This window comes from Selenomonas sp., from assembly GCF_057272215.1.
Window position 1 is genome coordinate 1 of record NZ_DBHIUY010000004.1, and the last position, 57671, is coordinate 57671.

The 57671-nt window shown below is 57.2% G+C and carries 46 protein-coding genes and 1 riboswitch (1 of these 47 running past the window's edge); of the genes, 40 read left to right on the plus strand and 6 right to left on the minus strand.

What is annotated here, in order from left to right; all coding sequences use genetic code 11:
• The first annotated feature begins 354 nt into the window (after positions 1-354).
• Both ACO5Z0_RS04275 and ACO5Z0_RS04280 read left to right on the plus strand, forming a co-directional pair.
• Positions 355-1713: a flagellin N-terminal helical domain-containing protein gene (locus ACO5Z0_RS04275; RefSeq protein WP_485649342.1), complete on the plus strand. Its 1359-nt coding sequence runs from the start codon at positions 355-357 to the stop codon at positions 1711-1713.
• Positions 1714-1830: 117 nt separating this feature from the next.
• Complete coding sequence (locus ACO5Z0_RS04280; RefSeq protein WP_485649343.1) at positions 1831-13215, plus strand: YDG domain-containing protein; 11385 nt, start codon at positions 1831-1833, stop codon at positions 13213-13215.
• A gap of 199 nt (positions 13216-13414) precedes the next feature.
• Here ACO5Z0_RS04280 and ACO5Z0_RS04285 read toward each other — a convergent pair whose 3' ends face one another.
• The gene (locus ACO5Z0_RS04285; protein WP_485649344.1) at positions 13415-14239 is read right to left on the minus strand and encodes a flagellin; all 825 of its coding nucleotides are present in this window, start codon (positions 14237-14239) and stop codon (positions 13415-13417) included.
• Between the two features lie 171 nt (positions 14240-14410).
• Here ACO5Z0_RS04285 and ACO5Z0_RS04290 point away from each other — a divergent pair, with 171 nt between their 5' ends.
• The 32 genes from ACO5Z0_RS04290 to ACO5Z0_RS04445 all read left to right on the plus strand — a co-directional run bounded on the left by ACO5Z0_RS04290 (position 14411) and on the right by ACO5Z0_RS04445 (position 48812).
• Positions 14411-15466, plus strand: a complete 1056-nt coding sequence (locus ACO5Z0_RS04290; protein WP_485649345.1) for a zinc-binding dehydrogenase — start codon at positions 14411-14413, stop codon at positions 15464-15466.
• Entirely contained in the window at positions 15450-17282 is a 1833-nt protein-coding gene (locus tag ACO5Z0_RS04295) for an O-linked N-acetylglucosamine transferase, SPINDLY family protein (protein ID WP_485649346.1), read from the plus strand. Before ACO5Z0_RS04290 ends, ACO5Z0_RS04295 begins: the two co-directional genes overlap by 17 nt.
• A gap of 264 nt (positions 17283-17546) precedes the next feature.
• The gene (metA, locus tag ACO5Z0_RS04300; RefSeq protein ID WP_485649347.1) at positions 17547-18482 is read left to right on the plus strand and encodes a homoserine O-acetyltransferase MetA; all 936 of its coding nucleotides are present in this window, start codon (positions 17547-17549) and stop codon (positions 18480-18482) included.
• A gap of 26 nt (positions 18483-18508) precedes the next feature.
• Positions 18509-19141: a hypothetical protein gene (locus ACO5Z0_RS04305; RefSeq protein ID WP_485649348.1), complete on the plus strand. Its 633-nt coding sequence runs from the start codon at positions 18509-18511 to the stop codon at positions 19139-19141.
• Positions 19122-20165: a [FeFe] hydrogenase H-cluster radical SAM maturase HydE gene (gene hydE / locus ACO5Z0_RS04310; protein WP_485649349.1), complete on the plus strand. Its 1044-nt coding sequence runs from the start codon at positions 19122-19124 to the stop codon at positions 20163-20165. The genes ACO5Z0_RS04305 and hydE overlap by 20 nt, the downstream gene beginning before the upstream one ends.
• Before the next feature lie 10 nt (positions 20166-20175).
• Positions 20176-21867: a biosynthetic-type acetolactate synthase large subunit gene (ilvB, locus tag ACO5Z0_RS04315; RefSeq protein WP_485649350.1), complete on the plus strand. Its 1692-nt coding sequence runs from the start codon at positions 20176-20178 to the stop codon at positions 21865-21867.
• A 16-nt stretch (positions 21868-21883) separates the two neighbouring features.
• Positions 21884-24358: a sulfatase-like hydrolase/transferase gene (locus ACO5Z0_RS04320; protein WP_485649351.1), complete on the plus strand. Its 2475-nt coding sequence runs from the start codon at positions 21884-21886 to the stop codon at positions 24356-24358.
• Positions 24359-24420: 62 nt separating this feature from the next.
• Positions 24421-24921 carry an acetolactate synthase small subunit gene (gene ilvN, locus ACO5Z0_RS04325; protein ID WP_442673673.1) on the plus strand — a complete coding sequence of 167 codons (501 nt, stop codon included), beginning with the start codon at positions 24421-24423 and terminating at the stop codon, positions 24919-24921.
• Positions 24922-24934: 13 nt separating this feature from the next.
• Positions 24935-26029: a D-alanyl-D-alanine carboxypeptidase family protein gene (locus ACO5Z0_RS04330; protein ID WP_485649352.1), complete on the plus strand. Its 1095-nt coding sequence runs from the start codon at positions 24935-24937 to the stop codon at positions 26027-26029.
• A 22-nt stretch (positions 26030-26051) separates the two neighbouring features.
• Positions 26052-26897 (plus strand): glycosyltransferase family 2 protein, encoded by an 846-nt coding sequence (locus ACO5Z0_RS04335; protein ID WP_485649353.1) that lies wholly within the window; start codon positions 26052-26054, stop codon positions 26895-26897.
• Between the two features lie 105 nt (positions 26898-27002).
• A complete protein-coding gene (hydG, locus tag ACO5Z0_RS04340) occupies positions 27003-28427 on the plus strand; it encodes a [FeFe] hydrogenase H-cluster radical SAM maturase HydG (RefSeq protein WP_485649354.1) in 1425 nt (474 codons plus the stop codon).
• Positions 28428-28509: 82 nt separating this feature from the next.
• Complete coding sequence (locus ACO5Z0_RS04345) at positions 28510-28956, plus strand: universal stress protein (protein WP_485649355.1); 447 nt, start codon at positions 28510-28512, stop codon at positions 28954-28956.
• Positions 28925-30730, plus strand: coding sequence for a methyl-accepting chemotaxis protein (locus ACO5Z0_RS04350; RefSeq protein WP_485649356.1), 1806 nt, complete (start codon positions 28925-28927; stop codon positions 30728-30730). Before ACO5Z0_RS04345 ends, ACO5Z0_RS04350 begins: the two co-directional genes overlap by 32 nt.
• Positions 30727-31218, plus strand: a complete 492-nt coding sequence (locus ACO5Z0_RS04355) for a deoxycytidylate deaminase (RefSeq protein WP_442673666.1) — start codon at positions 30727-30729, stop codon at positions 31216-31218. The genes ACO5Z0_RS04350 and ACO5Z0_RS04355 overlap by 4 nt, the downstream gene beginning before the upstream one ends.
• 171 nt (positions 31219-31389) lie before the next feature.
• Positions 31390-32229, plus strand: a complete 840-nt coding sequence (gene lpxC / locus ACO5Z0_RS04360) for a UDP-3-O-acyl-N-acetylglucosamine deacetylase (RefSeq protein ID WP_485649357.1) — start codon at positions 31390-31392, stop codon at positions 32227-32229.
• A 66-nt stretch (positions 32230-32295) separates the two neighbouring features.
• A complete protein-coding gene (fabZ, locus tag ACO5Z0_RS04365) occupies positions 32296-32739 on the plus strand; it encodes a 3-hydroxyacyl-ACP dehydratase FabZ (RefSeq protein WP_442672694.1) in 444 nt (147 codons plus the stop codon).
• A gap of 252 nt (positions 32740-32991) precedes the next feature.
• Positions 32992-33855, plus strand: a complete 864-nt coding sequence (gene lpxA, locus ACO5Z0_RS04370; protein WP_442672693.1) for an acyl-ACP--UDP-N-acetylglucosamine O-acyltransferase — start codon at positions 32992-32994, stop codon at positions 33853-33855.
• A 29-nt stretch (positions 33856-33884) separates the two neighbouring features.
• Positions 33885-34691 (plus strand): LpxI family protein, encoded by an 807-nt coding sequence (locus ACO5Z0_RS04375; RefSeq protein WP_485649358.1) that lies wholly within the window; start codon positions 33885-33887, stop codon positions 34689-34691.
• An 83-nt stretch (positions 34692-34774) separates the two neighbouring features.
• On the plus strand, positions 34775-35926 hold the full coding sequence (lpxB, locus tag ACO5Z0_RS04380; protein ID WP_485649359.1) for a lipid-A-disaccharide synthase: 1152 nt from the start codon (positions 34775-34777) through the stop codon (positions 35924-35926).
• Positions 35923-37674, plus strand: coding sequence for an ABC transporter ATP-binding protein (locus ACO5Z0_RS04385; protein WP_485649360.1), 1752 nt, complete (start codon positions 35923-35925; stop codon positions 37672-37674). The genes lpxB and ACO5Z0_RS04385 overlap by 4 nt, the downstream gene beginning before the upstream one ends.
• 23 nt (positions 37675-37697) lie before the next feature.
• Positions 37698-40205, plus strand: a complete 2508-nt coding sequence (lpxK, locus tag ACO5Z0_RS04390) for a tetraacyldisaccharide 4'-kinase (protein WP_485649361.1) — start codon at positions 37698-37700, stop codon at positions 40203-40205.
• Positions 40202-40936: a 3-deoxy-manno-octulosonate cytidylyltransferase gene (gene kdsB / locus ACO5Z0_RS04395; RefSeq protein WP_442672688.1), complete on the plus strand. Its 735-nt coding sequence runs from the start codon at positions 40202-40204 to the stop codon at positions 40934-40936. Before lpxK ends, kdsB begins: the two co-directional genes overlap by 4 nt.
• 91 nt (positions 40937-41027) lie before the next feature.
• Positions 41028-41855, plus strand: a complete 828-nt coding sequence (gene kdsA / locus ACO5Z0_RS04400; protein ID WP_485649479.1) for a 3-deoxy-8-phosphooctulonate synthase — start codon at positions 41028-41030, stop codon at positions 41853-41855.
• On the plus strand, positions 41855-42415 hold the full coding sequence (locus ACO5Z0_RS04405; protein WP_485649362.1) for a KdsC family phosphatase: 561 nt from the start codon (positions 41855-41857) through the stop codon (positions 42413-42415). The genes kdsA and ACO5Z0_RS04405 overlap by 1 nt, the downstream gene beginning before the upstream one ends.
• A 27-nt stretch (positions 42416-42442) precedes the next feature.
• Positions 42443-43354 carry a lysophospholipid acyltransferase family protein gene (locus ACO5Z0_RS04410; protein ID WP_485649363.1) on the plus strand — a complete coding sequence of 304 codons (912 nt, stop codon included), beginning with the start codon at positions 42443-42445 and terminating at the stop codon, positions 43352-43354.
• Positions 43351-43911 (plus strand): LPS export ABC transporter periplasmic protein LptC, encoded by a 561-nt coding sequence (lptC, locus tag ACO5Z0_RS04415; RefSeq protein WP_485649364.1) that lies wholly within the window; start codon positions 43351-43353, stop codon positions 43909-43911. The genes ACO5Z0_RS04410 and lptC overlap by 4 nt, the downstream gene beginning before the upstream one ends.
• Positions 43908-44681, plus strand: coding sequence for an LptA/OstA family protein (locus tag ACO5Z0_RS04420; protein WP_442675900.1), 774 nt, complete (start codon positions 43908-43910; stop codon positions 44679-44681). Before lptC ends, ACO5Z0_RS04420 begins: the two co-directional genes overlap by 4 nt.
• Positions 44682-44714: 33 nt before the next feature.
• Positions 44715-45434 (plus strand): LPS export ABC transporter ATP-binding protein, encoded by a 720-nt coding sequence (gene lptB, locus ACO5Z0_RS04425; protein ID WP_442672697.1) that lies wholly within the window; start codon positions 44715-44717, stop codon positions 45432-45434.
• Positions 45435-45444: 10 nt separating this feature from the next.
• Complete coding sequence (locus ACO5Z0_RS04430; RefSeq protein WP_485649365.1) at positions 45445-46536, plus strand: LptF/LptG family permease; 1092 nt, start codon at positions 45445-45447, stop codon at positions 46534-46536.
• A 35-nt stretch (positions 46537-46571) separates the two neighbouring features.
• The gene (locus tag ACO5Z0_RS04435; RefSeq protein WP_485649366.1) at positions 46572-47792 is read left to right on the plus strand and encodes a DUF3084 domain-containing protein; all 1221 of its coding nucleotides are present in this window, start codon (positions 46572-46574) and stop codon (positions 47790-47792) included.
• Positions 47789-48211 carry a RuvC family protein gene (locus tag ACO5Z0_RS04440; RefSeq protein ID WP_485649367.1) on the plus strand — a complete coding sequence of 141 codons (423 nt, stop codon included), beginning with the start codon at positions 47789-47791 and terminating at the stop codon, positions 48209-48211. The genes ACO5Z0_RS04435 and ACO5Z0_RS04440 overlap by 4 nt, the downstream gene beginning before the upstream one ends.
• Before the next feature lie 103 nt (positions 48212-48314).
• On the plus strand, positions 48315-48812 hold the full coding sequence (locus ACO5Z0_RS04445) for a histidine kinase (RefSeq protein ID WP_442672680.1): 498 nt from the start codon (positions 48315-48317) through the stop codon (positions 48810-48812).
• Positions 48813-48946: 134 nt separating this feature from the next.
• On the opposite strand, the gene sppA is transcribed toward ACO5Z0_RS04445, so the two are convergent.
• From sppA to ACO5Z0_RS04465, 4 genes are all read right to left on the minus strand, one after another.
• Positions 48947-49738, minus strand: a complete 792-nt coding sequence (gene sppA, locus ACO5Z0_RS04450) for a signal peptide peptidase SppA (RefSeq protein ID WP_485649368.1) — start codon at positions 49736-49738, stop codon at positions 48947-48949.
• Positions 49739-49929: 191 nt separating this feature from the next.
• On the minus strand, positions 49930-50130 hold the full coding sequence (locus ACO5Z0_RS04455; protein ID WP_442672678.1) for a DUF1858 domain-containing protein: 201 nt from the start codon (positions 50128-50130) through the stop codon (positions 49930-49932).
• A gap of 275 nt (positions 50131-50405) precedes the next feature.
• Complete coding sequence (locus tag ACO5Z0_RS04460) at positions 50406-50681, minus strand: type II toxin-antitoxin system YafQ family toxin (RefSeq protein WP_485649369.1); 276 nt, start codon at positions 50679-50681, stop codon at positions 50406-50408.
• The gene (locus ACO5Z0_RS04465) at positions 50678-51010 is read right to left on the minus strand and encodes a type II toxin-antitoxin system RelB/DinJ family antitoxin (RefSeq protein WP_485649370.1); all 333 of its coding nucleotides are present in this window, start codon (positions 51008-51010) and stop codon (positions 50678-50680) included. Before ACO5Z0_RS04465 ends, ACO5Z0_RS04460 begins: the two co-directional genes overlap by 4 nt.
• A 196-nt stretch (positions 51011-51206) precedes the next feature.
• Positions 51207-51312: riboswitch (TPP riboswitch) on the plus strand.
• A gap of 49 nt (positions 51313-51361) precedes the next feature.
• Here ACO5Z0_RS04465 and thiS point away from each other — a divergent pair.
• From thiS to ACO5Z0_RS04485, 4 genes are all read left to right on the plus strand, one after another.
• The gene (gene thiS / locus ACO5Z0_RS04470; protein WP_485649371.1) at positions 51362-51556 is read left to right on the plus strand and encodes a sulfur carrier protein ThiS; all 195 of its coding nucleotides are present in this window, start codon (positions 51362-51364) and stop codon (positions 51554-51556) included.
• Positions 51557-51646: 90 nt separating this feature from the next.
• Positions 51647-52429: a thiazole synthase gene (locus tag ACO5Z0_RS04475; protein WP_485649480.1), complete on the plus strand. Its 783-nt coding sequence runs from the start codon at positions 51647-51649 to the stop codon at positions 52427-52429.
• 11 nt (positions 52430-52440) lie between these two features.
• Positions 52441-53697, plus strand: a complete 1257-nt coding sequence (thiH, locus tag ACO5Z0_RS04480; protein ID WP_485649372.1) for a 2-iminoacetate synthase ThiH — start codon at positions 52441-52443, stop codon at positions 53695-53697.
• Positions 53690-54292 carry a thiamine phosphate synthase gene (locus ACO5Z0_RS04485; RefSeq protein WP_485649373.1) on the plus strand — a complete coding sequence of 201 codons (603 nt, stop codon included), beginning with the start codon at positions 53690-53692 and terminating at the stop codon, positions 54290-54292. Before thiH ends, ACO5Z0_RS04485 begins: the two co-directional genes overlap by 8 nt.
• A gap of 190 nt (positions 54293-54482) precedes the next feature.
• Here ACO5Z0_RS04485 and ACO5Z0_RS04490 read toward each other — a convergent pair whose 3' ends face one another.
• The gene (locus tag ACO5Z0_RS04490) at positions 54483-55190 is read right to left on the minus strand and encodes a hypothetical protein (RefSeq protein WP_485649374.1); all 708 of its coding nucleotides are present in this window, start codon (positions 55188-55190) and stop codon (positions 54483-54485) included.
• A gap of 256 nt (positions 55191-55446) precedes the next feature.
• On the opposite strand from ACO5Z0_RS04490, the gene ACO5Z0_RS04495 reads away from it, so the two are divergent.
• Both ACO5Z0_RS04495 and ACO5Z0_RS04500 read left to right on the plus strand, forming a co-directional pair.
• Entirely contained in the window at positions 55447-56970 is a 1524-nt protein-coding gene (locus tag ACO5Z0_RS04495) for a flotillin family protein (RefSeq protein ID WP_485649375.1), read from the plus strand.
• 117 nt (positions 56971-57087) lie between these two features.
• Positions 57088-57671, plus strand: the 5' portion of a protein-coding gene (locus ACO5Z0_RS04500) for a polysaccharide deacetylase family protein (RefSeq protein ID WP_485649376.1). Its footprint extends 211 nt past the window's final position; only the first 584 of its 795 coding nucleotides appear in the window; the start codon lies at positions 57088-57090; its stop codon lies off the right edge, out of view.

The window sequence follows — 57671 nt, forward strand, 5'->3', positions numbered from 1 at the left end:
GCTACGTCGAGGATTTGTTGACGACGAGAGGACAGTGCAGATGTGTGAAGATGGGCGGCTGAATTTATCCGTGTTTCCTTAAGGAAACGCTGATACAGGGCTTCTCCTGCCAAGATGGAGGAAACGGCGCTGAGCTGTGCAAAAGACGGGCGGCATTCTGGACACAAAGGGCTATTGTCCTTTGAAAAAAATCATCACGACTCTTAAGGAAAATCGAGGAAGCTACGATATAATTGCTGTAAAGTGAAAAGGAGGCCGGCAGGGTCTCTTGGGCATATCAGGGAGGACGGCTGCGGCGTAGGGAAGCGCATTTCTTTTGGCTGTGGCGTCATGACGATCAGGGAGGTTTTTGCTGTGCCATTGGTAGTAAAGAACAACATGCAGGCAGCGAATACGCTGAACACGCTGAACAAGAACGAGAAAGACCGCGCGAAGAGTTTGAACCAAGTCTCTTCGGGTATGAAGATCAACAGCGCAGGGGACGATCCCTCGGGCATGTCGATCTCCGAGCGTATGCGCGTGCAGATCCGTGCGCTCGATCAGGACAACCAGAACACGCAGAACGGCAACAGCATGATGAAGGTCGCCGAGGGTGCGGTGGCGTCGACCATCGACATCCTGCGCACCCTCAAGGACAAGTGCATCAATGCCGCGAACGACACGAACACCGACGACGACCGTGCGACGATTCAGAAGGAAATGAACGCGATGGTCGATCAGATCAACGACAACGCGAATGCACAGTACAATGGCAAGGTCCTGATGAGCGGTATGTACAACAATCAGGTGGTTAGGGATGGCAATAATCAAGGCACAAAGTCCTCGTGGGCGAATCAGGCATTTAAAGAGGGGCTTGATGCAGGGACTACGAAGCTCACGGATTATAAGGATCGGAATGGCAATAGTCTGGGGATATCGAAGACAGATTACATGACGATTTCCTATATCAAGGATGGGAAGACCTATGCAAAGACTTTCCGTGTCGGTGATCTTACGTTGAGTGACTGCATTCAGAATGATGCAAGCAAGGGTGGACTGTATGTGCCGAATCCCGGTGGGACGGATATGGAAACGTATACGCAGACGGATCTTTCTGAAGTCGGCGTAGATCAATACGGGCATAAAGTTCATACGGCAGACGGAAAGAGCGCTCTCTCCATTCGCGCGAAGAACGGAGGTACGGAGGGGCAGATTGGCGGCGTGACCTTCTGCTTGACGGATTCACAGGGCAATATCAAGAAGTCGCAGAACAATATGTTTGATAAGTTCCAGATGACGGTGCGCGCGCAAGATCCGACGCCGGACAATGCTATGGTCTTTCAGATCGGCACGCGCTCGAACCAAGCCGTCAAGGTCGGCTTTACCGATATGCATGCACAGGCGCTCGGCATGATGGGAGCGGACGCGAAAGCCATCCAGATCACGACGCGCGATCGTGCGAATGCAGCGGTCAATGTCATTGAAAACGCCATCAGCATGTGCCTCGATCAGCAGACCGTGCTCGGCGCGGCGCAGGCACGTCTGCAGTTCACCTCGTCGAATATCGTCACGGCGAGTGAGAACACGCAGAATGCCGAGTCGGTGATCCGCGACGCTGATATGGCGAAAGCGATGACCGACTACACGAAGAGCAACATCCTCACGCAGTCGGCGCAGGCGATGCTCGCACAGGCGAATCAGTCGTCGAGCGGCGTGCTGAGTCTCTTGCAGTAATCCATGAGTGGCTTTTGCCGCCCATGCTCCCCTGCCTGAGGGCAGGAGCCGAGAAGGAAAGAAAAAAGCCACCACATTTTGTGGTGGCTTCTCTTACGATAGAAAGGAAGATTAGAAATGAGAGGAACGAAAAGGAAAGATGCCTTGGCTTGTCAAGTCAGTCTCGGTCTCTTCGCCGGACTTCTCGGCATTGCCTCGACCGCGCACGGTGCGCCTATTCATGATGGCGGTGTGATTGCGGGTGACAGCTATAAGGCGGGGAAGGTAACGCTTGATAATCCGAACGGTGCGACACAGATCACGAGTACGGAACGGAATAATGTCATTGGTTGGAAGGATTTTTCCATTAAGAGCGGCGAAACTGTGACGTTCGATGGGGGGAATAAAACGAACAATTACCTCAATATCGTCACAGGAAAGGTGACATCGCGCATTGACGGCACGATGAAGGGCGGCGACAATGTCTATATTGCCAATACGCATGGTGTTATCTTCGGACAGGGGGCGACCGTTGATGTCGGTAGCCTTTATGCGACGACACGCGATTTGACGGGGGTTGATTATTCGGATTTAGATTCGACATCAACGGAACGCGCGAAGATCGGTGCGGGGACGATTATTGATACATCGACAGGACAGGCGGCTGCCACGGCGAAAGCCGATGTCGTCAGCCTTGTCGATGGAGCGGGATCGGTACAGGCGAGTAAGATCGTCCTTGAAGGCAAGAGCGTCCGCATCTTGAACGATGATAACATCAAGTCGAATGAAGTTTATGCACTGTCAGATACAAGAGCGCTTACGGTAGACTCTAAGGTAGTTCGCCCGTATACGGGATATGTGCATATAGGCTATGAAGCGACGAAGACCAAGCCGACGGCAAGTAAGTATAAGAATCTTAGCGATGAAAATTTCTATAAGCTGGTCAAGACGGCGGATGAGCTGAAAAATATTAAAAATGACCTTACCGGCAACTATATGCTGCATAACGATATTACGCTTTCCGATGATCCCCATACGTCGATTGGTGATAATACGACGCCTTTTACCGGCAGATTTGACGGCATGTTCCATGAGATCAAGGGCTTGAAGCTGAGCGCCGGTGCAACGGATCCATCGGGTGATGAAAAGAAGTATCAATTTTCGGGGCTTTTCGGCAAGACAAAAGGCGCGACCATCATGAATGTCGGCTTGCGGGACGCAGATCTTTCCGCAGTCGAGTATGGCGGCGGTCTTGTTGGACAAGCGACCGAGGGTACGATCATCAGTGCCGTCTATAATGCGGCAGCGAATGGGAAGAAGATCGGCAGCAGTTCTTCCTCTATGGCGGGCGGTATCGTAGGCAGGCTGGACGGATCGTATCTTGATACCGCCTACAATACAATGGATCTCGGCGGTGATAAAAGCGCTGGTTTGGTGGCTAGACCGTATGGTAAAAGCAGAATATATGCCGTCTACAACACAGGTGCGCTTAACGGCGGAAACGCTGTTTTTGGCGATCCGCGCACAGATACGGATATGTTCATCAAAGACGTCTATACGACGCAAGGCTCAAAAGTAGGGAAAAGTGAAGATGGTGCAAATACATCCCGTTCGTATGCGCTCAATGGGACGGATAAAGCGAGCGTAACGCATGGCGCCGGTACGACGGATGGCGATGCCAAGCAAAAAGACACCTACGCCGGCTGGGACATCTCCGACGAGGGCGGCGCGAACAAGACGTGGCGTATCTTCGCGGGACAGTCGAATCCGCTTCTCACCGCCTTTATGCAGGGTACGGTGCAGGCGGAGTATTCGTATGCCGAATTTTCTAAGTCGGATGGCACACATAGCGGCGGTAAGGCAGAGGATTACACGAAGAGGCTGGATTCTTCCACACCGACAGTGAATAACGGCAAAAGTTCAAGCCGCACATACGATGCCTTGGCGCGGCGTGCGGTGAAAAAGTCGGATTCTACACAGGCGGCAGATGACTTGTCTGACTTTGACATCGTCGGCACGCATGATGGCGGCATCAAACTCTCTGATGGGCAAGGCCGCCGCAACGCCGGCACGTCAGCGCTTCTCCACAGCGATCAACATGGCTACGACATCGCGGGCGCGAATATCAAGATCGATCCGCGCCGCGTCAAGGGAAAGTTGGGAACGAATGGCCGACCGATTCAAAAGATATACGACGGTAATAATGATGCAAAGGAAGCGCTGAAACAGGCGTTGTATACGCCGTCGGGCACAACGACTGTGGAAACGGAAGGTCTGATCAAGGGCGACGATGTCACGGTCAATACCGATCACCTTACGGCGACGTTTGACGGGAAAGATGTCGGCTATAATCGTACGTTGACGCTTGGCGGCAGTCTGACCTTTACGGGGGATGATGCCAAAAATTATGAGGATATTAAAGCAAATTCGCTTGATCTTTCAGGTACGCCGCGCAAGGGCAATATCCTGCAAAAAGAAGTCACGGTCGAGCTGACGAAAAAGACAGGCATCGATAAGATCTATGACGGCAAATCCTCGGTCAAGGACGCGTATAAAAAGAGCGCTGGAACAGATCCCACGCTGAAGCTGGATGGTATCATCGCGGCTGATACGGAGAAAGCAAAGCTGAACGGCTACGCGGCGTCGGACACTGAGAACGATAAAATCAAGGTCAACTATAAGAAGGAAAAGAAAGCCAACGCTGACAACGCGAAAAATGCAGGCTCGCACGCCGTTGCCTACGGCGGCATCAAGCTCGAAGGGACAGAAGCGAAAAACTATAAGCTCGTCGAGAAGGGCAATACGAGTAATGTCCTCTATCGTGAAGCTGTCACAGATGTCGATACAGGCACACAAGCGGCAGAGGATAAAGACGCCGTCAAAGCATCGGGTACGCTCTTCGGAGACGGCACGATCAGCCGCCGCAATATCAACAAAGACACCTTCCTCTGGAACGGCGGCGCGGCGACAAAGGAGTATGACGGCAGCACTGAATGGATAAAACCCAACGGTGCGTCGGATGCGAATAAAAAGATTACCGCGAAAAAGGCGGGGGCTACAGGCGTCAATAACGATGAAGGTCTGATCGAAGACGATGTCGATAAGATCGACTTCACACTGGAAAGCGGCAAGGGCGAGTTCCGAAAAGACGACGGTACGACTGCGACCAAGAATGTTTCGGAAGCGAAAAAAGTCGCCTATCAAGTGACGGCTACAAATAATGAAAATGCGAATGGCGAGGACGTCCTGTCCAACTACAAGATCGGCGGCGTCGATGCCGCATCCGGCAGCAAATACGACGTCACGGGCGAGGGCAAGATCACGCCGCGCGTCATTGACGTTGACTTGCTCAAAAAGACGGGCATCGACAAGACGTATGACGGCAAGACCAACGTCGTCGAGGGTGATACAGATGATCGTAAGTATCTGACGATGGGCAAAGGCTGGGTCGGCTATGCATCCGGCTCGAAGACGCTCGTCGGCGATACGGAGAATAAAGGCACAGGCTCGGATGGTGCAACGGTCACGGTCACGGCAGTCTATCGTAAGCAGGGCGAGCCCGCCGCAAGCGCCGCTGATAAAAACGTCGTTCGTGATGCGGCCGACACGAAGAAGGGGCTTGCGAACGGCAAGGATGTCTACTATACGTTTACCCTTGAAGGCGACGGCGGTCATGCGGCGACGAACTACACCTTCAACGCCGGCGGAACGGCGCAGGCGACAAAGGACAATGTCAAAGGCACGGGCACGATTGATCCGAAAGAGCTGAAAGCACAGTTTAACAAGGTGACGCGCAGCTACAACAACACGTCCGACGTGGCGCCTGCCCAGGTGAAGCAGAGCGGCTATACGTTGACGGGCGTTGTCAGCGGCGATGAAAACAAGGTCAGCCTTAATACGGAAGCCACAAGCTCCATCAAGGGAACATACTATAAAGACGGCACGAAAGTCAAAAATCGCGGTACCGACTATACCGTAAAATATGAAGGCATTTCCAAGGCGCTCGTCAAGGGTACAGCCGGCGATGAAAGCGGCAACTATTGGATTGCTGATATGGCAGAGGGATTGGGCGATATCACGAAAGCGAGGCTGACGAAAACTAGCTTCAAGATGCTCCTAAAGGATCGCGTCACAAGGACCTATGATACAACGGTTGACGCTCCTCGTGACGGTTTGAAAGAGGTCACGGTTGACGGCACGCCGCTTCAGGAAGATGTGGGCTTTAAATTCGAAAAAACCGAATCCAGATATTACAATAAGGACGAGAATACCGGCGATTTCCGAGCGCCGAATGCGAATGCGAAGGAAGATGACGCAGCTACTTTGCATAAAGACGCCAAAGCTTACGGCGTCGAGTATACGATTACGCTTCAGGGCGATACGATGCAAAATTATGAGCTTGGCGATTTGAATAACGCTGAGGTCGATGGCGGTAAATACACTGTGGCCGGCAACAAAATCACTTTCAAGAAGGATGGCGTTGGCTATATTCAGTCGCGTCGAGTCTATGTGGGACTTGGCAGCCTGGCGGAAGGAACGCCTACGAAGACTTATGATGGGACGACGAGGTTGATACTGCCGAATGGTTGGCGAGGCAACCAACTCGTCACGATGAGCGGTAAAGCATGGAACGAAGGCATCGCCCAGAGCGGGGGGGGCGATGAGGTGCAAAATAGTTCAACGGGCGCCTATCAGAGCCGAAATGCAGGAAAAGAAGGGGAGGACTATTCTCAGAAAGTCGTCTATACGCCGAGTGTTGAAGGTGTGCAGACGAATTATACATTCTACCATCTGGATGGACGGAAGTGGGATAAGGACACGGCGCCGCTTACAGGAAGCGGCAAGATTGCTCCGAAAACGCACCTTGTCAAGGCGCCGGACGATGTCAAGCGCCAGTATAACGGCGATATTGATGTCAAAGCAGGGCAAGGCAGGCTGACGTTGGATGCGCCGCTCACGCATGAGTCTGCTCCGGGTAAAAATGATGAAAAAACCACCAATGGCGTAATCGATGATGTCCATCTCAATGAGATCGACGAAACGAAAGGCGGCACGGGCGATGCGAGCAAGTATTACCGTTACTACAACGCCGCCGATGCCAATGCGGGAGATTCAGCGGAGGCAAAGAAAAAGCAGAAAACGTATGTGACCTATCGCCGCATCAAGCTCACGGGAGCGGACGCAGGCAACTATCGCCTGGCTTATAAGGATTCGGATGAAAAAATCAAGTTTTTGGATAAGGATACGATTCCTGATAGCAACGGTGAGCTGTCGTACTATACGATGACAGGCTATGGTCTGATCGACAAGCGCAAGGTCACGAGCGATAAGCTCAAGATCGGGCTGAAGACGGCGCATCCTGAAAAGATCTACGACGGCAACGAGTATGTCGTGGGTAAGGCGGCGAAAGAGGATAAGACGCATCAAGCATGGAACGATCTTATCGAACGTATCTACGTCGAGGACGGCACAGAAAAGATCACCGTCGATAAAAAGCATACGTCCGTCACGGACGCAAAGTATCTGGCGGGCGGCGGCAAGCGAGCGAAAGACGCTGCCGACGGCAAAGACGTCGAACTTCAGATGAACTTCGATACAAGCGCGCTGAAGAACTTTGACTTCACCGATTCGAGCATGGCGAACGGCACGTTCACCTATAAGACGACGGGCAACATCAAGAAGAAAAAAGTGACGGCAACTCTCGAGAAGATGACGGATCTCCGCAAGGTCTACGACAAGACGAATGTAGCGGCGAGCGGCAATGTGAAGTACGAGGGTGTCATCGAGGAAGACAAAGATACGGCGAAACTTCATATCAAAAAAGCGCAGTACGAGAAGAAGGCGGGGGATACGGACGCCAAGCATGATGGGAAGAATGCGACGGTCGATCCATTCGCGGCGGCGCAGAACATCTATGATGTGGCGTATGAATTCGAGCTTACGGGCGACGATGCGGGGAACTATGAGCTGAATACGAATAAGCTCATCGGCTCGGGCGACATCGAGCGCCGCATGGCGTTTGCCGATACCGTTCATCCGAATCTCATGAAGTACTACGACGGTACGAAAGATGCGAAGAGCTACAACAAAGATACGAATGCCAACGAGGATATCGAGGATAAGGATCTGTCGAACTCCAATGCCGCGAAGTCGATCAAGCTCCTCGATGCTGCGGGCGCGGAGTTCTCCGACGACAGGCTCAAGAACCGCGCGACGGGACTTCTTGACGGCGATACTTGGTCTGCGAAGGGGGAATTTGACGATAAGAATGCCGGCGAAAACAAGAAGGTGACGTATAAGATCACGCTTTCCGATGGTGCGAATGACAACTATCGCATCTATAAAAAGAGCGATCTCGACGCCAACCGCGCAAGTGGATCGACGCTGAACAATGTCGTCGGTACGACGATTCGCACGGATGCAGGCAAGGCGGAGCTTACCGATGTAGGAACCGTCAAGAAAGCAAACCTTCTCGTCAAGGCAGATGAAGCGCAGAAAGTCTACGATGGCAATAAGAACACCGATACCGTTGAAGGCAACATCCTCTCGAAGCTCAAACTTGGCGGCGTATACTACGATACGACGAAGGCTGCGGTCAAAGCCGACGGTGCCTATGAAGGTACAGCAACGCTCAATAATACGCCTACGCCAGACAAGAAAGAGTATCGGGCAGAGTACCGCGATCCCAATGTGAAGCCGAAAGATGGCAAGCCGAACTCCGTCAACTACAGTCATATCCAGCTCGTCGATCAGGCGAACAACTATAACCTTGTCTATCAGACGACGGAGGGCATCAAGAATCTTGAAGCCGATACGACAGCGGGTTACTACAAGCTGACGGGCGCAGGCAAGATCACGCCGCTTGAGATCAGCGATATGGATCTCAATCCCGACTTCAAGCCTGACGCTATCAAAAAGACGTACGATGGGACGAAAGACATCACGAACGCCAAGCAGCGGCTGAGGGACTCCAAGGCTAGGGTCTGGGTCACGAACAAAAGCACCGGGAAAAAGTGGGACATCACGGATATCGACGGCGCTTATTCGGCGACGGGTGAGTACAAGGATACCGAGATTGGCGGCAAGACGCTGAAGGCAAAAGACGCCGGAGAGAAGAAGGACGTCACGTTTACCTTCACGATGGATGAGAACAACTTCCTCTACAATGGAGCCGGCGGCGAGAAGCTCAAAACGATCAAGAAGGATTTTGCCGGCATCGGTACGATTACGCGACGCCATGTGAAGCTCAATGTGCAGGATGTGCAGAAGATCTACGACGGTACGACGGACGTCAAGCATGGCTATTATGAAGGCGTCGGCAGCGATCTCAAGGAGCACGAAAATGAGCATGTCGATCCCTCGACGCTGATCAAAGCGGAGAGACCGCGCACCTATACGGCGGAAGACGAAGCGGCGAATAAGGATCACAAGGAAGGCACGCTGAACGACCGCGGTCTGCTCGACGGCGTTACGATCGACGCCGGAAGTCTTGCGCCGAAGTATCGCGATAAGAAGGCAAACCGCTCGCCCGACGCGACGCCCGAGAAGAAGGACGTATTCTACAAGCTGCGTCTGAACGGCGACAGCAATGAGAACTATACGTTCGAAGTTTACGACGGCAGCGATCGGCTCATTACGCAGAAAGATGCGCCGGCGGAGTATCAAGGGTATAATCTCGTCGGTCGCGGCGATATCTGGTATCGGAAGGTCGAGTTCAATCGCAAAGGACTCGATAAAGAGTACGACGGAAACGCTGCGTTGCAGTCGCTTTCCAACGATGCGAAGGAACAGGAAAAGCGGCGGAAGGCGCTCAAGGAGAAGCTCTATCTCCAAGGAAACGACGGCTCGCGTCTCTCCTTGGATGATGAAGCTGTCGGAAAGATTCGCGGCACTTACGGTGATGGAGATAAGAGCGGCTTCACTCCAAATTCGCATGTCAAGCGCAAAGACGGCAGCGAAGGTACAGTCTTAGATCGCGATGTGCAGCTCGAAGGGCTTTACGAAGCGTTCAAGAGTCTGCGCGACCGCGATACCGAAGGGGAGGGCGCTCGAAACTACTTCTATAACGGCTACGGCGAAGGGAGCAAAGAATCCTATGTCGCGCCGAACGATGTCGCCTATGGCACGGGCAAGATCACGCCGAAGACGGTCAAGCTGAAAAAGACTTGGATCGGCGGCTTTGAAAAGCCCTATGACGGTACGAGCCTTGCCAAGATCAAGGGGGCGGACGGTCACTATTACAGCTTTGGCGAAGCCAGTTCGATCGGAGAGAACGATACCGAAGAGACCAAGAAAATCAAGCAGGATGTCAAGCAGCAGTTCTACAACAAGCTGCATCTTTCCGTCGATCTCGGTACAGGAGAAGGCGCGATCACGCTTGGCTATGAGCTTGATGGCGGCGCCGGCGATGATCCGGCGAACATGCCGTATTATGAAAATCCGACGAGAACAACGGACAAGCGTGATGCCAATGTGTATAACGACAGTAAGCTGACGGATAACAAGAAGGACATCGTCTATCGCTTAAAGACGCTCAAGTCAGAGAAAAAGTATAAGGACTGGGAAGTGGATAAGGGCGATATGACGGCGCGTCTGCTTGACGGCGGGAGCGGCTACACGGCTCAGATCACGCCGCGCACCATTGAGGTGGATGCGAAGAATACCGCGCCGATTGCGAAGATTTATGACGGCACGAATACGGTCAAAGACCTCTTGCGCGTCAAGGGCAAGTCGTTTGATTCGGAGCATCCGGATTTTGCCTATCAGGCGTCTTCCGGAAAAGACAGCAAGGATGATAAGCCTGCGATTTTGGATAAGGACAAAGGCACGGTCAAGGTCGTTGCGACGGCGCCTGCCGGCGATCAAGCATTCCATGACCGCAAGACAGGCGCTAAGGATAAGAATGCGACGATGGACGCAAAGACGTGGGAAGAGCTGGCAAATCGTAAGGATTACAGCGCGTACAACACGGAGAACAAGAGCGGCAAGGTCGTGCATTACAATCTGACGCTCAAGAGCGTGCAAAATCCCGATAATCCAAGCGATGCCGATAAGATCGCTCTTGGTAACTACAAGCTCAAGACGGATACCTACGATGCTTCGGCGGAGATCGTCAAGCGTAAGGTCAAGGTAGAGCTTGATGCCGTTGCGCCGAAAGAAACGCTCACACGAGAGTATGACGGCACAACGAACGCGGATGTGCGCGGGCTGCACTTCTCCTCGACAGGCGCACCGCAGACGGGCGTCGTCGGCGATGAGAAAGTGCTTTTGAAAAATGTCGATCGGATTCGAGAAGAAGGGCAAACGAATCCTGCATCGGGGCTGAACAAACGCCGCGGCATCTACGATACGAAGAATGTCAAGCGCGGGGCGAACGGCGAAGTCTTGTCGGGTCAGCATACGATCACCTATCGTCAGCTTGAGCTGAACGATGACGCCGTATCGAACAATTATGAGCTTGATCCGTCAAATTTGACAAAAGATGAGAAACATGCCGAGTATGGCAACATCTTGCAGGCTAAGGGCACGATTACGCCAAAGCGACTGACCTTTGCCCTTGAGAGAGAAGATGTGCAGAAGCAGTACGACGGCACGAAGGAAGTCAAGGACAATGCTTACGGCAAGTTCCTCAAAGAGAATATCAAAGAGCATGATAAGTTGTGGCGCGCTTTGGAAGAGGATGGAAAGGAGGTCAAGGACTTCAAAGGCGCTTTCGACAGTGAAGACGCCAGTGCGCTCGATGCGAACAAAAAGGCGCGCGCGGATAAGCGAGTGACGTACGATATTTCTTGGAACAACGGCAACTACACGCTTCTTGACAAAGCGGGCAAAGAACTGACAAAGACGAAGGTCGATGGGAAGAATATTTCTTTCGAGGCGACGATTCAGACCGAGCCGAACCGCGGTACGATCTATCGCCGCAGACTGGAAGCGACCGCCGATATGGCGCGGAAGGTCTACGATGGCAGGCGCGATGTCAATGTCCGAGATGCCAAGGGCAACCTCGTCAAGGATGCGTGGAACAACCTTCGTTTCAAAAATATCGACAAGGATGGCAACGTCCTCGCGAAGGAAGAGGCGTTCCTCAGCAAGAAGGACGCCGCCGGCAGGAGCGAGGAGCAGCGTGCAAGGAGTCTCCTAAACGCTTCCTATGACGATGCGAATGCGACGACGGCAGCGGAACCGAATAAACTTATGAAGCACGAGGTAACGTATAGCTTCAGCGGTTCGGATGATGTCCTGAAGAACTATGAACTCTTCAAGAGGAATGCGGACGGCAGTCATACGAGCATCGAGAGCATTCATGGCGCAGGCGAAATTGAGCGCCGCACGCTGCATGTCGTTTCCGATTGGAAAGCGACGTATGCGGGCGCAGGCGGGGTGGATTTCACCGGTCATATTGAGGATGGCTCTGCTGCTTTGAATGGAGGCAGCGCCCTGACGCAGGAAGTCGCAGGGGATATTCGAAAGTATAATGATGACGCCATCGTTCGCTATGCTCCCAAAGGAAGCGTGGATTACAATACGCCCGGTTCCCAGCCGATCTTCGGCTGGTATCGCGACAGCAATAAAGAAGCTGTGGGCAACTACGGCAGGAATTATACGCTGTGGCAAATCGCGAACCCGCTTTCTATCACGCCGCGCATCGACGGTGTGGATCGTACGATTCGCCCGGACAGCAAGGTTTATGAGAATGCCTCCTACGACCAGCACAATACCTTTGGGAAGCGTAAGGATCAAGACGCCGCGCTTTCTTACAAAGATAAGGGCGTCAATGATGGCAGCGTAAAGACGCCGCAGGCGAATATCGTCGACGGCGGCACGAATCTCACGGGAGGTGCAGCAGGCAAAGGAAATATTGCCGGTGCGGATAAGACGGCGAAAGCCGGACGAAACGACGCAGGCACAGCGGTAAATGAAGCAGCCAAAGCAGGCAAGAGCGGCAATAGCGCACTTGCAGGCGGTGCCTCGGGTGCAGGCATCGGCGGCAGCGCTGCAAAAGCGGCTGGAACGACGGGCGTCAATGCAGGCAAGAGCGGCAATAGCGCACTTGCAGGCGGCACATCAAGTGCAGGCGTCGGCGGCAGCACTGCAAAAGCGGCTGGAACGACAGGCGTCAATGCAGGCAAGAGCGGCAACACGGCAAATGCGGGCGGCTATTATCGTCCGAGCAATGCCGGTGCAGGCACGATGGGCGCATCCGGCAGCAGCCGTGTGAACCGCGCGGGGCAAGGGACACCCGCCGTCGGCGCTGTTGACCGCAGTCTTGCCGCAGCTGCCGGCACGGGCAGCGCAAGCGCTGCGCAGCGTGGTGCGAAGGTCGGCGCGAATGCTGCAAATGGCAGTACCGGCGCAGATGTCAATGCAGGTACGAAAGCAGGCAGCCGCAGCGCTGTCGAGCAGGGTCTTGCCAATGCGCTGGGCAGAAGCGGCAGTGCAGGCTACTACAACGGCAAGGGCTTCAGCCAGACCAGCGACGACGAAGAAGAAGAGATCAAGAAGAAGGCGAAAGCGTCGGCATGATTGCCGCGTGCAGCCATACAAAAGAGGAGCTTCCCGCGAGTGCGGGAGGCTCCTCTTTTGCGATTGTGTCGAGGTTTTGCCGATGATGAGAGGATCGCGCAGCTGTGGGAAGCCGGAGCGGCTGCATGTATTTGTGCTTTCGATCGTGCAGGCAATAAAAAATCCGGTCGGATGACCGGATTTTTGTCGTCTTGTATGGTCAGCGCAGCAGGGCGAGGGCGGAGTAATGGGAAGCCATTGTGCTCATCTGCGCTTTTTGTGCGAAGAGGAAGAGTTTTTGCTGCAAATCACTTTGCTTGAATTCGCTCGCGGCTTTTGCCATGTCGGTTCCGTTGCTTGTCGTCGAGGCTGCCATGAGGTTTTCTTCCTGCGTGACGTAGTTCGCCGACTGATAATTGAGACGCTGCTGCGCTGCGCCGATGGTCGTCGCCTGGTCGAGCGTTTTATTGAGCGCCGTTGTGACTTTGTCGAGGGCGTCGGCGATGCCGGCGTCGGTGCCGAGGTTCAGCGTGGATTTGCCGTTGGCGTCGGTGAGACCGAGTGCGGAAGAGCGCATGTCGCCGAGGTTCGTGACGCTGGTGGAGCCGTCGAGGGATGCGACGCTCGCGGACTTCGATCCGTCGAGAAGATTCATGCCGTTGTACCGGATTCCGGCGTTGTCGTTGAGCGTGGCGATGGCTTGATCGACCATCTTGCCGAGGTCGCGGCGGTCGGAGTCGCTGTTTGTGCCGTTGGCGGCATTGAGGAGCGTCTGCCGGAGCTGACCGAGGACTTCGGCGGACGAGCTTACGCCGCCTTCCGCCGTCTTGAGCATGGCGTTCGTGCGCTGTGCGTTGGCATTCGATTGGCTGACGGCGGCGATGTTGGCGTTCATGCGCATGTCGATGGAGTAGGCGGAAGGGCCAAAAACGGCGGATGGATGCTTCGTGCCGCTCGCGATCTGCCGCGCGAGATTGTTGGATGTATGGTTGATACGATGCAAGGTCGAGTGCCGGATGGGATTGTTTCCGATGGTGATAGCCATGAGGCTGCACGTCCTTTCCTTAGGCGAGCAAAGACTTTCATGTATATATTTGTATTATAATGGAGAATGGGGAGAAAGGCAAGACTTTTTATCTAGAAAATACAAAAGTAGGCGTAAGTCGCAAAGTGTGGTATACTGTTAGGAAAGTCAAATGGAAGGGGTGTGGCATGGATGAAGGCATTGCGGCTTTACGGGGCGCACGATTTGCGCTTGGAAGAGGTTCCGCGGCCCGCGTGTGCGTTGGGTGAGGTGCTGCTTGAGGTCAAGGCGTCGGGCATCAGTCTTTCCGATGTCAAGCGCGTGTATGAGACGGGAGCGGAGGCAGAGCCGCGGATCCTTGGGCATGAGTTCGCCGGACGCATCGTGGAGGCGGAGGATGTCGCGCTGATCGGACGTGCGGCGGTGGCGTATCCGATGCTTTTTTGCGGGCATTGCATGGCGTGTCTCGACGGGCGGCCGCGCGACTGCGGCGAGATGGAACTTTATGGTGCGCAGCGTGCGGGCGGCATGGCTGAGTTCGTGACGGTGAAGAAGCAGAATCTCGTTTTTTTGCCGCCGGATGTGAGTTTTCGCGCGGCGGCTTTGACGGGACCTGCGGCGGTGGCGCTGCACGCTTTTCGAAAGGCGGGCGTGGGAGCCGGATCTACGCTCTTGATCTTCGGCTTGGGATCGATCGGGCTGGCTCTGGCGAGCTGGGCGCGTGAGGCGGACGTGCGGAACATCGTGCTTGTGGCGCGTACGATGGAAAAGGCGGCGTTCGCGCGTTCTTTGGGCTTTTTGCAGGCCGTCGATGTCGAGAGTACGGACGTTTATAACTATGTGATGCGCTTGACGGGCGGGCGCGGCGCCGATGCGTGCGTCGAGGGGCTTGGCGAGGGCGGTGCGCTGGAGACGGCGCTCCTTTCGGTGAAGCGCGGCGGGCGCGTGGTGCTTATGGGGCGTCCGGAGAAGAGCTTGTCGGTGACGGGACTGATGTATGATCTTCTCTTGCAGAAGGAGATCGAGCTTTACGGTGCGTGGAAGAGCAGTCTCAACACGCGTCCTGCCGAGTGGCTCGATGCGATGAATGCGATGCGCAGTCATGCGGTTGACGCTGAGGCTCTTGTGACGCATACGTTCTCTTTTGCGGATTTCGAGGAGGCGTTCTCTTTGGTGCGCGAGAAGAAGGAGATGTACTGCAAGGTGCTTTTCGTGAATGAGGGGGAGACGAATGGAAAAGCACAGTAGGATGCGCGAAAGGACGGCTGTCGGCGGTTCGGTATACGAGCCGCCGACAGCGCAGCAGGGCGGCTCGCCTGCCGATTTGCTCGGCGAGGCGAGCCGCCTTTTTGCGGCAGAGAGGTATGGCGAGGTGCGCGAGATGCTGTCGTCTCTGTCGGCTCTTTCGGATGCGTCGGGAGATGCGTCCGAAGGAGCCGCTTCGCCTGCGGCGCATCTTTTTCCGGAGCTTCGCTATGTGTTGGCGGCGTCGCTCGTCCAGCTCGGCGACTACGAAGCGGCGCGTGCGGTGATTGCGTGCATCCGCGAGAGCGCACCCGAGCATCCGGGGGCGGCGCTGCAGGAGATCTACATCGAGAAGGCGGAGGGCAGGACGCGCACGGAGCTGACGCATCTCAAGGCTTTGATCGCGTGGCTCGAAGCGCGGCTTGCCGAGGAGCCGCCGACGGGGTTGGCGGTCTATTATCGAAAGTTTTTGGCGGAGAGTTATAGTCTCCTCGGCTCGGCGCTGACGCTTGCGGGAAGGGCGGCGGACGGTGTCGAGGCGTTTCTCGCCGCGAGCCGCTTGGAGGAGGACGGCGCACAGAGCATCGCGGAATACAGCAACGCGCTGTTTGCGCTCAACTACGTCTCTGAAGGAGAGCGTGCGCCGTTTGCAGGATTGCTTGCGGGCTTCGACGGCTTCTTTTGTCGAGAGGATCGTGTGCCGCTCATGTTTCATGCGCACGAGCGTCTGCGCATCGGCTATATATCGCCCGATCTTCGCCATCATGCGGTCGCGTTCTTTCTCCTGCCGCTTTTACGCGCGTTTGATCGCGGACGATTCGATGTATTTTGCTACGCGAACAATCGCGAGGATGCCGTGTCGCGTGCGATGGCGCAGCAGGACGGCGTCGTCTGGCGAAATATCCTGGGGCTTTCGCCGGACGATGCGGCGCGCTTGATTGCCGCAGACGAGATTGACATCCTCGTTGATCTTTCGGGACATACGAGCGACAACTGCCTGCCTGTTTTGGCGCGAAAGCCCGCGCCTGTTCAGATCACGGGGCTGGGTTACATGGGGCGTACGGGGCTTTCGACGATCGACTATGTGCTGGGGGATATGGTGCTTGATGCGGATGCGGCTGATGTCGGGAGCGAGCGCCCGCTCTCTCTGCCGCACAGCCATTTTTGCTATCTGCCGTTCGTCGCGATGCCGGACGCTGCTCCGCCGCCAAGTTTGACGCGCGGTTTCGTTACTTTTGGCTGCTTCAACAACTACAGCAAGGTCACGGATGAGATGCTGCTTCTGTGGCGGCGGCTTTTGGAAGATGTGCCGGGTGCGCGGCTGCTTTTGAAGAGCCGTCTGTTTGGCAGCGCGGAGGGCAGGGAGCTGGCGACGGAACGCTTCCTGCGCCTCGGGCTGGATGCGTCGCGCGTCGAGCTGCGCGGCTTTTCGGCAGACTACCTTGCCGAGTACGCGGATATGGATATCGCGCTCGATACCGCCCCTTATACGGGCGGCTTGACGACGTGCGAGGCGCTTTACATGGGCGTGCCCGTCGTGACGCTCAAGGGCAGGACGCACGGCGCGAGGTTCGGCGCGAGTCTCCTTCGAAATGCCGGGCTTGCCGAGCTCGTCGCTGAGAGTGCGGCGCAGTATGCAGAGATCGCAGGGCTGCTTGCCGCTTCGCCCGAAACGCTGGCGATGCTGCGCGAAAAGCAGCGCGACATTCTGCTCGCTTCACACTTGATGAACTTTCGACGGTATGTGCGGGAAGTCGAGGCGGCGTATGAAGCGGTATGGCGGGAGTGGGAAGAAAGGGGTGCGGGAGCGGGACGATAAAAAATTTTTACACGCAGTTAGGATAAGGTGTGGCTCAAGAGCGGTGAGACAGCCGGTGTTGTGGAGATTTATGAAGCGGGTGTTGCCTGTGAAGCGATGCGTGACTTTTCATGGACAGCTCTTTTCGGTTTTTCGTGTGACACAATAGAATAAGCGGTGTTCACCTGCGAGCAGGAGCCTTCTCATTTGACACCTTTACACATTCATGCTAAACTGAATCACGATTGAGGCGGCTGTGCCGCTTGGAGAAAGTGAGGCGGTTTCGTGCCGATCAAAATACCGAATAGTTTGCCGGCGGCGCAGGTGCTTGAAGGCGAGAACATCTTCGTCATGGATGCGGAACGCGCCTATAGTCAGGATATTCGTCCGCTGCGGCTTTTGATTTTGAACCTCATGCCGAACAAGTCGGTGACGGAGACGCAGCTTCTTAGGCTGCTCGGCAATACGCCGCTGCAGGTCGAGGTGGACTTCATCTATACGGAGTCCTATGTGCCGCAGCATACGTCGCAGGATTATCTCGCGGAGTTTTATGGTACGTTCGCTGAGGTGCGCCACAAGAAGTACGATGGTTTCATCATCACGGGCGCGCCCGTTGAGCAGATGCCTTTTGAGGAGGTCGCTTACTGGGACGAGGTCGCAGAGATCATGGAGTGGAGCAAGAAGCATTGCTATTCGGCGTTTCATATATGCTGGGGTGCGCAGGCGGGGCTTCACTATCACTACGGCATCGACAAGCAGGATACGGAGCGGAAGGTGTTCGGCGTCTACAAGCATCGGCTTTGCATCGAGCACGAGCGGCTGTTTCGCGGCTTTGACGATGAGTTTTATGTGCCGCACTCGCGCCATACGGAGATGCGAAAAGAGGATATCGAACGTGTGCCGGAGCTGACGATCCTGGCGGAGGCGGAGGGGCGTGCAGGCGTCTATGCGATTGCAAACATCGAAAAGCGGCAGTTCTTCATCACGGGGCATGCGGAGTATGATCCCCTGTCGTTGAAGCAGGAGTATGACCGCGATGTGGCGGCGGGGCTTCCGATCGAGATTCCGCAGAATTATTATCCGTCCGATGATCCGACGCGGACGCCCGTCGTGCGCTGGCGCTCGGTGGCGAATCTCTTATTTGCGAATTGGCTCAACTATTATGTGTATCAGGAAACGCCGTATGAGCTTGACGGTCTTTATCGTGCGGCGGATGATTGACGGAAGAGGAGTGAACGAGAGCGATTATGAAGATGAAGCATTGGCTGGCGGCGGTTCTCCCCTTCATGGTTCTTACGGCGACGGCAGGAGCGGCTCCGTATGTGTCGTCGAATATTTATGAATGGGTGCAGTCGTCGGCACGCGCCAATTATTTTTTTAACAAGCGTGTCATGCACTATGGCTTGACGGAGGACGGCGCGATTGATCCGAATGTGCTTATCGTGCCGACCTTGCAGACGTATGACGATGTGGCGATCGCCGACGTCGTCGCAAAGAGACGCTGGCGCGGCGAGTCGCTTGCCGGCTACGACAATCTCGTGGGTGAGGCGGCGTATTTGCGCATTGATCTTGCGGCGGGGACTTCGACCTTGGAACGCGCCGACGATCTTGACAACACATGGTCGACGCTGACGACGACGTTCCCGCAGAGAGTGACGATCATCAAGGAGCTGCCCGAAAAGAGCTTGGAGCGCAAATTCTTGGAGGCGGTGCTGGTTTATGAGCATGGGCATTGTATGGAGATCGCCGCCCAGACGAAGAAGGTTTTGACAGCGGATGATTTGAGGCGGCTCGAAGAGCATGAGCGCGGGGCTTTGGCGGCGGGCGCCGGAGCGGAGAAGGAGAAGGCGCTCAAAGACGATGTGGCAGCGGCTGATTGAAAAAGCGGAGGAGGAGCATCGTCTGTGTGAGGGAGAGATCGCCGCGCTTTTGTCGTCGTCCGCTGCGGAGGAGCTTCTTGCCGCCGCCGCGGATCGTGTGCGCAAGAGGTACGTCGGCGACGGCGTACATCTTCGAGGGCTGATTGAGTTTTCTAATATTTGCCGCCGCAGCTGCCTTTACTGCGGACTGCGGCGAGAGAATGAAAGAGCTGAACGCTATCGCCTGCCGCCCGAGGAGATCGTGCGCTTGGCGCGAAAGGCACGCGGCTATGGGTACAAGACGGTCGTTCTGCAGGGGGGCGAGGACAGCTTTTGGAACGTCGATAGGCTCTCGCCTGTCCTGCGGGAAATACGGGCTTTGGGGCTTGTCATCACGCTTTCTATCGGTGAGTGCAGCGAAGCGGAGTATCGCGCGCTCAAGGAAGCGGGGGCAAGCCGCTTTTTGCTTCGCATCGAGACGACGGATCGGGAGCTTTACGAGCGGCTCGATCCGGGCATGAGCTTTGCGGCGCGGTGCGCGTGTCTTGCTTCTTTGCGGCGGCTCGGCTATGAGGTCGGCACGGGTTCGCTCGTGGGGCTGCCGGGACAGTCGGTCGCGTCTTTGGCGCGCGACATCCTTTTTTTTCAAGCGTTGGATGCGGATATGGTGGGCATCGGTCCTTTTATACCGAACGGCGAGACGCCGCTCGGCAAGGCGGCGGCGGGTGACATCCGCCTGACGCGGCGCATGGTGTCGCTCGTGCGGCTTCTTTTGCCCGAGGCGAATATCCCGGCGACGACCGCGATGGAGACGCTTGCACGCGGTGCGCGCGCAAGCATCCTGTGCGCAGGTGCGAATGTCGTGATGCCGAATGTGACGGAGGGCGATTTTCGCCGCAAGTACGCGCTCTATCCGGGAAAGGCATACGTCAGGGATACGCCCGAGGAGTGCCGTCTTTCTTTGCGTGAGGAGCTTTCGCAGATGGGGCGTTTCGTCGCTGAGGACGCGGGTTTTCGACGGCGCAGAAGTATAGAAGATACGTGAGGTGTTTGTTTTGAAGATGAATGGGGCGCAGGCGGTTTTGGAAAGCCTGCGCAAAGAGGGGGTCAAAGTCGTTTTCGGCTATCCGGGCGGCGCGGTGCTCGATCTGTACGATGCGATTTATACGGAGAAGTTTCCGCATATCCTTGTGCGGCATGAGCAGGGCGCGGCTCATGCGGCGGACGGCTACGCGCGTGCGACGGGAGAGGTCGGCGTATGCCTTGCCACGTCCGGCCCGGGCGGTACGAACCTCGTGACGGGCATCGCGACGGCGTACATGGATTCGATCCCGCTCGTCGCTATTACCGGGCAGGTCGGCAATCCTTACATCGGCAAGGACTCTTTTCAAGAGGCGGATATCTGCGGCATCACGACGCCGATCACGAAGCACAACTACCTCGTGAAAGCGGCGAAGGATTTGCCGCAGGTGCTGAAGGAAGCGTTTTTCATCGCGCGTACGGGGCGGCCGGGACCGGTCACGGTTGACATCGCCAAGGATGTTTTCACGCAGGAGCTTGATTACGCATACCCGGAAGAGGTGTACTTGAAGGGCTATGCGGCAGACTTTTCGGGTGATCCTTCGGAGGTAGAGCGGGCGGCAAAGGCGGTCGCTGAGGCGACGCGCCCGCTCATGATTCTAGGCGGCGGCGTGACGCTCGCAGGCGTTGCGGACGACGTCCGCGAGATCTTGGACGGCACGGGTATGCCTGTGGTCACGACGCTCATGGGCATCGGCTGCGTGCCGAATGCGCGGGAGAACTTCCTCGGCATGGCGGGGATGCACGGGACGTATGCGGCGAATATGGCGATTCAAACGTGCGATTTGCTCATTGCCGTCGGTATGCGGTTCGACGACCGCGTGACAAGCTGCGTTGCGGGCTTTGCGCCGCGTGCGCGGATTGTACACTTCGAGGTTGACCCCGTCGAGGTCAACAAGAACGTCGTCGCCGACTGCCGCGTCCTCGGCGATCTGCGCTGGTCGCTGCCGCTTTTCAAGGAAAGGCTGCGCACGCTCGGCGTGGATTTTCACACCCGGTTTTCGAAGTGGAGCCGCAGCACGGTCGAGATGAATCGTGAGAAGCCGCTTTCTTATAGAAAAATTGCAGGCTGCATCATGCCGCAGCAGATTGTCGAGATGGTCAGCAAGCTTGCCGATGATGACGCGATCATCGTGACCGATGTCGGGCAGCATCAGATGTGGACGGCGCAGTATTATGATGCGAAGGAGCCGCGCCGCTTTCTGACGTCGGGCGGTCTCGGTACGATGGGGTACGGTCTGCCCGCCGCCATCGGCGCAAAAGTCGCGCGCCCCGCCCAGCAGGTCATCCTCTTCACGGGCGACGGCAGCATCATGATGAATTGCCAGGAGATGGCGACGGCGGCGGATAACGGCATCGCCGTGAAGATCATCGTCGTACACAACCGCGTGCTCGGCATGGTCACACAGTGGCAGCGCATGTTCTACAACAAGCACTACGCCGAAACGCTTCTTCCCGGCCGTACGGATTTCGTGAAACTCGCCGAGGCGATGGGTATCAAGGCGCTCCGCATCGACGATCCGGCACGGCTGGAGACCGATCTCAAAGCGGCTCTTGCCGGTGAGGAGCCTATGCTCCTCGACGTCGTGGCGCCGGGCAACGTCGATGTCCTTCCTATGGTGCCGGGCGGCAGGAGTCTCGATGAGATGGTCTTGGAGAGCGAGTAGGGAAGGCGGCGATAGGATGTGTGAAGAAGAGCTGCAGCTGATTGCACGAATGCAGGAAACGGCGGCTGCGGAAGATGCGGCGGGCTATCGGGCAGCCGTGCTCAGTCTTATGGAACAGTACAATCGTTTTCCAAACGAGGAGATGCTCTCTTTTCTGCAGGAGCTTCTTTATGTGCCGAACGCTGCTTCTATGTGCGAAAACTACGAGAGGGCGCGTACGACATTGGCTGAAAAAGCGGCGCAGAAGGCGCAGGTTCCTGCCGCAGCGCATGTGTTTCCCGCCTATGATGCGCTGCCCTTTCTGCTGTTTCCTGTGGATGAAGACAGTTCCGTCATTTTCCTGCAAACGGAGAATCGCTTCCTGCTGTACGAAGGCGGCACGCGCTTTTTCGATGCGGTGCGTGCGATGATTCTCGATGCGCCGATGGAGGAGCGGCTTTCTCTCATGGCGGCGGCTCTGCGGGAAGTACGCGTATTTGAGCTTCGAGAGCAGCTTTTCCGCTGTTTGGAGCAGCGCTCCTTCCCGCCGCAGGCAAAAGAGCTGGCAGCGGAATTTGCCGCCTTGAGCAGCGATGAATCGGAGCCTTTGTTTATCCGGGCGGTTCTTTCCTTCGCTCTCGGCGATTTGCGCGAGGCGCGTCTTTTGGCAGAGCGCGCGTATGCGCTTCGCGTCGTCCATGTGGGCGTGTGGCGGCTGCTCGTTGACATCTATGACGCGATGGGCGAGGAGACGCTTGCCGCGCGATTCAAGGGGCTTTGTCACAGGCATACGGGAGAGATTCCGGGTTTTTCGCTTCGGCTCGAAGATCCGGCGGTGCGGCAGGCGTTTTATCTGGGAAGGCTGACGGCGTATCAGGCGCCCTTTTACGAGGAAGTTGAGCGGTCGCCGCAGGGAGAGATCGAGACGCATCTGTATCCTCTGTTTGGCAAGTTTCTCCTTTCGTCAGAAAAAGAAGGCAGGCGTCTTTGGTGCGGCATCTATAATTCGGACGTGTTTTTTCATGTGCGTGCGCTGCGTTTGGCGGATGTGAGCCGGGCGCTTCATGAGAAGTTGGATGTTTTCGCGAACATTACCTTTGATTTGCGAAAGGCGACGCTTGAGACGTCTCTGACGATTCCGGCATCGAGAGAAGCGCCTGTCCTTGTCGCTGTTGCGCCGGTGGAACTTCTGCATCAGACCATCATGCTGAACGATGGAAAAAGCCGAGGGGATTTCTATACGGGGCTGGGAGAGTTCGGACTTTTGCGAATGGAGAGCGACACGCATCTTGCCGTTTCAGACAGGACGTTTGCGGTGACGGAACCGGTGCCGCTCGTACACAGCCCCAAACGCAGGCGCTTGATTTTGAATCTGCTGCTCGACGGCTTGTCATGGCCGGCGATGCGTCGCGATGGTTTTAGCGCCATACCGAATCTCCTGCGCTTTTTTTCTAAAGGTGTGATTTTTGATCAGGCATTTTCTGTCGCTGAGTATACGTTTGCTTCTCTCAGCACGATAGAGACGGGATTGCATATGCATCGGAGCCAAGTCTTCCACGGGGATGTGTGCATGGATCTTCCACCGGAGAAAAAGGTGCTTTCGGAGCGCATGAAGGAGCTTGGCTATCACTGTGTGCAGACGATGGGCGATTCTTCGGGCATCGGCTGCGGGTACAAGCGCGGCTATGATCGTATGCTTGTATCTCCTTGCATCACCCATCCGGCGTATGAGGGCGTCAAGCGGACGATGGATCATCTCGATGCCTTTGATGAATGCGATAACTATGTATTTCTTCATGTCGAGGATTCGCATCCCGTTGTTTCGTACGTAGTGCCGCCGCGGTTTAAGACACAGGCGAAGCTCCCGTGGCAGGAGCGCGTTTATCAGGGGACGCCGAGGGAGCGAGCGTTCGTTCTCGATGGAAAGCGGCGCAATGTTTACGATAACATGGTTGCGATTGAGCGCATGGATCGGGATCTCGGCGAGCTGTTTCGATACATTGAGGAGCATTATGCAGAGGATGAGTACATCATCAATGCGTATTCCGATCATGGCATTTCGATTCATAGCGCGGATCCGTTCTTTTTCAGCGATGAGCGCTGCGGTACGGCTTTGATGGTGCGCGGCGCAGGCGTTCCTGCGCTCGGCGTGACGGATGAGCTTGTGAGCAGTCTCGATCTTCATGCCATTGTCATGCACGAGGCGGGACTGCCTGTGGATGAAACGCTGGATGCGAATCTGCCCGCTGCGTTCGGCGGCAAGGCGCGTGAATATGTAATTTCGAACTCGGTATTTCCGGGACAGACGTACAAGCTCGACATACGCACGAAGGAGCATGAGTTTCGTCTGGAGACGAAAGATTTGACGCGTTTGGACGGCACGATCAACATGAGCGCCTATACTTGGCGTCTTTATGAGCGCGAGGGGCATCGGGAGATCTGGAGCGACGCGTTGCGCGACAAGTTCCTCGCAATCGCATGGCAGCATGTGGCGTCGTTCGCCCATCTGTGATATGATGAGGTTGCCGCCCAAGGGCGATCCAAGGCGGCAGGAAGGCGGTTGAATTAACCATGATGCAGAAATTTTTCCTCGCGGCGCTTCTCGACAATAAGCCGGGCGTCCTCACGCATATCTCGGGGCTCATCAGCCGACGCGCGTTCAACATCGAGAGCATTTCGGCGGGCTATACGGAAGAGCCGGACGTGACGCGCATCAATATTGTCGTGTCCGTCGAGGATGAACGCGAACTCGCGCAGGTCACGACGCAGCTCGCGAAACTCATCGACGTCATCAAGATCGTCAATCTCAGCGAAGTGGATTCGATCAAGCGCGAACTCGTACTCATCAAGGTGCGTGCGACAAAGGAGACGCGAGCTGACATCATCAATGTCGTCAACATTTTCCGAGCGCGCATCGTCGATGTGAGCAAGGAGAATGTCGTCATTGAGCTTACGGGTGAGGGCGACAAGATCGACGCTTTGTCTGAGGTGCTTTCCGAGTACGGCATCATCGAGATCGCGCGTACGGGCGCCATCGCGCTCTCGCGCGGCCCTGTGCCGGTCAAGGCGATGTAAGGGGGAAGATCTTTTGCTGGGGGTACGAAAATTCTTTTCTTTTGAAAAATCAAGAAGCTCTGGTCTTGCCTTGGGGCGCGGCGTTTTGCGCGTCGGCTTGGCGGCGTTTGTGCTTTTGGCTTCAGCGGTCGGCTCGCCGTTCGCATTGGCGGCGCACGCGCCCGCCGCAGTCAGCGAGCGTGCGCACGATGTAGGCGAGACTTCGGTGCATACGGAGCCGCAGCACGGCGGCACGGCGCGGCGCACGATTGCTTTTGGACAGCCTGCGCAGCGCAGGACTGCGCCGAGCGCCGCCAAGGAGCCGGCGCCTCTTGCGGCGACGCCGCCCGCAGCGCGTGCTTCTGCGCCGCCGCCGGCGAGCGTGCGTTCGATGACGGCGGATGCGGCGATCCTCATAAATGCGAAGACGGGCGAGGTGCTTTACGAGAAAAATGGCGACAAGCGCGAGTATCCTGCGAGTATGACGAAGATGATGACGTGCATTCTCTCCGTCGAGAGCGGCAAATCCGATCTCGCCGTGACGATCACGCCGTTTGCCGCCGACGTAGAGTCAACGCGCGTCCGCCCCGGTGAGCAGGTGCGGCTCCGAGATCTCACGCGCCAGATGATGCTGATCTCCGACAACGGCGCCGCGCTCGCGATCGCCGAGACGCTCGGCGGCTCGGAAGAGAAGTTTGCGAGGATGATGAACACCAAGGCGCGAGAGATCGGCGCGTTTCATACGAACTTCGTCAATCCGAACGGTATGCCCGATGCGAATCACTATTCGACGGCGCATGACATCGCCCTCATCGCCGCTTACGGTCTTAGGAATCCCGAATTTCGCAAGATTGTAGGCACGAAAGCGAGTACGATCTATTATTTGCAGCCCACAGGCTACAAAACCTATTGTGAAAACACGAACGCGCTTCTCTATGACTACCCGGGCTGCACCGGGCTAAAGACCGGCTGGACACGCGCGGCGAAAGGCTGCCTGGCGGCGTCCGCCGTGCGCGGCGATACGGAGCTGATCGCCGTCGTCATGCACTCGGACGACGAGGAGACGCGCGCTTTGGAAGCCGCCGCACTCTTGGACTATGGCTTCGCTTCCTTCAAGAGCGGCTCCTAAAGACAGGGGGAGACAGATAACTATGGAAGATGAGAGACTGCATGAACCGCTGATTTCCATTGTTTTGCCTGTTTACAACGGCGAAAAGTATCTGCGCGAGTCCATAGACAGCATCTTGGCGCAGACGATGCGGGATTGGGAGCTTATCGTCGTCGATGATTGTTCGAAGGATGCGACGCCGGCGATTTTGGCTGCATATGCCGCACGCGACAAACGCATACGCATCGTACACAACGAGGAGAATCAACGGCTGCCGCGCTCGCTGAACATCGGCTTTGCCGAGACGCGCGGCGAATTCCTCACGTGGACGAGCGACGACAATGCGTATGCCCCCGAGGCGCTTCGCGAGATGGTTTCTTACCTGCGGCGCTTTCCCGAGTATATGATGGTCAATGCGGCGATGGATATTCTCTATATGCCGGAGAGCCGCTTGGAGAAATCGGAGCAGTTTGACGCCGATCCGTGGAAAATGTTCGTTCAGAACCGCATCGGGGCATGTTTCCTCTATCGGCGTCAAGTTCTTGAGGAAATCGGCGGTTACGATCCCGAGATGTTTCTCTTGGAAGATTATGACTACTGGCTGCGCATATTGATACGCTACGGCTGTATTGCGCATATCAAAAAGACGCTGTATCGCTATCGGATGCACGAGGGCAGTTTGACCGCGTGCAAGCTGAAAGAGCGCAACAAGCGAGCAATTCGGCTCGTTCATAAGTATTTGCCTGATATAACCTACCATTTGCGGCATCGCCCCGAACTCTTTCGGGAATATTTCCTAGCAGGCGTGCAGTCGGCGGAATGGAGCGATGAGGAAATGGCGCTCTTTCGCCGCTATATGCCGTCGCTCGTCGAAGAAGCGGGATGGTAAAGGACGCGCGGATAGAAACGAAGCCGCTCGGATGTGTGCTGGCGGGCGGCCGGATGTATCTGTGATCTCTAAAGGCTATGCTCTGAGAGATGAGGGGGCGTAAGCATGACAAAATACGATCCGAAATCCGCACGCGCCGAGGAATTCATTCATCATGAAGAAATCCTTGCGACGCTCGCGTGGGCGGAAGCGAATAAGGATGACCGTGCACTCGTGGAGCGCCTTTTGATGCGTGCGCGCGACTGCAAGGGGCTGACGCATCGCGAGGCGGCGCTCCTGCTCGCGGTTGATGCACCCGATCTTTTGGAGCGGATGTTTTCGCTTGCCAAGGAGATCAAGGAAGAGCTTTACGGCAAGCGCATCGTGCTTTTTGCGCCGCTGTATCTCTCGAACTATTGCGTAAACGGCTGCGTCTACTGTCCCTACCATGCGAAGAATCGAAAGATTCGCCGCAAGAAGCTTACACAGGATGAGATTCGCCGCGAGGTCGTCGCGCTGCAGGATATGGGGCACAAGCGGCTCGCGCTTGAAACGGGGGAAGATCCGCTGCACAATCCGATCGACTATGTGCTTGAGAGCATCCGGACGATCTACGCGATCAAGCATAGGAACGGTGCAATTCGCCGCGTGAACGTCAATATCGCGGCGACGACGGTCGAGAACTACCGAAAGCTCCGGGACGCGGGCATCGGCACATACATCCTCTTTCAGGAAACGTACCACAAGGAGAATTACGAAAAGCTCCATCCGACGGGGCCGAAGCACGATTACGCATGGCATACGGAGGCGATGGACCGCGCGATGGAGGGCGGCATCGACGATGTCGGCTGCGGCGTGCTCTTCGGGCTGAACCTCTATCGCTACGACTTCGTCGGGCTTTTGATGCACGCCGAGCATCTGGAAGCGCGTTTCGGCGTCGGTCCGCATACGATCAGCGTGCCGCGCATTCGTCCGGCGGATGACATCGACCCCGGCGCGTTTTCCAACGCCATCGACGACGACATCTTCGCCAAGATCGTCGCCGTCATCCGCATCGCTGTGCCGTACACCGGCATGATCGTCTCGACGAGGGAATCGGAGGAGAGCCGTCGGCGCGTCCTCGATCTCGGCATCTCGCAGATCTCGGGCGCATCCTCGACGAGCGTCGGCGGTTATGAGAAGAAGGAAGCCCCGACGGAAAATTCGGCGCAGTTCGACGTCAACGATACGCGCACGTTGGATGAGGTCATCGAATGGCTCCTCGACCTCGGCTATGTGCCGAGTTTCTGCACGGCGTGCTACCGTGCAGGCCGCACGGGTGACCGCTTCATGAGCCTTTGCAAGAGCGGCCAGATCAAGAACTGCTGTCTGCCGAATGCGCTCATGACGCTGAAGGAATACTTGGAGGACTATGCGAAAGAGACGACGCAGGAAAAGGGCGAGCGCGTCATAAAGGAACAGTGGGCGGACATCCCGAACCCTGCCGTCAAGGAAAAGGCGGCGCGCTATCTCAAGGAGCTCGGCGACGGGATGCGTGATTTTCGTTTTTAATAGAAAAGAGGAATTTTTCCCATCGTTGGCGAAATAAAAAATATTCATGGGAGGATTTGGGAGATTTCGGGAGGTAAGCAAGATGATGGATTTCAAGGACAGCGAGATCCGGAGGATTCTCGTGCCTTACGACGGCTCGGAGCAGGCGCAGCAGGCTGTGCGGCAGGCGGCGCACATTGCGCGTCTGCAGGGGGCGGCGCTCATGCTGCTCTCGGTCGTCGATCTCAATGCGGAGGTCGCCGCTTTTGAGCGCGTGAGCTTGGGCGGCTACGTACCGGCGGAGTTGAAGGAAGGAGCCTATAAGGAGCTGGCGAAGATCTTGCGCGAGGTGCCCGAGGATATTCGCACAAACAGTATGGTGGAGATCGGCTCGCCCGCCGAGGTGATCGTGGAAACGGCGGACGATGAAGGGTATGATCTCGTCGTCATGGGCAGCCGCGGGCTTGGCAGGCTGCAGGGGTTCTTAATGGGCAGCGTCAGTCAGTATGTGCTGCAGCATGTGCATTGCCCCGTCATGGTGGTTCGCTGATATGCAGGGCAACGATAAGAAAACATCTCTCCTATCCCATCTCTTTCGAAGCAAGGATGATGCAGCGCGTTTGAGGCGCGGCGTCGTCCTTTTTGCGCTGTTTTTTTTCGCGGCTTTCCTCGCGCTTGGCTATCATGCTTACGACAGCGCGCGCACGTCGAATGCGACGATCTGGAAGGAAAAGGTCGATGCCGATATGCGCGGCGTCCTCTTGCTGCTTGAGGCGACGCATCCCGGTGACTGGACGGTGCAGGACGGGCGCATCTACAAGGGCGGCCGGCTGCTCAACGACAACAACAGTTTTGTCGATCACTTGAAGGAAGTCACCGGCTCGGAGATCGCGCTCTTCGTCGGCGATACAGTCGCGGCTTCGACTTACGAGACGGACGATAAGCGTCTTGCCGGGCAAAAAGCGGACGCCGCTGTCACGAAGATCGTGCTCACGGGCTGCACGCCGTATCTCGGTCGCTCTGATCTTGGCGGCCTGCGCCCGATCGGCTCGTATCACACGCTCTTCGACATCGACGGTGAGGCGATCGGCATGATCTTCGTCGGTGTGCCTGAGGCTTCGGAAGCGCGTTCTCTCGGCACGCTGACAAATTCTTTGGCTTTGGCGGGACTGGGGCTGCTGCTTCTCGTGCTCACGGGGCTGGGGCTTCTGCTTGCCTATACGGGGCGCATCGCTCTCCACTTGCAGGGCGCAGATGAAAGCGGGGGCGAGGATACGCCGCCGCCCATGCCCGAGGAGGCGCATGTGTCTGCGGCGGAAGAGCTGCAGGTGCATCGCGCTCCGCTTGCCGATGCGGCGTTCGAAGCTGTGCCTGCTGAAGCGCTTTCGCGCATGGGCGCTTTCTGCACGACGCTTCTTGCGGGGACGGAGGCGCAGGCGCAGGTGATGGAATCGGCGCTCGCGCAGGTCGGCGCGTGGAAGGCGCAGGCGGAAAAGGCGGCGGCTCTTCTCGCCGATGCGCAGGGGCGTGCAGGCGAGGGCGATGCGCATGAAGTAAAGAAGGAAGCCGAGGAGACGCGCCGCCGCCTCAGCGAGAGCCGCGCGGCTGCGAATGCGGCGGCGGCGCGCACGGGCGAAGTCGCCAAGGAGCTTCGGGCGGCGGATGAGATCGCACGCACGCTTTCCAAGCGGGCGGCGGCGATCGGCGAGACGCTCGTCGAAGTCGCAGAGCTTGCAAGCCAGACGAACCTCTTGGCGTTCAATGCGGCGGTCGAGGCGGCGCGTGCGGGCGATGCAGGCAGACGCTTCGCCGCCGTCGCCGATCAGGTGCGCCGCTTGTCGGAAGATGCGGGCAAGCTCTCGTCGAATGCGGCGGAGCTTTTGTCGGCGCTCGGAGACGACGTCGCCAGAGCCGCCGCTGCCATCGAAGCGGGCGGCGCGGGGGCGAAGGAGAGCCGCGCGGCGCTTCGTGCGCTCGCCGATACGGCGGCGCAGTTGGAAGAGACGGCAAAACGCGCGGGCAACCGCCCGAGCGGTGCGCAAGATCTGCTGCCGATGCTTGCCGAGGTGCGCACGCTGCACGAGCAGATGGCGAAGGATGCGGAAAATATGCTCGCCGTCAAAGACGGCGAAACGGCGAAGCTCGCCGATCTGCGCACCGCTGCCGATGGCTTGCGCGCCCTTTTGGGCGAGGCTGTGCCGCCGCTTGCCGCTGCTTTTGCGGCGGACGGCGAAGAGGTGCATGACGCAGATCGTGCGCCTGAAGAAAGCCACGCGTATGGAGCAGCGGAAGCGGATGGAATGTGTGAGGAGGAAAAGCCGTGATTATCTCATGGGATGAATACTTTATGGGCATCGCCCTCTTTTCCAAGTATCGCAGCAAGGATCCGCACACGCAGGTCGGCGCCTGCATCGTCAATGAGGCGAAGCACATCGTCGGCGTCGGCTATAACGGTATGCCGAACGGCTGCTCGGATGAAGAGTTCCCGTGGGGCAGCACGGGCGATTTCGGCGAGAAGAAGTACGCTTATGTCGTCCATGCCGAGCTTAATGCGATTTTGAACGCGAGCACATCGCTTGCGGGCTGCCGCATCTATACGTCGCTCTTCCCATGCAACGAATGCTGCAAGGCGATCATCCAGTGCGGCATCAAGGAAGTCGTCTACCTCTCGGACAAGTATGCGGCGACCGACAGCACCCGCGCTTCGAAGCGCATGTTCGCCGCCGCCGGCGTTCACTATCGTCGGCTGGAGACGAATCTTCGCGAGCTGCCCGTCAATTTTTCGCTGCCGCAGGGGGAGCAGGAAGATTGACCGCTTTTGCTTCATGGCGCAGCAAAAGCCGTAAGAATCGCCGATTGTGCGTGCAGTCTTGCACAATCGGCGATTTTTATGTACAATAAGGAGATGTTGAAACGGATTTTTGCATTTGACAGCTGCGCTTTTTTTCGCCGCTTTTTGTATTTCTCAGCGAGGAGGATTTTCATGTCCTTTCAGACGACGATTGCCCGACGCATCGATTATGACGGCGTGGGGCTTCATTCCGGCGTCATGGTGCATCTCTCGCTTATGCCGGCTCCGGTCGATGCGGGGATTGTTTTCGTGCGCCGCGACCTTGCGGGCGGACCGCGCATTCGTGCGGTTGCGCCGCATGTGACCTCGACGGTGCGTGCGACGACGCTTGCTGAGGGCGGTGTGCGCGTCTTTACGGTCGAGCATCTGATGAGCGCGCTCGCGGCGTTCGGCATCGACAACTGCTTTGTCGAGATGGATGCGGAAGAGCCGCCCGTTGCGGACGGCAGTGCGCTCGTCTTTTTTACGCTTTTGAAAGAAGCGGGAAAAGTGCAGCAGGAGAAGGAACGCCGCGAAATCATCATTGATCGTGTCTATCGCATCGACGACGGCGACCGCTTTCTCATCGCCGTGCCGTATGGCGAGGGGCTGCGCGTGAGCTTCACTTCACTCAACGAACACGCGCTTGTCGGCACGCAGTACCGCGACTTCATCTTTCGCGGGGACGCCTATGAGAAGGAGATCGCGCCGGCGCGTACGATCGCTTACGAGGGCGAAGTCGACGCCCTCAAGAAAGCGGGGCTTGGGCTTGGCGGCACGCTCGAAAACGTCATCGTTTATAACGATGAACGCTGGCTCAACGCGCTTCGCTTCCCCGACGAACTCGTGCGCCATAAGATCCTCGATCTCATCGGTGATATTCGCCTCGCCGGCTTCGTGCGCGGTCATATCATTGCCGTGAAGTCAGGTCACGCACTGAATACACAGCTCGCGAAAGCGCTTTATGCTGCGTTCGAATCGAGCGCCGGATAGAAGGGCGCTGCATCTTTGCTACGATTGCCGGATATATTCCGTGAAAGAAAGAAGGAGCGAAACACTATGGTTTTGGACATCAATGAAATTCAGAAGATCTTGCCGCATCGTCCGCCGATGCTTCTCGTCGACCGCATCATCGAGCTTGTGCCCTTTGAGTCGGCGACGGGCATCAAGTGTGTGACGATGATGGAAGATTTTTTCCGCGGGCACTTCCCCGACTCGCCGATCATGCCGGGCGTGCTGATCTTGGAAGCTATGGCGCAGGTCGGCGGCATCACGATGCTCTACCCCGAGGAGAACCGCGGCAAGCTCGCGCTCTTCGGCGGCATGGAGGGCGTGAAGTTCAAGAAGCCTGTCGTGCCCGGCGATCAGCTCGTGACGAAGGCGAAGATCACGAAGATTCACGGCGATTTTGGCAAGCTCCACGCCGATGGCTATGTCGATAACGTACTCGTCGCCAAGGCGGACTTCACTTTTGCGCTGCAAAGGGCAGAAAATATGTCCTAAAGGGCAAGATTCGCACGAGAATAGGTGCCAGTCTTTTATCAACCCCCGAAAATTGCCGATTTTGCCGAGATTTGCGAGGCAGAATACGACAGGGTTCGCCGGATTATAATAATATGGTGCTGTATGCCTGCATGGATGGGCGAGGAATCGTTGGCGGTTCCGTAAGATCCTGCGGCAAAGACCTTCTTTTATTTTGAAAGGCATAGATGGAATCCTGTCAGCTCTTTTCGAGAGGAATAAGGGGTGGGAATAATGATAGACAGCAAAGTAGTGGCATACATCCACGAATCGGCGGTTGTGAGTCCGCGTGCGCATGTGGCGAAGGGCGTGGAGATCGGACCTTACGCCGTGATCGAGGAGAACGTGACGCTCGGGGAGAATGTCAAGGTCGGCGCACATGCTGTGATCGGCGCGAATGTTTCAATCGGCGCGGGTACGCGTATCGAGCCGCACGCCGTCATCAACAGTTGGACGAGCGTCGGCAGGGACAGCCATATCTTCCAGTTCGCTTCGGTCGGCGCGGAGCCGCAGGATCTGAAGTTCAAGGGTGAGAAGAGCTATACGATCATCGGCGACCGCACGACGATCCGCGAATATTCGAGCATTCACCGCGCGACGGGCGAGGGCGAGGAGACGCGCATCGGCAGCGACAGTCTGCTCATGGCTTGTACGCATGTCGCGCACAACTGCGTCATCGGCAATCACGTCATCATGTCAAATGCAGCGATGATCGCAGGTCATGCCGTCGTCGAGGATCGTGCCGTCTTAGGAGGCATGTGCGGTATCCATCAGTTCGTGAAGATCGGCAGGAACGTGATGATCGGCGGCATGTCGAAGGTCGTGCAGGACTGCGTGCCCTATACGATCGTCGATGGACATCCGGCGCGTGTCGTCGGGCTGAACAGTGTGGGCATCGCGCGCGCGGGCATCGCGGTCGAGGCGCGGCGCAACATCAAGCGAGCCTACAAGATCCTCTTCCGCTCGGGGTTGAGTCTTGCACAGGCGATCGCTGTCATTGAGCAGGAAGTCGATACATCCGAAGAGGTCGAGCATTTCCTGCGCTTTTTGCGCAACGTGGATCGCGGGATATGCCGTGAGCGCCGCGAGAACGAATAGAGATTCGGAAGAAATCGGAGGGAGAACCTTTGGAGAAAATTGGACTGTTAGCCGGCGTGGGACGCTTGCCTGTCGTCTGTGCGCAGGCGGCGAAAGCGCTCGGCATTGAGGTCAGCGCCGTATCGCTTCTCGCGGATACGGATGCGGAGCTTCCCGCCGTCGCCGCCGATCATCGGGCGATCAACGTCAGCAAGCTCGGTGCGATCATCGACTACCTCAAGGAACGCGGCGTGACGAAGGTGACACTTCTCGGCAAGGTCACGAAGGAGCTTCTTTTCGCAGGGAGTCACGAGCAGCCCGATAGGCGTATGATGCAGCTTTTGATGTCGCTGCCCGACAAGAAGGATGATACGATCATGCTCGCTTTCGTCAAGGAGCTGGCGAAGGAAGGGCTTGAGGCGTTTGATCAGACGGCGCTTCTGAAAACTTTGATGCCTGCGGCGGGTACGCTGACGAAGCGCGAGCCGACCGAAGAAGAGCGTGCGGACATGGAGATGGCGCTTATGATGGCGAAGGAGCTTGGTCGGCACGACATCGGGCAGACTGCCGTCGTCAAAGAGAAGGCAGTCATGGCTCTCGAAGCCATCGAGGGTACGGATGCCTGCATACGGCGCGGCGGTGCGCTCTCGGGCGGCGGCGCTGCCGTCGGCAAGGCGGCAAAGCCACAGCAGGATATGCGCTTCGATGTACCTACAGTCGGCGCGGCGACGATCGAGTCGATGATTGCTGCAGGCGCGAAAGCGCTCGCCATCGAAGCTGGAAGAGTGCTCGTCGTCGATCAGGCGAAAGTGCTTGCGCTCGCCGAAGAAAACGGCATAACAATCGCAGCGATTTGAGGATTTGCGCGGCGGATACAGGCTATGTATCCTCGCGCTTTTTCGACTTCATAGGAAGCGCGGATAAGAAGGGGAGGGGCAAGATGAAGATCATGATGTCGGCGGGCGAGGCGTCGGGCGATTTGCACGGCGCACGTCTGGCGCAGGAAATGCTTGAGATGAGACCCGATGCAGAGCTTTTCGGCTTTGGCGGCGCCAAGATGGCGGAGGCAGGCGTGCGTCTTGTGCGCGACTGTCGCGACTACAGCATCATGGGCGTCTGGGAGGTCATCTTAGGGCTGGGTCGGCTCCTGCAGCTCGAAAAGACGCTCGTCGAAGCGATGCGCGAGGAAAAGCCGGATCTTCTCCTCATCATCGACTATCCTGATTTTAACTGGCGGCTCGCGGCGAAGGCGAAAGCGCTCGGCGTTCCCGTCTTTTCCTATATCCCGCCGTCGGCTTGGGCGTGGCGCAAGGGCCGCGCGAAGAAGTGCGCGGCGATCGCCAAGGAGATCGTCACGATCTTCCATCACGAGATTGGCCCTTACGTCACAGCCGGCGCGAATGTCACCTTTCTCGGCAATCCGCTCGTCGATACGGTGCGTGCTGACATGGAGCCGGAAGCGGCACGGGAGTTTTTCCGTCTCAAAGATGACGAACGTGCTGCGCTGCTCTTGCCCGGCAGCCGCAGGCAGGAGATCGCGCTTTTGCTGCCCGATATGCTCAAGGCGGTGCGCATTCTGCACGAACAGCATCCTTCGACGCGCTTCTTTCTTCCTGCCGCACCCGGCATCGAGCGTGAAGAGCTTGCGCACTACATCGAAAGATCAGGTGCGTCCGTCGAGCTGACAGACGCGCATACCTACGACCTCATGGGAATCGCCGATTTCGCCATCGCGACATCCGGCACCGTCGTCATGGAAGCGGCGCTGATGAATCTGCCCGCCGTCGTTTGCTATCGTATGGGCAGGCTCAATTATGCCATCGGCAAGATGCTCGTGAAGATCGACCACTTCAGCCTGCCGAATATCATCTTGGGTGAGGAAGCGGAGCCGGAGCTTTTGCAGGACGAGGTGACGCCCGAGCGCATCGCCGAGGAAGCGGCGAAGCTTTATAAGGGCGAGCCGCACCGCGATTCCGTCATGGCGCGGCTCAAGGTCGCCGTGCTGCAGCTCGGCCCGCCGGGCGCAGCGGTGCGCGTCGCGGCGCATGTGCTCGCGGCGGCGGGCGGCAGTGGGAATGAGAGGGAAGCATGAAGAATTACGTGCGCCTGCTGCGGTACATCCGCCCCTACATGAAGCATCTGGCATTTGCCATCGTCTGCATCGTGTTCGCGGCAGCGGCGAACCTCTATGTGCCTTGGATCATCAAGGACATGATCGACAAGGTGCTCATGGAGCGCGACATGGCGATGCTGAACCTCATCGCGGTCGGCATCGTCGTCGTGTTCTTCTTCCGCGGCATCTTCTACTATGGGCAGAGCTACCTCGTGTCCTTCGTCGGGCAGCGCGTCGTCATCGACATTCGCGAAGCGCTTTTTGAAAAGTTTCAGCGTATGCCGCTCGCCTATTTCGACCGACAGCAGACGGGCGCGATCATGAGTTATGTGACGAACGATGTGCAGGCTTTGCAGAATGCGCTTGTCGATAAGCTCATCGAGTTTGTGACGGAAAGCTCCGTGCTCATCGGCTCGATTGTGCTCATGTTTTATCTCGATTGGAAGCTCACGCTGATCACACTCATTACGGTGCCGCTCGTTGGGCAGGCGATGAATATTTTCGGCAAGAAGCTCAAGCAGTCGGGCACGGTCATCCAAGAGCGGCTTGCTGACATCAACTCGCTCTTGCAGGAAAGCATCTCGGCGGTGCGCGTCGTCAAGTCGTTCGTGCGCGAACGCCACGAGATCGCGCGCTTTCATCGGCAGAACGAGCTGAATTTTCAAGCCGAGATGAAGAACGTGCAGCTCACGAGCCTTTTGACGCCGACCGTCGAGTTTCTCGCGGCGATCACGGTCACGTTCATCTTGTGGATCGGCGGCTATGAGGTCGTGCAGGGCGATCTCACGGCAGGCTCGCTCGTCGCTTTTCTGACATACGCCGTGAATCTCGCGAACCCCGTCAAGCGCATCAGCCGCATCTACGGCACAATACAGAGGGCGATGGCGGCGGTTGACCGCGTGTTCGGCGTGCTCGATATGGAGGAGACGATTCACGACAAGGAAGGCGCCGCGCCTCTGCCTGAGATCGAAGGCCGCGTCGCTTTCGAGGATGTGTCCTTTTCCTACAAGGATGGCGTGCCTGCGCTTTCGCATGTGACGCTTGAGGCAAGTCCCGGGCAGCTCATCGCCTTTGTCGGTCCTTCGGGGGCGGGCAAATCGACGATCGCGAACCTCATTCCGCGTTTTTACGAGGTCAACGAGGGGGCGATCCGGATCGACGGGCACGATGTGCGTGATGTGACGCTTGATTCCCTGCGTGAGCAGATCGGCATTGTACCGCAGGAAACGATGCTTTTTTCGAGCAGCGTGCGCGAAAATATCCGTTACGGCAGGCTTGACGCGACGGACGCCGAGGTCGAGGAAGCGGCGCGTGCGGCGAATGCTGAAGAGTTCATTCGGCAGCTTCCCGACGGCTATGAAACGAAGATCGGCGAGCGCGGACTGAATCTTTCGGGCGGGCAGCGTCAGCGCATCTCGATTGCGCGCGCCATCTTGAAAAATCCGCGCGTCCTGATCCTTGACGAAGCGACGTCGGCGCTCGATACAGAGAGCGAGAAGATCGTGCAGGCGGCGCTCGACAAGCTCATGGTGGGGCGCACATCCTTTGCTATCGCGCATCGGCTGTCGACGATCTTCAACGCCGACTGCATCTATGTCATCAACGGCGGACGCATCGTCGAGCGGGGGACGCACGCGGAACTTCTGGCGGCGGGCGGCCTTTACAGCACGCTTTACCATATCCAGTTCAAGAACGAGGAAGAAACTTTGCAGCCTGCACGGGCATGATGCGGCAATAAAGGGGAGGAACCATGCGCTTACTTTATAATCTCGCGGCGATTCTCGCCGTCGTCCTCATCATACCCGTCTTTTTGGTGCGCGCCGTACGTGAGCGCGGCTTCGTCGAGCGCGTGCGGCAGAGTCTCGGGTTTTTCCCCGAACACGCGCTTGATAAGGTCGCGAAGAAGAACAGTATTTGGGTACATGCGGCGTCCGTCGGTGAGATCGTCGCCGCAAGCCCTTTGATTCGTGAATTTCGCAAGGAGTTTCCGAAAAGTCCGATCCTCGTTTCTGTCGTCACGACGGCGGGCTACGAGATGGCGAACCGCATCATCAAGGACGCGGACAGCATCATCTACTTTCCGCTCGATCTGCCGTGGCGTGCGGGAAGCATCCTGCGGCGCATTCATCCGCGCATCTTCATGCCCGTGGAGACGGAGCTTTGGCCGAACTTTCTGCGGACGGCGAAGAAGCTCCACATCCCCGTCATGATGGTCAACGGGCGCATCAGCGACAAAAGCGTCAAGCGCTACAAGCATCTGCACAGTGTCCTCGACGATATGATCAGCACGGTCCGAATGTTCGCCATGCAGTCGCCCATCGACGCCGAGTACATCATGCGTCTCGGTGCGCCGCCCGAGCTTGTCACCGTCACGGGCAACACGAAGTTCGATCAGACGTATACGGACGTGAGTACGGCGGAGAAGAATAAACTCATTCGTGAGATGGGGCTTTCGAAGAGCGGCGGCATCTTCCTTGCGGGCAGCACGCATCGCGGCGAGGAGACTCCTGTCTTAGAAGCCTTTGCCGCGCTTCGGAAAAAGTTCCCCGAGGCGAAGCTCATCATCGCGCCGCGCGAGCTTCTGCGTACGACGGAGGTCGCTGCGCTTTGCAGACACAAGGGGTTTTCCGTCGCACGACGCACGGAGCTTTTGGAAAATCCGCAGGAGGGTCACGACATCGTGATCCTCGACACGATCGGCGAGCTGGGCAGGGTTTACAGCATCGGCAGCGTCATCTACGTCGGCGGCAGTCTCATCGCGCACGGCGGACACAATATCTTAGAGCCGGCGGCGCACGGCAAGGCGATCATCGTCGGACACAACATGTTCAACTTCAAGGATACGCATGTGCTGTTTACGAAGCGAAGCGCCTGCATTACCGTGCATGACGAAGGAGAGCTTGCCGAAGCTGTTCTAAGGCTTTTCGAGGACGTGGACGCGCGGCGGCGCATGGAGCGCGAAACACTCGCCATCGTCGGCGAGAACAAGGGCGCGTCGAGAAAGACTGCCGTGATCCTGCGCGAGTTCCTCGAAGACTTTGAGCAGGGAGAAAATGCGGGCAAGGTGCGCACGACGGAGCGCGTCGAGAACTTCCGCACCTACGTCACCGATCTCATGCGCCGCCGCCATGCCGACGGCATTTGGCTGCATCTCATCATGGGCGTACTGTATGCGTTTTCTGTCATTTATCGGCAGCTCGTGAATTTGAAACTCTGGGGCTACAAGGCGGGCGTTTTTCAAAGAAAGCGGCTCGGCTGCTACGTCATCAGCCTTGGCAACATCACGGTCGGCGGCACGGGCAAGACGCCGACGGCGCAGGTTCTGGCGGCAGCTGTCCGCGACAGGGGCTATCGCGTCGTCATCTTGAACCGCGGCTATCGTGCGAAGTGGCGCGGCGACGTCGGCATTGTTTCCGATGGACAGAAGCTCTACATGGACGCGACGGAGGCGGGCGACGAAGCCTTCATGCTCGCCAAGCATCTGCCCGAAGTGCCCGTGCTGATCGGCGCGGAACGCGCGCTCACAGGGCAGTACGCCATCGAGCATTTCGGCGCGGAAGTCGCGATCCTAGACGACGGCTACCAGCATTGGCAGCTCGCACGCGATATGGACATCCTGCTCGTCGATGCGGTCAACGTGTTCGGCAACGGCTATATGCTGCCGCGCGGCACGCTCAGAGAGCCTGTCGCGCATATTGAACGCGCCGACGTCTGCCTTTTGACGAAGGTCGATCAGGCGGTCGGCGTATCGCGCGAACACATCAAGAACACGATACGAAAGTACAACGAGAAGGCGCTGATTATGGAGAGCATCCACCGACCGCGCCGCTTCGTCGAACTCAAGGACTGGCATCGCGACATCTCGGGCGAGGGCGTTGATATTAAGACGCTCGATGGGAAAAGGGTCATGGCGGTCTCGGCGATCGGCAATCCCATGTCGTTTGAGCAGACGCTCTCCGACGTCGGCGCGAAGATTGTCGAGAGTCTGCGGTTCCCCGATCACCATGAGTATACGACGAAGGAACTGCAGGACGTCCTCGATCAGGCGATCTCCCTCGGGGCGGAAGCTATCGTCATCACGGAGAAGGACGCCGTGAAGATTCCGTTGACGATCATTGAGGCGAAGGTGCCGATCCCCGTATTCGTCATCTGCGTCGAGGTCACGTTCCAAGAGGGGGCGACGGAGTTTGAGGAGATGCTCGCCGCACATCTGCAGGAAAGGAATGCTGCCTTGCGAAAGGGAGGGGAAGAGAAATGAGGACACTCTGCGTGATTCCGGCGCGCTATGCATCGACGCGCCTGCCGGGCAAGCCGCTTGCCGATATATGCGGCAAGCCCATGATCTGCCGTGTCTTGGAGCGTGCGAGCCTTGCCAAGAAGCCCGAGAAGGTGATCGTGGCGACGGACGATCGGCGCATCTATGACGCCGTGCAAAAGGACGGCGGCGAGGCGATCATGACGCGAGCCGACCACCCGACGGGAACAGATCGGCTCGCCGAAGTTGCGGCGGCGTATCCGGCAATGGATCTCATCGTCAATGTGCAGGGCGACGAACCGCTCATAGAGCCGTCCGTGATCGACGAGCTGATCGCGCCCTTTGAGACGGACGAGAATCTGCCGATGGCGACGGTCATGACGCGCATGGACGATGCGGCGGAGCAGCTCAATCCGAACAACGTCAAGGTCATCGTGGACAAGCTCGGCTATGCGCTCTACTTCTCGCGCTCGCTCGTGCCTTATCCGCGTGCGTCTGTCGTGCCTGTGTACAAGCACATCGGCATTTATGCCTATCGGCGCGACTTTTTGCTGCACTATGCGCGTCTTGCGCCGACACCCTTGGAGAAGGCGGAGTCCTTAGAGCAGCTCCGTGCGCTTGAAAACGGCTACGGCATCCGTGTGCTGGAAACACGCTGCCGCTTTGTCGGCGTCGATACGCCCGAGGATTTGGCGCTCGTCAATAGGATCTATCGCGAGCAGGGATTGGCGTAGAGGCGGCGCAGGTGCGCTTGGCGTCGTCGCCTGCAGAACGGCGGCGGGGAATCTGTCGAACGATTTTTCAGAGAAAGGCGGTACTATGATGATGAACAAGGTGAAGGTCAGAGATTTCACGATCGGCGGGGGCAGCCCGCTCGTGCTTATGGCGGGGCCGTGCGTCCTCGAAGAGTTGGATCGCTGCCTGCTCATTGGGCGCACGATCAAGGAAATCACCGCAAGGCTTGGCGTCCCCTACATCTTCAAGGCGTCCTTTGACAAGGCGAACCGCTCGTCTTTCAACAGCTTCCGCGGACCGGGGCTGAAGAAGGGGCTGGAGATGCTGCAGACGATCAAAGACGAGCTGGATGTACCTGTCGTGACGGACATTCATAAGGAATCGCAGATCGCGCCTGCGGCGAAAGTCGTCGATGTACTGCAGATTCCTGCCTTTCTCTGCCGGCAGACCGACCTCATCTATGCGGCGGCAAGATCCGGCTGTGTCGTCAACGTCAAGAAGGGGCAGTTCCTCGCGCCGCGCGACATGGGCAACGTCGTTGACAAGCTGCACGAGGGCGGCTGCTCTGACATTCTTTTGACAGAGCGCGGCGCATCGTTCGGCTACAACAATCTCGTCGTCGATATGCGGAGCTTTCCCATCATGCGCACGTTCGGCGCACCCGTCATCTTCGACGCGACGCACAGCGTCCAGCTGCCGGGCGGCGCGGGCACGTCGTCGGGCGGCAACCGCGAGTTCGTCGAGCATCTGGCGCGCGCCGCTGTCGCCGCCGGCGTCGATGGACTTTTCATGGAGGTGCATGACAATCCCGAAGAAGCGCTTTGCGACGGTCCGAACAGCCTTTACCTCGACAAGCTCGAAGAGCTTTTGAAAGATGTTCTGGCGATCTACGATGTCGTGAAAGGAAAGCTGCTCTGATGGTTTTTGCTGCAGATGCGACGGAGCGTGCGCGCCGCGTGCGCTTCATCATCTTCGATGTCGACGGCGTCTTGACGGACGGCGGCATCTATACGGGCGAGACGGGCGAGTTCATGAAGCCCTTTTATGTGCGCGATGGGCTCGGTATACGCCTGTGGCAGAATGAAGGCTTCGGCACGGCGATCATCACGGGACGTGCGAGCGCCATCGTTTCTTTGCGCGCCGCCGAGCTGAAGATCGAGGACACATACCTCGGTCATATCGACAAGCGCAGCGCCTACGCCGATATCAAGGCGCGTCATGGACTTCTTGACGAGGAGATCGCCTACATCGGCGACGATCTCGTCGATCTCGCCGTCATGAGGCAAGTCGGCTTTGCTGCTGCGCCTGCCGACGCTGCGGACGAGGTCTGCGCCTTGTCGCATTTCGTGGCGCACGCGCCAGGCGGCAGAGGCGCCGTGCGCGAGATCGTCGAATTTCTCTTGAAGGCGCAGGGACGTTGGGCGGATATCGTCGCGCGTTTTTCCGCTCCGACGAAAGTCACGAACGTCTCCCAATGATTATTTCCAGACAGCAGGTGAATCTTCATGCTCTACAAATCGCTGATGGCTTTGAGCCGCACGCTCCGCTTCCTGCCGCACGGTGCGCTGCTCTTTCTCGGTGCGCTGCTCGGCAGGCTCTATTACATCCTCATCAAGAAGCAGCGTGAACTTGCTGTGCGTCAGATGATGACAGGGCTTGCCGTTTCGGAGAAAGAAGCGCGAAAGATTGTACGCGCCTCTTTCGTGAATCTCGCGCAGAATATGCTTGAGATCCTGTATATGCCGAACCTCAACGAGAAAAATTTGCATGAGTACATCGAGATTGAGCATCTTGAACGCATGAAGGATGCACTCGCCGAAGGGCACGGCGTCGTCGTTCTCACGGGACATATCGGCACGTGGGAATGGCTGTCCGCCGCCTTTTCGCTGTCGGGACTGCCGGTCACAGCGATCGCCAAAACGCAGCCGAATGCGGAGTATTCGCGCGTTCTCGACGATCTGCGCGCGACGATCGGCGCGGAGATTTTCTCACGCGGTACGAGTGAGCTTCTGTCGGCGGGACGCGCCTTGAAGAAGGGGAAGATCTTGGGGTTCCTCGCCGATCAGGATGCGGGGCCGGGCGGCGCGTTCATCGACTTTCTCGGCAGGACGGCGTCGACGCCTTTGGGGCCCGCCGTCTTTTCGCGCAAGTTCCATGCGCCCGTCGTGCCGGCGTTCATCCTGCGCCGTCCCGACGGCAAGCACACGGTTCGCGTCTATGAGCGTATGGAGTGCGTTGACACAGGCGATGTGGAAAAGGATCTTTATGATTTCACCGTGCGCATGACGCGTCTGATGGAAGAAGTCATTCGCGAGAATCCGACGCAATGGCTGTGGTTTCAAAAGCGTTGGAACACGCCGCCCGAGATGAAGAAGGAGAAGCACCACGGCGCGATGCTGCAGGGAGGCAAGAAATGAGCGACGGGAAAAAAATCTTCTGGGGAGCCCTCGCGGCTCTCGCCGTCCTCGGTGTCGTTGTTTGGGCGATCCGGACTGTACCTGAGCCGCCCTCGCTCGATGATGCCCCGCACATCATGCGCTACGAGGGCAACACGCTGCGCCTGGAAAAGAACGGACGCACGGTCTGGCAGCTGACGGCGGAAGCCATCGAGGCGAATGCCGACGGCAAGACGGCAGAAGCACGAAATATCGAGGGCGTTTTCCATGAAGAGGGGAGAGAGCTTCGGCTGACTGCGCCACATGCCGTGTACCATCTGGAATCGAAGGATCTGATGATCGACGGCGGCGTGGAGATTCGGACGACGGACGGCGTCGCTTTGACGAGCCGCGAGGTCGTCTGGACGGACGCACAGGGGACGCTCGCCGCCGTCGGCGATGCGGTGCTCACGCAGGCAGAACAAGGGCTTCGCGTGACGGCAGAGCGCATCGAAAGCAAAGACGGCTTCCAAAAGTTCACGGCGAAGGGCAAGGACGGCAAGAAAGCGCATATTGAAAAGGGGAGTGGAGAGAAATGAGGAAGAAGGGATACGCCGCACTCGCTGCCGCCGTCTTGACCGCGGCGCTGAACATGGGCAGCCTGCAGGCGGCGGAAGAAGCCGCATCCTTGGACGGTGAGAGCGTCAGCTACGACATGGCGACGGGCGTCATCACGGCGGATGGCGGCGTCGTTTTTCGGCGCGGCACGGCGAGCGTCACGGGAGAGCGGGCGAGCTACAACACGAAGACGCAGCAGGGCGAGATCACGGGCGGCGTCGTTGCCGTCGATACGGCGATGCGCTTGACGGCGGAAAGCGTGACGCTGGTGTCCGCCGATGAAGTGCAGGCGACGGGCGGCGCCGACGTCACGAAGGACGACCTCCATCTGACGGCGGATCGACTCTTTGTATTTTCAGAGGATCGCTATGTCGCGGAAGGAAACGTCTATGCCGAAAAAGCGGATAAGACCTTTACGGGTGCACGCGCCGAATACACGCAGTCGGCGAACTACATGCTTGTCTCTGACGGCGGCACCGTGCGGACGGCGGACGGTACGTTCAGCGCCGACCGCATGGAAGGCTGGCTCTCCGAGGAGCATTATCGGGGCACGGGTAATGTGCATGTCGTAAGCCCGCCGAGGAGCTTCGAGGGCGGCGGCGATATGGTCAACTACTATGCCAATGCTGCGGACGGCAAGGGCAAGTGCGTGCTTGAGGGAAATGCCTGGGCGTACCAGGGGAACAATATGCTCAAGAGCAATCATCTGACGGTTTACCTTGCCAATACGGGAGAACTTGGGGTAGAATAAGAATGGTCTGCGGCAAAAACAGAGGTGAAAGACTTGCATCTGGAAGCGAAAAATTTGGTCAAGACATACAAGCGGCGCAACGTCGTCGATCATGTCTCCCTGCGCGTCAATAAGGGGGAAATCGTCGGACTGCTCGGCCCGAACGGCGCGGGCAAGACGACGACATTCTATATGATTACGGGACTTGAGCAGCCAAGCTCGGGCGATGTATTCGTTTCCGATGTGTGCATTACGACGATGCCCATGCACGAGCGCGCACGTCTCGGCATCGGCTATCTCGCGCAGGAAGCGTCGATCTTCCGCAAGATGACCGTCGAGGAAAATCTCCGCGCGATTCTTGAGATGACGAAACTTTCGGCGGCGGAGCAAGAGCAGAAGATGGAGCAGCTCCTCGCGGAGTTTCACGTCAGCCACGTACGCGACCGCCTTGGCACGGAGCTTTCGGGCGGTGAGCGCCGCCGCGTCGAGATCGCCCGCTGCCTTGCCATCGAGCCGCAGTTCATCCTGCTCGACGAGCCTTTCGCAGGCGTTGACCCGATCGCCGTCGCCGATATACAAGAAATCATCTCATACCTTCGAGAGCGCGGCATCGGCATCTTGATCACCGACCACAACGTGCGCGAAACGCTGCATATCGTCGACCGCGCTTACATCCTGAACGACGGCAAGATCCTCATCGAAGGGGACAGCGCGACCATCGCGGCGAGCGAGCTTGCACGCAAGTTCTATCTTGGCGACAAGTTCACGTTATAGGAGCGTCTCTATGCAAATTCGACTTTTGGACAAATACATCTTTCGCGAAGTCTGCGTCGCCTTTATTTTCGGTATATGCGCAAGTTCTGCCGTGTTCGTCGGCTCAGGAACTCTCTTTCGCATCGCACAGTACATCACGGAGTACGGCGCATCCTTCGGCTCGATTGTCAAGATGTTCATTTTCAGCCTGCCTGCCATCGCCATCTATACCTTTCCGATGTCGATGCTCTTGGCGGCGCTTTTGACCGTCGGCAGAATGTCGAGCGCGAGCGAGATCACAGCGATGAAATCGTGCGGCGTCGGCTTCCAGCGCATCGCTGCGCCCGTCATCGCGCTCGGCGTCATCGTCAGTATTTTTTCCATCCTTTTCACGGAGCATGTGGTGCCGCGTGCCAATAATGCGTATCAGGACGTCATCACCTACGAGATTCAAAACAACGCCGCGCCCAAGTCGCAGGAGCACATCATCATCAAGGAAATTTCCGACGGCAGCCTGCAGCGGCTCATGTACGCACGTCGCTACGATGCCGCATCAGAAACGCTCGAAGGCGTGACGCTGCAATCGTTTGAGAACGGTGAAACGAATTACGTCGAAGACGCCGCTTACGCCAAGTGGGAAGGAACGCAGTGGACGATGTATCAAGGCGTGATCTACGAGATCGCAGGCGGCAAGTCGGAGCATACGATGCGCTTCGATAAGCAGATTCTGTCGATCAGCGCAGGTCCGGGGCGCATCGTGCGCGAGCAGAAAACGCCCGAACAGCTGACGATGAAGGAGCTGCGCCAGCAGATCGAGATCATGCGCGCGCAGTTCGTTGACACGAAGAAGCTCGAAACGGAGCTTTACCAGCGCATCACGATTCCGATGGCGAGCCTTGTGTTCGCATTGATCGGCGTGCCGCTCGGCATGCAGCCGAACCGCAGCAGCTCCTCGCGCGGCGTGGGACTCAGTCTCTTGATTTTCTTCATCTATTACGTTCTCATGACGATGGCGGGGGCGATCGCGCAGTCCGGCGCCTTGAATCCCGCGTATGCCGTCTGGCTGCCGAACGTCGTCGGACTGCTTGCAGGCGGCTGGCTCATGCGTCGCGCGTCGCGCTAGGTCTTTAGAAAATAGAAGGAAAGGAGCATATCTCGATGTACGGTATCGTCTTGATCCTCGTGCTCATTATCACGGGCGGCGTCGTCGCCGTCATCGGCGACCGCGTGGGTACAAAGGTCGGCAAGAAGCGGCTGTCGATCTTCGGTCTGCGGCCGCGTCACACATCGACGATCGTCACGATCGTCACAGGAATCATGATCACGACGCTGACGTTTGGCATACTCGCCGCTGCATCTGAGAACGTGCGCACAGCGCTCTTCGGCATGGAGCAGCTCAACCGCTCCATGCAGGAAACGAAAAACAAGCTCGCGCGTGCGTCTGAGGAACTGACGGCGGCGCGCGAGGAACAGGGGAAAGCCGACATGGCGCTCGCCGAGCTGAAAGGCAGCGTCCAGTCGCTCGCAGAAGAAGCCGAACGTCTCTCGGCAGGCAATCGTGTACTCTCAGCGAAAAACGATGCGCTCGCGCGTGAAAATGCTGCGCTCGACGATCTGAACCAATCGCTTGCCGCAGAAAACGATGCGCTCGTTGCGGCGAACGAGACGCTTGCGGCGGACAACACACAGCTCATCGGCGACAAAAAGGCGCTCGAAAAACACACATACGATCTTAGGCGCGGGCTTGAAATCATCCGCGAGGGCGACATCGTCTATCGTGCGGGCGAAGTCATCGCGGCGGGCGTCATCAAAGGCGGCCGCCCCGAAGATGAAGTACGCGCCGACGTCACATCGCTTGCACAGCTCGCGAGCCGCAACGTATCAGCGCGCTTGGGCAAGGATCTGCCCGACGGCGAGATCTGGGTCTACTCGCCCGAGGTCGACGACGCCGTCACACGCATCGCCAAGAGTTCCGGCGACATGGTCGTGCGCGTCGTCGCGGCGGGCAACCTCGTGCGCGGCGAAGCCATACGCGCTGCTCTTGACCTGCATCCAAACAGCATCGTCTACCGCCAGGGCGAATTCATCCTCGCGCAGTCGTACCGTTTGACGGGCATGGGCGACGAGCAGGCGTCAGAATCCTTGGTCATGGACTTCTTGAAGCGCGTCAACGCCGCCGCCTCGGCGCACGGCATCCTGCCCGACCCGATTCGCGGCACCGTCGGCGTTATCGACGGCGAGCAGCTCTATGACATCGTGCAGACGGTCGAGCCGCTCTACGGCATGATTCTCTTCTCCGCGTACGCGCGCGACGATACCGATGCGCTGGGTCCGCTGCGCCTCAACATCAAGCTCGAACAGGAGCAGGAGCAGGAATGATGGCTCTAAAAACGCTGGCTGCCCTCGACCCCGGTCGTGAAAAATGCGGCTTTGCCGTTGTGGACGGCGAAGGCGCGGCGCTTTTCCAAAAAGTGATCGAAACGCTTAACCTTGAGCGTGAAATTACCGATAAATACTTTGAGTATGCGTTTACTACCCTTGTGCTCGGCAATGGCACGACGAGCAAAGAAGCAAAGAAGCGCATCGAAGAAGCCGTACCGCTTCTCAACGTGTTGCTCGTCGATGAATACCGCACGACGGACATGGCGAAGCGGGTGTATTGGCAGGCGCATCCGCCGCGCGGCTGGCGAAGGCTTTTGCCCGTCACCATGCTCGTGCCGCCTGAGCCTGTCGATGATTTTGTTGCTATCATCCTTGCGCGGCGCTTCCTCGAAGGAGCGTCGTCGGGCGATGTTTAGGAGACAGGGAAAGAGATTTCCCATAAAAAGATTGGAAAATGCTGGAGCAGTCATTCCGAACAGGAATGGGACCAGCCTTTCCGCAAAGTAAAGGAGAGTTCACATGGCAGAAAAAGAAGAGAAGATCGAAGCGAAAGAAACGAAGAAAGCGGCGGCAGAAGCTGTCAAGTCCGAAAAGGCCGTGAAATTCGATGCGATGCTCAAGGAGCTGGACATCCAGGCATTCCAGAAGCAGGAAGTCGGCGATGAATACGGCACGGTGCTCTACCGTTCCTCGATGGAGATCAAGGGGCAGTTCCTGCCTGTCATCGTCATCCTCGACGCCTCGATCTATGGTCTTGTGCGTGTTATCGTCGGCAGCAAGGTCGTCAACGAGAAGAACGAGAGCGATCTCGCGGCATACATCAACGAGATGAACAGTCGTTACAAGGTATTCAAGTACTACACGGTGGAAGACGGCAGTCTCGTCCTCGACGCCTGCCTGCCCGCCTCTGACGAAGCCTTCGAGCCGGACATCGTGCGCACGATCCTCGATGTCATCCTGCAGCATTTGGATGAAACCTTCGGCGATACGATGAAAACCATCTGGGCGGACAACTGAGAAATGAAGGAAAAGAAAGGGCTGCTCTCGGAAACGAATTTTTGTTTCCGAGAACAGCCCTTTTTCTTTTGCTCGTCATAGCCGTTTGTTCGATTTGGCAGCGCACGGCAGTCGTGCGGGCGAATGCCCATGCCTCATTTTGCCAAGAGACGCGTTTCAGTCAGACCCTGCCAGATGTTTTCCGTGGAGAACGGCGCTATGGTACCCATGAGCTTCTGCACGAAGCTCTTCTTGCGTTTGAACTCATGCACCTCGATGTTTTTGTCGTCGTCTTCGCCCATGCGGTGCAGCAGATCCTCGTAAGCATCGTAATAGCCGCCGAACGCGTCGATCAAATCGTTTTCCTTCGCGAGCACGGCGCCGACAGGACGCCCGTCGAACATCTCTTCCGTGTTCTTTATCTGCGGACGGTGTTTCGTCACATGTGCGATGAAAGCATCGTGCGTTTCCTTCGCAAAGCTCTCCAAATAGGTGCGCTCCTCGTCCGTCATCTTGCGCGTGGGATTGCCGATGTCTTTCATGCGCCCCGATTTGATCGTCACATACGTCACGCCGATTTTCTCCGAAAGACCCTCGATGTTTGGGATTTGCATAATGCAGCCGATGGATCCCGTCATGCTGCCCTTGTTGGAGTAAATTGCATCGGCGACGCACGCGATCATGTAGCCGCCTGAGCAGCAAATGTCAGCGATCGTTGCGACGACGGGGATCTTGCGCTCATCCTTGAGCCGTGCGAGGAGCTGCGCCAGCTCTTCGGAAGCGCCCGCTGTGCCGCCCGGCGTGTTCATGCGCAGGAGCAGTCCGTCGATGCGCTCGCCCTCGTCGAGATAGTTATAGAGGAAGTCGAGCATCCCGAGCGTGCCGCCTTTCTTGCCGTAGCGCTCCGGCGACGCATCGATCACTTCGTTGATGGTAAGCACTGCCATTACCTTTTTCTTCTTTTTGAATCGCTTCATCAGCTGCATGAGAAAACCCCTTTCCTAAAGGAAGCGCGGATACATCCGGCGCCGCCGCCCCGACGCATCTCTTCTTTGTCTTTGCATCGTAAGATCCATAGAGAAAAAAGAAGGACTGCAGCATAAGTCAAAGACTTGTGCTCAGTCCCTTTTTTTGCGAATCAATTCGCAGCGACAGCCTCGTTCAGCCCCTTCATCAGAGCGTCGATGTCGATGCCGTGCGCGAGCGCACCCTGCTCGATGTTCTCAAAGTGCGAGGCGGCGCAGCCGATGCATCCCATGCCGGCGCTCATGAATACGGGAACCGTGGCAGGGTATTTCTGGACAACCTCTCCGATGCCCATATCTTTCGTTATGGTCACACAAAAACCTCCTTCATTTACAGGGAAACGTCCAAGAAGTCAGCGATATGCCGACCGTTTGATTGGTTCCATGTAAGGTCGAGTACACGGCAGAGCCGCATACGAGAATCACCTTACTACTAGATAGATTATAGCATGTTTCCTAGCGGATAGCCAGAGTATAATTACGATTCTTGAGAATAGTTGCTGTCATGTTGCGTGGAATGCGGTGCATCTATAGAATGCGAAAAAGAGCGGTTGCATTGCGTCTTGCTTTTCCGCAAAGATAAAGAGCATCAAAACAAATCGCTGTGTGTACCTGTTCGATGAAGGAGCAAAGTGAGAATTTCGTTGTCAATACGATAGACTAGCAACCAATCTGGTAAGATATGACATTCTCGATAGCCCGCGAATGTACCTGTAAGTGCATGGTCGCGATTCCTTTCGGGCAATGGCACTCCGGAGGCAAGCTGGTCGACGATTTCTTCCAGACGGCAAAGAGGCAGCCCGCGTTTGGCGGCGGTTTTTACATCTTTGCGGAAACGTGCTGTGGGAATAATCTTGTATTTCAAAGAATATCCTCCATCATTTCATGTGCTGAAGCATAGGACTTGAAATCCTCGGGATTTCTGCGTATCTCTTCGGCTTCCCGCAGAGCGGCCATCGTTTCGGGATTTGTTGCATAAAGCTCAAAAGGAAGCCTTCCTTGGCGCAGGATCTGACGCGCCATCGCGTTGACCGCGACGGACATGTTGAGTCCCATACTGGCGAGTGCGGCATCCGTCTGGGCTTTTAACGCTGAATCCATGCGGACTCGTATCATGGTCGAAGGCATGTTTTCAACCTCCTTTTTTGAGATAAAAATATGGAACAAATCTATAGGAATCGTTGAATTTATCAATTCTATGATGTTAGTATATCATAAATTTGAGAAGAGATACAGTGTAGCTATATTGTGCGTGTAGTTTATAACAGCCTGTGTACCGCACGAAGAACGTAGCATATCTATCAGATTCGAAAAGGAGATGCCTTACATGCTTGCAACAGATCCTTTTGTGGATAATTTTCCTTGCATTTTCCCGCCGCCGCGCTATAATGAATATTGCAAGGGGAGTCCACGAATGGGCTGAGAGGGGGCTTTTCGCTCCGACCCGAAACCTGATTTGGATCATGCCAACGTAGGGAATAGAGGGCGATTTTGACCGCATACACCACTTTGGCGTGTGCGGTTTTCTTTTTGGGAGGGATGAAGATGGTGAAGGTCAACGGCGAGGACGCTGCGGCGGACGGCAGGATGCTCTTGGACTATCTGCAGGAAGTCGGCTATACGCCTGCACGCATCGCCGTCGAGAGAAACGGCGAGATTGTGCCGCGGGCGACGTATGCATCGGTGCGGCTTGCGGCGGGCGATGTCGTGGAGATCGTGAGCTTCGTCGGCGGCGGCTGACGGCAAGGTGTGGTTTGCTGCATTCTTGCGGCATGTGCAGTCGATGTTGACAGAGTTTCTCCCGCAGGGGAGAGTTGGAGGGGGAGCATGATGGAAAGGAAGCAGGAGGACGATCTTCTGAATCTGGGTGGGAAATCGTTCCGTTCACGTTTTATTTTGGGATCGGGTAAGTATTCACTCGAACTCATCCGCGCCGCCGTGGAGAATGCGGGTGCGGAGATGGTGACGCTCGCCGTGCGGCGCACGAATACGCGCGAAGGCGAGAGCATCCTCGACTACATCCCCGCGCATGTGACGCTCCTGCCGAACACGTCGGGCGCACGCTCGGCGGAGGAGGCGGTGCGCATCGCGCGCATGGCGCGCGAGCTTGGCTGCGGCGACTTCGTCAAGGTGGAGATCATGCGCGACACGAAGTACCTGCTGCCGGATAACGGGGAGACGATCCGCGCGACGAAGCTGCTCGCCGCCGAAGGTTTCACCGTCCTTCCGTACATGTTCCCCGATCTCTATGCGGCGCGCGCCTTGCAGGATGCCGGGGCGGCGGCGGTCATGCCGCTCGCCGCTCCCATCGGCTCGAATCAGGGACTGCAGGCGAGGGCGTTCATCAAGATTCTTGTCGAGGAGATCGATGTGCCGATCATCGTCGATGCGGGCATCGGCAGGCCGTCGGAAGCGTGCGAGGCGATGGAGCTTGGCGCCGCTGCTGTCATGGCGAATACGGCGATCGCGACGGCAGGCGATGTGACGCGGATGGCGGCAGCGTTCAAGTCGGCGATCGAAGCGGGACGCGCGGCTTACCTTGCGGGGCTTGGCCGCGTCTTGGAGCGCGGCGCGTCTGCTTCCGATCCGCTGACGGGCTTTCTGCACGATTGAGGGGTGATGAGATGGGAGAAGATGCAGAGTACTTCGTAGATTCAGCATGTCTGCGAGGTGCGGCGCTCGAAAAGAAGCATCGGCTCGAAAACGATCCGGCGAGCCGCACGGATGTTATGGAATACGCGCCCGATATGGAACAGATCGACTCCGATGTGCGTGAAAAGGTCTTGACTGCAATGAAAGATTACGACCCTGCCGCCTATTGTGCCGCCGACGTGGAGCGTGCGCTCGCGCACGAAACGTGCGGCGTCGAGGATCTTGCGGCGCTTTTGTCGCCTGCCGCCGCGCCGTTTTTGGAGCGCATGGCTAAACGTGCGCAGCGGGAAACAGGGCGGCATTTCGGCAATACAGTCTATGTCTTTACACCGCTTTATATCGCAAACTATTGTGACAACTACTGCGTCTATTGTGGATTTAATCGCTATAATGACATCGTGCGGCGCAGACTTGAGATGGTGGAAATCGCACGCGAAATGGAGATCATCGCAGCGTCAGGCATCGAGGAGATCCTGATCTTGACCGGTGAAAGTCCCGTCAAAAGCGACATCTCCTATATCGGTGCGGCATGTCGCTTGGCGCGGCAGTATTTTCGAAGCGTCGGTCTTGAAATCTATCCGGTGAATACGGCGGACTATCGCTATCTGCATGAGTGCGGCGCGGACTATGTGACGGTGTTTCAGGAGACGTATGACACCGCGCGTTACGAGGAACTTCATCTCGCTGGCAGGAAGCGTGTGTTCCCCTATCGCTTTGAAGCACAGGAGCGTGCTATTTTGGGCGGCATGAGAGGCGTTGGATTTTCCGCGCTCTTGGGGCTTTCCGATTTTCGGCGCGATGCCTTGGCGACGGCGCTGCACGTCTACTTCCTGCAGCGCAAATACCCGCATGTCGAATACGCGCTCTCCTGTCCTAGGCTGCGTCCCATCGTCAACAACGCGAATATCCATGCGCACGACGTGCATGAGAAGGAGCTTTGCCAAGTGCTATGCGCCTACCGCATCTTTCTGCCCTATGTCGGCGTCACGGTCTCCTCGCGCGAGTCGGCGAGCTTTCGCGACGGCATCGTGAAGATCGCGGCGACGAAGGTATCGGCGGGTGTCTCTACGGGCATCGGCGACCACGAGGAGAAGTACGAGGGGAAAAAAGCGTTGGCGGCGGGCGACGAACAGTTTGAAATCGCCGACGCGCGCTCGCTTGCCGAGATGTATGCGGGGCTTTCGCGCGGCGGACTGCAGCCTGTGCTGAACGATTACGTCTATGTATAGAGGAAAAATCATCGCCTGCATCACGAATCGCCATCTCGTACGGGGCGATTTCCTCGCGCAGATCGAGCGCGTCGTCGCGATGGAGATGTTGGACTGGATCATCGTGCGCGAAAAGGACTTGACGTCTGAGGCGTATCGGACGCTTTTGGCTGAAGTTTCCCGCATTGCGCAAAGGCATGGGAAGAAGTGTCTCGCGCATGGTCGGATTGCGCTCGGTATGATGTCGGAACTGGGCGCGGACGGCATCCACCTGCCGCTGGATGTCCTGCGTGAATGGCGTGCGGCGAGTACACGGAGCGGGCGGCATTCAGTACTGCAAGCGGGCGCCGTGCAGCTCGTCGGCGCATCGGCGCATTCCGCTGCCGAAATCGCCGAAGCCGCCGCTCTCGGCGCGGCGTATGCAACGCTCAGTCCCATCTTCGCCACCGCCTGCAAGCCCGGCGCTGCTCCCCTCGGCACAGCCGCCCTCGCCGCCGCCTGCAAGGCGTCGCCGCTCCCCATATTCGCGCTCGGCGGCGTCGGCAGGAAGCGGCTCGACGCCTGCATTGAAGCCGGCGCGGCAGGCTGCTGCATGATGTCGGCATGGATGCGGTGAGGGGCTTGACGAATCAGGTATGGGCGGCAGGGAAACGATGGTGATGATGGAGATTCCACAGTTTGAGTGGGGAGGATATAAGGCTCTGCGTATGAAAAAAAGACAGCTTTCGCTGTCTTTTTTCATGAAGCTGCCTTTATCAGTGATTCCTTTTGAATCATAACAGATAAAGACGAAATTTGTTGCCGCTTTATGGCGATGTTTTTTCGGAATCTTCGTTGAGGCTGATGGAGGAAAACAGGAAATGCGCGTGGTTGACGATGTTTTTATCATTTGGGTCGTAGTTTAGGTGAATGAGCCAGGTTCCTGTTTCTGAGGCGAGAACCAGCACGTCGAGAATGGTGTCTGCCCCTTCGAGATCCGCACGCATAGTAAGATGCCGAGCGGGATGCGCGTCCTGTACCGTCGACTCATTGCTGAGGATCTTCAGATTCGTTACACGGGAGTTTTCCTGATACGAGCCGATAAAATCGTCGATTGTATTCTTAAGGTCTTGTTCGGCAGGAATCTGGGTATCCGCGCGGGAAGGAATGCGAAGGATGAGGGCGGACATTGGCAAGGGAGAACCCATATTCAAGAAATGTGCATTGATGAATGTAGTGACTCCAGTAGCGAGTTCATAGGCAGCGAATGGCTCACCGAGGGGCGGCAGCTCCATGACAAGCTGCTCACCGTGGGCGCGCAGGACGACGGGTTCGATTTCGAGCATCGATTCCGGTGTGATGGTCTCGCCCTCGGAAAGCGTGGATAAATCCTTCGGCATTTTGACAATCATCGGATGAGTTTTTTGCTCATTCGTTTCGGCATGCTCGATTGCTTTTGCCAGAGCTGTATCGCCGCCTGCGAAGAGCAGCAGGGCAGAAATGAGTATGTATGCACTGTATCTTAGAATAAACATGGCCAATCCCCCTTTATTTGCGATTATACATTCTATCAAATACGGACGAAAAATGCAACGAGTGAGGGGGAATCGGTTTGACACTGCCACCTCACGGAATTTGACGAAATATGTTATACGACGTATAATCCAAGAAAAGGAGAAAACGAGTATGCCCTGCTGCGCGAGTTGGGCGTGAGTGAGGCATAGACGAGAGGGAGATATCTGCAAAGGGGGTGGAAGCGGCGCTTGGCTTTTGCGATGCGCCGCGAGATTTATGGGAATCTTATTTATCGGAGGAATTGTTGGCACCGTTGTGCTGGTCGTCGTGCTCTTGGCGATTTTAGTGGGCGGCTATGTGAAGGCTTCGCCGTCGACGGCACTCATTATTTCCGGCATCAAGAAGCGTCCGCGTATCCTCATCGGGCAGGGCGGCGCACGCATTCCTTTTTTTGAGCGCATGGATTCTCTTTTCCTCGGACAGATTTCTGTGGATATCAAGACGGAAACACCTGTGCCGACGAACGATTATATCAATGTGAATGTCGATGCTGTAGCCAAGGTCATGGTCGGACGCGATGAGGAAAGCGTGCAGCTCGCGGCGCGCAATTTCCTGAATTTCTCAGGAGAGCAGATCGCGAAGGATTTGCAGGATTCGCTTGAGGGCAATATGCGGGAAATCATCGGTACGCTGACGCTCGAAGCCATCAATACGGATCGCGACAGTTTCTCCGACCAGGTGGTCAATAAAGCGGCGCAGGATATGAAGAAGCTCGGCATAGAGATCATCTCCTGCAACATTCAAAATGTCACGGACAATAACGGTCTGATCGTCGACCTCGGTGCGGATAATACGGCGCGCATCAAGAAGATGGCGGCTATTTCGCGCGCTGAGGCGGAGCGCGATGTCGCTGTGGCCAAGGCGCAGGCGCAGAAGGAAGCGAACGATGCGCAGGTAGAGGCGGATCTTGAGATTGCCCAGAGGCAGACCGATCTTGCCATCCGGCAGGCGGAGCTTAAGCGGGCGTCTGATATCAAGCGCGCGGAGGCGGATGCAGCCTACGAAATTCAGGCGCAGGAGCAGCAGAAATCCGTTCAGGCCGCTACGGTCAACGCGCAGATCGCGAAGGCGGAGCGTGAGCAGGAGCTGAAGAAGCAGCAGGTGTCCGTGCGTGAGCAGGAGCTTGCGGCGCAGATTCAGAAGCAGGCGGACGCAGAAAAGTATGCCGTCGAGCAGAAGGCGGCTGCCGATCTTGCCAAGCGTCAGCGTGAAGCGGAAGCCGCGCTCTACGAAACGCAGCGCAAGGCGGAGGCAAAGAAGGCTGAGGCGGAGGCCTCGCGCTATGCGGCAGAGCAGGAAGCGGCAGGAATCAAGGCGCAGGGCGAGGCTGAAGCTGCCGCAATCCAGGCGAAAGGCGAGGCGGAAGCCGCTGCGATGGATCGCAAGGCGGAAGCACTGAAGAAATACGGCAAGGCGGCTATGGCGCAGATGATCGTTGAGATTCTGCCACAGATCGCTTCGGAAGTGGCAAAGCCGCTTGAGCGCATCGGCAATGTATCCATCATCGGCGGCAGCAGCGCCTCTGCGGTCGAGCCGATGGCAGACAATGTGCCGCTCGTCATGGCGAAGACGTTTCAGACGGTCAAGGCGGCAACGGGAATCGACCTCGCGGACATCGTGCGTGGTGAGAGCTACGAGGCGAAGGTCACGAAGAATGTCAACGTCACGGGGGCGGATGCTGATGCTATAAAGGCGGCTGCCGTCAAGGCGGCGACGATTGCCAATGCGATTCGCGACTAAGGGAGGAAAGAGATGACAAACTACACGCACAAACGTCCGCCTTGTGGACATTGTGCGCCGTCCTTACAGAAACCTAGCCAATCGGTCTGTGCCTTTGGCTTGACCTCTTGGGGTTTCATGAAAAAATTTCTGCCGCTTTTCGTGCTGTTCTTTGCGCTGTTTCTGGCGGCGGGTACGGGGAACATTGATGCACGCATTTCGCAGGAAGTCGAGCAGGGTGCGAAGGTGCGCATTTTGAACTACCACATGGTCAACGATATGAATCATTCGCTTGCCGTCGCGCCAAAGGATTTCGATAGGCAAATGGCATGGCTCCAGAGAAACGGCTTTCAGTCCATCACGCCGGAAGAGCTTTACGGCGCATTGACAGGTGCGGGGAAGCTGCCGGAAAAGCCTGTGATGATCACGTTTGACGACGGCTATGTGGACAATTATGAAAAGGCGTACCCGATTCTCAAGAAGTACGGCTTCAAGGCGACGATCCTCGTCGTCACGGAGATGGTGGGCAAGAAGAAGGGCTATCTGACGTGGGAGCAGCTGCGCGAGATGGAGCAGAGCGGCTTTTCCATCGAGGGGCACACGATGACGCACCGCGCGTTGACGAGCCTTACGGATGACGAGGTCAAGGAGGAGCTTTCCGCCTCAAAGCGCATGATCGAGGAGAAGCTCGGCAAGACGGTCACATGCTTCGCCTATCCGGG

What these genes read in the sequence shown, in the direction of transcription:
- ACO5Z0_RS04280 (WP_485649343.1), top strand. Translation starts at nt 1,831, where the DNA reads ATGAGAGGAACGAAAAGGAAAGATGCCTTGGCTTGTCAAGTCAGTCTC.
- ACO5Z0_RS04285 (WP_485649344.1), bottom strand. Translation starts at nt 14,239, where the DNA reads ATGGCTATCACCATCGGAAACAATCCCATCCGGCACTCGACCTTGCAT.
- ACO5Z0_RS04290 (WP_485649345.1), top strand. Translation starts at nt 14,411, where the DNA reads ATGAAGGCATTGCGGCTTTACGGGGCGCACGATTTGCGCTTGGAAGAG.
- ACO5Z0_RS04295 (WP_485649346.1), top strand. Translation starts at nt 15,450, where the DNA reads ATGGAAAAGCACAGTAGGATGCGCGAAAGGACGGCTGTCGGCGGTTCG.
- ACO5Z0_RS04305 (WP_485649348.1), top strand. Translation starts at nt 18,509, where the DNA reads ATGAAGATGAAGCATTGGCTGGCGGCGGTTCTCCCCTTCATGGTTCTT.
- hydE (WP_485649349.1), top strand. Translation starts at nt 19,122, where the DNA reads ATGTGGCAGCGGCTGATTGAAAAAGCGGAGGAGGAGCATCGTCTGTGT.
- ACO5Z0_RS04320 (WP_485649351.1), top strand. Translation starts at nt 21,884, where the DNA reads ATGTGTGAAGAAGAGCTGCAGCTGATTGCACGAATGCAGGAAACGGCG.
- ilvN (WP_442673673.1), top strand. Translation starts at nt 24,421, where the DNA reads ATGCAGAAATTTTTCCTCGCGGCGCTTCTCGACAATAAGCCGGGCGTC.
- ACO5Z0_RS04335 (WP_485649353.1), top strand. Translation starts at nt 26,052, where the DNA reads ATGGAAGATGAGAGACTGCATGAACCGCTGATTTCCATTGTTTTGCCT.
- hydG (WP_485649354.1), top strand. Translation starts at nt 27,003, where the DNA reads ATGACAAAATACGATCCGAAATCCGCACGCGCCGAGGAATTCATTCAT.
- ACO5Z0_RS04345 (WP_485649355.1), top strand. Translation starts at nt 28,510, where the DNA reads ATGATGGATTTCAAGGACAGCGAGATCCGGAGGATTCTCGTGCCTTAC.
- ACO5Z0_RS04350 (WP_485649356.1), top strand. Translation starts at nt 28,925, where the DNA reads ATGTGCATTGCCCCGTCATGGTGGTTCGCTGATATGCAGGGCAACGAT.
- lpxC (WP_485649357.1), top strand. Translation starts at nt 31,390, where the DNA reads ATGTCCTTTCAGACGACGATTGCCCGACGCATCGATTATGACGGCGTG.
- fabZ (WP_442672694.1), top strand. Translation starts at nt 32,296, where the DNA reads ATGGTTTTGGACATCAATGAAATTCAGAAGATCTTGCCGCATCGTCCG.
- lpxA (WP_442672693.1), top strand. Translation starts at nt 32,992, where the DNA reads ATGATAGACAGCAAAGTAGTGGCATACATCCACGAATCGGCGGTTGTG.
- lpxB (WP_485649359.1), top strand. Translation starts at nt 34,775, where the DNA reads ATGAAGATCATGATGTCGGCGGGCGAGGCGTCGGGCGATTTGCACGGC.
- ACO5Z0_RS04385 (WP_485649360.1), top strand. Translation starts at nt 35,923, where the DNA reads ATGAAGAATTACGTGCGCCTGCTGCGGTACATCCGCCCCTACATGAAG.
- lpxK (WP_485649361.1), top strand. Translation starts at nt 37,698, where the DNA reads ATGCGCTTACTTTATAATCTCGCGGCGATTCTCGCCGTCGTCCTCATC.
- kdsB (WP_442672688.1), top strand. Translation starts at nt 40,202, where the DNA reads ATGAGGACACTCTGCGTGATTCCGGCGCGCTATGCATCGACGCGCCTG.
- kdsA (WP_485649479.1), top strand. Translation starts at nt 41,028, where the DNA reads ATGAACAAGGTGAAGGTCAGAGATTTCACGATCGGCGGGGGCAGCCCG.
- ACO5Z0_RS04405 (WP_485649362.1), top strand. Translation starts at nt 41,855, where the DNA reads ATGGTTTTTGCTGCAGATGCGACGGAGCGTGCGCGCCGCGTGCGCTTC.
- ACO5Z0_RS04410 (WP_485649363.1), top strand. Translation starts at nt 42,443, where the DNA reads ATGCTCTACAAATCGCTGATGGCTTTGAGCCGCACGCTCCGCTTCCTG.
- lptC (WP_485649364.1), top strand. Translation starts at nt 43,351, where the DNA reads ATGAGCGACGGGAAAAAAATCTTCTGGGGAGCCCTCGCGGCTCTCGCC.
- ACO5Z0_RS04420 (WP_442675900.1), top strand. Translation starts at nt 43,908, where the DNA reads ATGAGGAAGAAGGGATACGCCGCACTCGCTGCCGCCGTCTTGACCGCG.
- ACO5Z0_RS04430 (WP_485649365.1), top strand. Translation starts at nt 45,445, where the DNA reads ATGCAAATTCGACTTTTGGACAAATACATCTTTCGCGAAGTCTGCGTC.
- ACO5Z0_RS04435 (WP_485649366.1), top strand. Translation starts at nt 46,572, where the DNA reads ATGTACGGTATCGTCTTGATCCTCGTGCTCATTATCACGGGCGGCGTC.
- ACO5Z0_RS04440 (WP_485649367.1), top strand. Translation starts at nt 47,789, where the DNA reads ATGATGGCTCTAAAAACGCTGGCTGCCCTCGACCCCGGTCGTGAAAAA.
- ACO5Z0_RS04445 (WP_442672680.1), top strand. Translation starts at nt 48,315, where the DNA reads ATGGCAGAAAAAGAAGAGAAGATCGAAGCGAAAGAAACGAAGAAAGCG.
- sppA (WP_485649368.1), bottom strand. Translation starts at nt 49,738, where the DNA reads ATGGCAGTGCTTACCATCAACGAAGTGATCGATGCGTCGCCGGAGCGC.
- thiS (WP_485649371.1), top strand. Translation starts at nt 51,362, where the DNA reads ATGGTGAAGGTCAACGGCGAGGACGCTGCGGCGGACGGCAGGATGCTC.
- ACO5Z0_RS04475 (WP_485649480.1), top strand. Translation starts at nt 51,647, where the DNA reads ATGGAAAGGAAGCAGGAGGACGATCTTCTGAATCTGGGTGGGAAATCG.
- thiH (WP_485649372.1), top strand. Translation starts at nt 52,441, where the DNA reads ATGGGAGAAGATGCAGAGTACTTCGTAGATTCAGCATGTCTGCGAGGT.
- ACO5Z0_RS04485 (WP_485649373.1), top strand. Translation starts at nt 53,690, where the DNA reads ATGTATAGAGGAAAAATCATCGCCTGCATCACGAATCGCCATCTCGTA.
- ACO5Z0_RS04490 (WP_485649374.1), bottom strand. Translation starts at nt 55,190, where the DNA reads ATGTTTATTCTAAGATACAGTGCATACATACTCATTTCTGCCCTGCTG.
- ACO5Z0_RS04495 (WP_485649375.1), top strand. Translation starts at nt 55,447, where the DNA reads ATGGGAATCTTATTTATCGGAGGAATTGTTGGCACCGTTGTGCTGGTC.